Here is a 57,671-nt window from a genome sequence, read left to right on the forward strand (position 1 = left end):
TCAGGCGCTGGTGATGCTGGCTCGCAAGCTTGCTCGGGTGGTATTCGCCTTGCTGAAAGGGCAAAGCGAATATCAGCCAAAAGCCAGTTGAGGGCTTTCCCTCAACCATAGAATCTCCCACAGGGGCAGTGCTGCTGGCGGGATTGTGTTCCGGTAGAGGCTTCACGACTTGTTCGGAATGCCGTATTTACGCAGCCGGATAGCGATCGCACTGTGCGAAGTTTGCAGGCGTGCCGCCAGTAAACGGCTGGAGGGATAACTGCGGTAGAGCTGTTCCAGCAGGTGCTTTTCAAAGCCATCGACGGCCTCTTCCAGGCTGCCGACCTCACCGTCGTTTTGCCGCTCCACCGCCGTTCTGGCGATGTCGAGGTCGTCGATGTCCACCAGCGGATTTTCGCAAATGGCCGCGGCGCGGAAGATCACGTTTTGCAGTTGCCGCACATTGCCCGGCCAGCGGTTACCGAGCAGCGCCGGATAGGCCCCGGGGGCCAGGCGACAGACCGGACGCTGGATCTGTGCGCACGCCTGCTGCATGAAGTGATTGGCCATCAACAGGATGTCGTGGCCGCGCTCGCGCAACGGCGGCACTTGCAGATTGAGCACATTGAGGCGGTAGAACAGGTCCTCGCGAAAACTGCCTTCGCTGACCATTTTCTCCAGGTCGCGGTGGGTCGCGCTGAGGACCCGCACATTGACCCTGACCTCACGATCGCCACCCACCCGACGGAAGCAGCCATCGCTTAAAAAGCGCAGCAACTTGGCTTGCAGGTAGGGCGACATTTCACCGACTTCGTCGAGGAACACCGTGCCCTGGTCGGCCAGTTCCAGCAGGCCGAGTTTGCCGCCACGCTGGGCGCCAGTGAAGGCGCCCGCGGCATAGCCGAACAACTCGCTTTCGGCGAGGCTCTCCGGCAGTGCCGCGCAGTTCAGGGCCAGGAAGGGCGAGTCATGCCGGGCGCTGATCGCGTGGCAGGCACGCGCCACCAATTCTTTGCCGGTGCCGGTTTCGCCCTGAATCAGCAGCGGTGCGTCGAGCGTTGCAACACGCTGGGCGCGGGCCTTGAGGGTCCGAATCGCCGGGGACTCGCCGAGCAGCGCGTCGAAACCTTCGGCATGGTCATGATGCAGCGCCGACAGGCGTTCACCGATGCGGTTCGGTTGATACAGGGTCAGCAGGGCGCCGGCATCGGTGATCGGCATCGCGTCCAGCAGCAGCGTCTGGCCACCGAGACTGACCTCGTGCATGGGCAGCCGAAAACCGTGTTCGATCAATGTGGGTTGCAGCGAAGGATCATCGAATAGCGCCGTCAGCGGCTCACCGGCCGGTTCTCGACCGCACAGTGAAATCAACGCCGGATTGGCCAGCAGCACATGACCGCGCTCGTCCACCGCCAACACCGGGTCGGTGCTGGCCGCCAGCAAGGCATCGAGTTGCAAGCGTCGGCGCTGCCCCGGGAGGATGTCGACCATCGTCACCGCTTGCACGCCCCGCACCCCAAGAAAAGCCTCGCGCAACTCTTCCAGCACATCGGCGCCGAGGGTCGGGGCATCGATGTAAACGTTGGGCGGCACCATCTCGACGGCATCCAGATTGAAACGGCGCCCACCGAGCAGGGCCAGCACTTCCTGGGTGATGCCGACGCGGTCGATGAAGGTGACGTGAATACGCATAGGGTGACCTGCAAGGGTTGCGAACAGAATGAGTATGACCGGCACCCGCCGTGTCTGTCAGGTGGTGCGGGTGGTACGCGAACAGGCGGCCAGATCCTCAAGGAACGCCTGAAGGATCGGTGGCGGCGCGGTGCCACGTCGGGTGATCACGTCGAACGGCGACATCAGTTGCAGGCTCGTCGGCGCCAGTTGGTGCATCTCGCCGGTCTTGACCCACTGGGCGGCGAAGTGCATCGGCAGAAAGCCCAGATAGGCGCCGGAAATCAGCAGAATCGCCAGCGCTTCGATGTTGTCGACGGTCGCAGCGGCTTTGCTCACGCCCAAGTGTTCCAGGTCGTATTGCTGCATGTAGCCCCTGACGACAATCCGGCTTGCGGCAATCTCTTCAAGCAGTTCGTCGCCCTCGGCCTTGCTGCCATACAGCGGATGCCGCCGTCCGCAATACAACCCCAGTGCTTCCTGATACAGCGGCGAGTGCAACAGCCCCGGAACGTAGATCGGGAAGTGCCCGATGGCCAAGTGCAGGCGACCGTCGAGCACGCGTTCTTCCAGTTCCGCCGGGGTGCCGACGTACACGTTCAGGTGCACGTCGTGCCCTCTGGATACGAAGCGCTGGGTGGTGCGCGGCAGTGGAGAATCGGGATCGGTAATGGTGGTGTCGATGATCCCCAGATTGAGCTTGCCGCTGATGTGCTGCTTGAGCACGTCGGCGTCCATGCAGAAATTTTCCACCGCCGAGAGCAGACGCTGAGTGGCTTCGTGGATCGCCACACCTTGCTCGGTCAGGCGAAAGCCGCTACGCCCGCGTTGACAGAGTTTGACCCCGAGCCGGGTTTCCAGATGAGTCATCTGTTCGCTGATGGTTGACTGGCCGGCATTCAACGCCGCCTGCGCGGCAGAGAAACCGCCGCACCTGACAATCGTGGCAAACACCCTGAGCAGTTTCAGATCGACATCGTGCAGCTGGATCACCTTGAACCTCCCGCGTGTGGATGCATCGGTAATGCCGATATGAGTATCTGATGTTTAGCATTTTTTCCACGAAAACCTGCGCCCATAGTCATTTCCAACGGCGGTCGCCTTCCACGTCCGCTAGCTGATAACAAGAATTGGAGATGCCTGAAATGTCGAACAACGGTTATGAATCCGGTCGCCTGAACCTGCCATTCGTGGGTCACTGCACCTTTGGCAAATCCCCGGTGTGCACCGACTGGGATGCATTGGATGCGGACGTGGCGGTCCTCGGCGTGCCCAACGACATGGGCACCCAGTGGCGTTCCGGCGCACGCTTCGGACCACGTGGCATTCGTGAGGCATCGACCCTGTTTTCCTTCGGCCATGCCGGCGCCTACGACCACGAAGATGACGTCATGTACCTGACCGCCTCCGACGTGCGCATGGTCGATGTGGGTGATGCCGACATCGTGCACACCGACATGGTCACCAGTAACGAGAACACCGAGTACGCCGTACGCAAGATTCTGGATGCCGGTGTCATGCCGGTTGTACTCGGTGGCGATCACTCGGTTCACGCGCCAGTGATCAAGGCGTTCGAAGGCCGTGGCCCGATCCACATCATCCACTTCGACGCGCACCTGGACTTCGTTGATGAGCGTCATGGTGTTCGCTACGGCCATGGCAACCCGCTGCGCCGCGCGTCCGAAATGAACCACATCGTCGGCATGACCCAGATGGGCATCCGCAACGTGTCGTCGTCCAATCGCGACGACTACGAAGCAGCCCACGCGGCCGGCTCGAAGATCCTTTCGGTCCGTGATGTGCGCCGCCTCGGCGTCGAAGGTGTGCTGGCGTTGATCCCGCAAAACATCAACTACTACATCACCATCGACATCGACGGTTTCGACCCGTCCATCGCCCCTGGCACCGGCACCCCAAGTCACGGCGGCTTCCTCTATTACGAAGTGCTGGAAATCATCCAGGCCCTGGCCAAACGCAGCCAAGGCAACATCGTTGGCATGGACCTGGTCGAGGTTGCACCGGTTTATGACCCTTCCGGCATGACCTCGATTCTGGCGGCGCAACTGCTGCTCAACAGCATTGGTTTCATCTTCCACGAGCGGGCTCAAGCACGGCACGCCATGAGCGCAACCACCACGGCCACGGCGTGATCTGAGCGCCGCACAGAGGGAATGAAAATGGACACGATCGTTAAGCAGTATTTGCAAAAATTTGGTGTATCCGAGGCCACCCAGACCTTCCTCAGCAAGGTTCAGAAGATGTTCATCGGTGGCGCCTTTGTCGAGGCCAGCGACGGGCAGACATCCGACGTTATCGAACCGTCGACCGAGGGCTTGATCACGCGTATTCCGATGGGCACTACCGAGGATCTGGACCGTGCGGTGCAAGCCGCCCGCGCACAGTTTGACGGTGGCGCCTGGCGTCAGGCCAAACCGGCAGAACGCGAACGGCTGATGCAACGCCTGGCGGACCTGATTGAAAGCAACGCCGCCGAACTGGCGCAAATCGAATCGATCGACATGGGCAAGTCAGTCGCCTTCGCGAGGGATGTCGACATCCAGGGCACGGTCGATACGCTGCGTTATTTCGCCGGTTGGGCGACCAAGCTGCATGGCCGAACCGTTGAACCTTCGCTGCCGGGCAATTACCTGGCCTATACCCGCAAGGAAGCGGTAGGTGTGGTCGGCGCCATCGTGCCCTGGAACTTCCCGCTGCAAACCATGGCCTGGAAGCTCGGCGCTGCCCTGGCAACCGGTTGCACCGTGGTGGTCAAACCCGCCGAACTGACGTCGCTGTCGGCCTTGCGCTTTGCCGAACTGGTGCAGGAAGCCGGCATCCCGGACGGGGTGATCAACATCGTGACCGGACGCGGCAGCGTGGTCGGTGCGGCCATGGCCACGCACCCCGGTATCGACAAGCTCACCTTCACCGGCTCGACCCCGGTCGGCCGTACCGTCGGCCGCGCCGCGCTGGACGAAATGAAGCGACTAACCCTCGAACTCGGAGGAAAATCACCGGTAATCGTATTGGCCGATGCCGACGTGCCGGCCGCCGCCCAGGCGATTGCCAACGGCGTGTTTTTCAACTCCGGCCAGGTGTGCGATGCCGGCACGCGGGCCTATATTCATCGCAGCGTCTACGACGAATTCCTGCGCGAACTGATCGCCTACACCCGCACGCTGAAAATCGCACCGGGCCTGGATCCAGACTGCTTCATCAGCCCGTTGGTCTCGGCATTGCAGAAGGAGCGAGTGACCGACTACATCGAAACCGGCAAGCAAGAAGGCGCCGAACTGGTCTATGGCGGCCAGCCTGTCGAAGGCCCGGGTTTCTTCGTCGAACCGACCATTTTTGCCCATTGCCGCAACGACATGCGCATCGTCCAGGAAGAGATCTTTGGTCCGGTGCTGGTTACTGCACCGTTCGACGATGAAGAAGAGGCCGTGGCCCTGGCCAATGACTCGCCCTACGGCCTGGCGGCCGCACTGTATTCCAATGACCTTGGAAAGGTGCACAGACTGATCCCACGGTTGAAAGCGGGTTCGGTCTACGTCAACGCCCACGGCACCCTCGACCCGTCGATGCCGTTCGGTGGCTACAAGCAGTCCGGATTCGGCAAGGACCTGGGCGCGGAGCAGCTCGATTATCTGCTGGAGACCAAGGCGGTCTGGATCACGCTTCCCTGAGTCAAGGCTGACTCAAATCCCCTGTGGGAGCGGGCTTGCTCGCGAAGATGTCGACACATCCAACATTGATGTCGGCTGATACTCCGCTTTCGCGAGCAAGCCCGCTCCCACAGGGACGTCGTTACCCAAAGAATGCAGTTACCTCGTCATGATCTTCCAACAATAAGAGACCATCATGAACACTAACGCCAAGTCAGCCCTGAGCGTATCGGTCCTGGACGACAAACCCGTCGTCGAAAGCCATTCGATTGACTTCATCCCGGAAAACGAGCGCACCGACAAACTGTCGAGCCAGGGCCCGTTCTGGTTCCTCGGCAATTTCACCTTCTTCACCATGACCATCGGCTTCGTTGGCCCGAGCGTCGGCCTGACCGCGCTCTGGACCACACTGGCCGGCACGCTGGGCATCATGTTCGGCACGCTGTTCATGGCGTTTCACGGCTCGCAAGGTCCACACCTTGGCCTGCCGCAAATGATCCAGTCCCGTGCGCAGTTCGGCTATCGCGGGGTGATCCTGGTGCTGCTGGCGACGCTGTTCGTGTTCGCCGGTTTCAACATCGTCAACCTGGTGTTGATGATGCAGGGGCTGCACACGCTATTCGGTTTCAACCCCGCGGTGATCGCGGTGGCGGTGACGATACCGGCGGCCGTCTTGGCGATCCTCGGGCATGACTGGATGCACCGCAGTTTCAAATGGGCGTTGTACCTGTCGCTTCCGCTTTACGGTCTGGTGACGTTGGCGGTGCTGATGGGCTGGGTTCCCGATGCCGCGGTGCCGGTACTCGCAGCCGGTGAAGTGGCCCCGGCGCCATTGGGCTTCAACTGGACGGGTTTCATCGCCCAGTTCGCAGCAGCGGCGAGTTACAACATTGCTTACGCCCCGTATGTGTCTGACTATTCGCGTTACCTGCCGAAAAACACCTCCAGCGGCAAACTGATCGCGGTGGTGTTCCTGGGTGCCTCGTTGTCCGGAGCATGGATGATTTCCGTGGGTGGCTGGCTGGCCGATCACCTGCATTCCACGGACGTGCTGGTGGCCCTTGGGCAAGTCGGCAACACCGTGTCGCCGCTGATGGGAACTGTGGTGGTGGTTGTCACGATCCTGGCGTTCCTGCCGGTCATCGCCATGAACATCTACAGCGCGAAGTTGACCACGCTGACCTGTGTCGACTCCATCAAGCACATCGAGCCGACCCGCAAGGCGCGCATCCTGGCGATCGGTTTCGTGATCCTGCTGCAACTGGGCGTGGCCCTGAGCATTCAGAGTTCGGGCAAAGGCCTGTCGGTGTTGGGCATCTACCTGGTGGTGATGCTGTACTTCCTGGTGCCCTGGACCTCGGTCAACCTGACCGACTACTTCTTCGTCCGCAAGGGTCGCTACGCCATCCCGCACTTCTTCATGCCCCACGACAACATCTACGGCAGCTGGGGCCTGCGCGGCATCGCGGCGTATGCCATCGGCTTCATTTCGATGATCCCGTTCTTCTACATCTACGACGGTGTTGAACAGCGTGAGGTCTATGTCGGCCCGCTCGCCAAAGCGCTCGGCAGCATCGATATCGCCTGGCTCGTCGGGCTGATCGTGTCGGGGCTGGTCTACTACTGGTTCAGCCGCTCGATCGACCTCAAGCGCGAAGAAGCCGTCATCCAGCACATCGAAAAAACATTCCCGCAATACACCACCGGCGACAAGTTGACCCTGCCTTCGTTGCACGTTTTCAACGAATCGGCGGTCCGGAGATAATCATGGCTACGCAAAAATACGACTACATCATCATCGGTGCCGGCTCGGCAGGTTGTGTGTTGGCCAACCGCCTCAGCGAAGACCCGGCCACCTCGGTCCTGGTGCTGGAATTCGGCGGCAGCGATCGCAGTGTGGTGATCCAGATGCCGAGCGCATTTTCGATCCCGATGAACACCAAGAAGTACAACTGGCGCTACGAGACCGAGCCGGAGCCTTTTCTTAACGGACGTCGCATTCACTGTCCAAGGGGCAAGGTGCTGGGTGGCTCGTCGTCGATCAATGGCCTGGTGTACATCCGTGGCCACGCCTATGACTTTGACGAGTGGGAGTCGCTGGGTGCAGAGGGTTGGGGCTATCGCAATTGCCTGCCTTACTTCAAACGGGCCGAGCATTACGAGGAGGGCGGTGACGGCTATCGCGGCAGCACCGGCCCCTTGCACACCACCAACGGTAATCACATGAAAAACCCGTTGTACGGAGCCTGGGTCGAGGCCGGCGCAGAAGCGGGCTACATCAAGACCGATGACTGCAACGGCTACATGCAGGAAGGCTTCGGTGCCATGCACATGACGGTGAAAAACGGCGTGCGCTGCTCCACGGCCAATGCTTACCTGCGCCCGGCCATGGGCCGTCCGAACCTGACCGTGATCACCCATGCAATGACCCGTCAGATCATCCTTGAAGGCAAGCGAGCCGTCGGCGTCATGTATGACCACGAAGGCCAGACGCACCAGGTCTTTTGCAACCGTGAGGTGCTGATTTCCTCGGGGCCTATCGGTTCGCCGCACCTATTGCAGCGCTCCGGTATCGGGCCGGCCGAGGTCCTGCGCAAAGCCGGGATTGGCGTGCGCCATGACCTGCCGGGAGTAGGGGAGAACCTGCAGGATCACGCCGAGGTGTACATCCAGTTCGGCTGCAAGGAACCGGTGACGCTCAACAGCAAAATGGACCCGCTGAGCAAACTGTTGATCGGCCTGCGCTGGCTGTTGTTCAAGGACGGGCTCGGCGCCACCAACCATTTTGAGGCCGGTGGTTTCATCCGCTCGGACAAGGGCCTGCGCTGGCCGGACATTCAGTTCCACTTTCTGCCCGCGGCCATGCGTTATGACGGCAACAAACCGATCAAGGGCCACGGTTTCATGGTGCTTACCGGGCCGAACAAACCCAAGAGCCGCGGTTATGTTCGGGTGCGCTCCGCTGACCCTTACGAGCATCCGCAGATTCAATTCAACTACCTGCAACGCGAAGAAGACCGTGAGGGCTTCCGCCGCTGCATCCGCCTGACCCGCGAGATCATCGGCCAACCGGCGATGGACCGCTTCCGCGACGGCGAAATCGCGCCCGGGCCACAGGTGAACACCGACGAAGAAATCGACGCTTTCGTGCGTGAAAACCTCGAAAGCACCTACCATCCCTGCGGCTCGTGCCGTATGGGTGAAGACGAGATGGCTGTGGTTGATTCGGAGCTGCGTGTGCGGGGTATCGCGGGGTTGCGGGTGATTGACTCGTCGGTGTTCCCGACCGAGCCAAACGGCAACCTCAACGCACCGACCATCATGCTGGCCGAGCGGGCTTCCGATCTGGTTCGAGGGCGCAGCATGCTGTCGGCATCCGATGCGCCCGTCGGTCTGGTCCAGGATTGGGAAACCAGCCAGCGATCATCGTTGCCGGGACGCAATGTGAGGGTTTAAACCCGACGGGTTAATCACTCAGGAGAAGACATGTAAAAAGGGCGCCTTCAGGGCGCCCGTTTTTTACTTCGCAGTACGTACAGGCGCTAGCTCATTTCAACACCAGCAAGCTATAAACTCCGCCCTCGCTTTCGATCCCATGGGTGTCATGGGTAAAACCCGGGAAGGATTTGTCGAAGGCTTCCAGCGCTTTGAGATAGGCCAGCAACGGCCCGTCCGCAGGCCCGGCGTTTTCACCCGGCATCAGCAATGGAATGCCCGGCGGATACGGCACGATCCCGGTCGCCACGACGCGTCCGGCGGCTTCTTCGAGTGTCACCCGTTCGATGTCGTTTCTGACCAGTTTTTCGTAGGCCTCCACCGGGCTGAATTCGGCTTTGGGCAGTGTGCCGAACGCCTGGGCCATGTTGGCGGTGGTTTTGTGTTTCTTCATGGCCGCGAAGATTTCGTCGGCCAGGTCCTTGAGGCCCATGCCGGCGTAACGCGTCTGGTTGGCGGCCAGCAGATCCGGCAGGCACAGTTCCAGTTCGACGTTGTCGTCATAGTCGCGTTTGAAGTCGAGCAGGGCATTGAGCAAGGTGCCCCATTTGCCTTTGGTGATACCGATAGAGAACAGGAACAGAATGGTGAAGTCGGTGGTTTTCTCGACCACGATGCCCTGACGTCCCAGGTACGCCGTGAGCACACAAGCCGGGATTCCCGAGTCGAGCAGGTTGCCGTCGTCGCCCATGCCGGGGCTGAGCACCGAGACCTTGATCGGGTCGAGCATGCAGTAGCCTTCTTCGATGTCACCGAAGCCGTGCCATACCGCGTTGGGATGCAGGACCCAGCAGTTCGGCTCGGTTTTCAAAAGCACTGGGTCGACTTCATGGAACGGCACGGTGGCCGCGCCAACCTGCACGGTCGGCGGTTGCCAGCAGGTAAAGAACCAGTCTTCCTTGCTCAACATCTCGTTGTGCATGCGCGAGACGACCTGGCGGAAACTGATGGCTTCTTCGATCGATTCGGTGGTGAGGATTTGCCCGCTGGGCGCTTCCATCATTGCCGAGCTGACGTCGCAGGAAGCCATGATCGCGTAGTTCGGCGAAGTCGAGGCGTGCATCATGTACGACTCGTTGAAGCGCCCGTGATCGATCGGGTTGCGGCCGTTACGCACGTGAATCATCGAGGCCTGGGAGAGAGCGGCCAGCAACTTGTGGGTCGACTGGGTGGCGAACACGGTCGGCTTCGAGTCGTCGTGATCGTCCGGGCTGCCGTGCATGGCGTGGCGCTCGCGGTACAGCGGGTTGAAACGCGCATATCCGTACCAGGCTTCATCGAAATGCAGACGATCGACGCTTTGCCCCAGCAACTTTTCGACGCGGGTGACGTTGTAGGTCAGGCCGTCGTAGGTGGAGTTGGTGATGATCGCGTGGACGGGGGTCGGGTCGATGCCTTGCTTGACCAGCGGGTTGTTGGCAATGGCCGCTTTCACGCCTTCGGCGCTCAGGGTTTGCGGGAGGATCGGGCCGATGATGCCGTAGCGGTTTCGCGTCGGTACCAGGTACGTCGGAATGGCCCCGGACAGGGTCATCGCGTGTTCGGCAGACTTGTGGCAATTGCGGTCGCACAGGGCAATCTGATTGCGCGTGACGCTGGCCATGAGGATGACGCGGTTGGACATCGACGAACCGTTGGTGACGTAGTAGGTGCGGTGGGCGCCGAACACCTTGGCGGCGTAGCGCTCGCCCTGGCCGATGGGGCCACTGTGATCGAGCAGCGAACCGAGTTCACCAACCGAAATCGACAGGTCCGAGCGCAGCAGGTTCTCGCCAAAAAACTCGTAGAAGGCGCGCCCCGCGGTGCTCTTCAAAAACGCTGTGCCGCCGGCATGTCCAGGGGTGTGCCACGAGTATTCATAGGTTCGGGAAAACTTCACCAGCGCCCCGAACATGGGGGGCAGCGCGGCTTGGCGATAACGTTCGATGGCCGCCAGGATGCGCCCGCTGAGGAAGCGGCTGGTGTCCTCTGGCAGCCAGATGAAGTCATCGGCGTGTTGCATGACCACCAGCGGAATGGTCGACGCGGTGCTGCGGTCGCTAATCAGGAAAACCGGCACCCGGGTGTTGCGCTCACGCAGGCTGGCGAGCAGTTTGATGCATTGCTCGTGGCCTTCGCTTTTGTCCATTTCCCAACTGAGCAGCACGCATTGAATGGCCGGGTCCGAGCGCAGGATCGACGTGGCGTCGCTCAGGGTTTCCGACGCCAGCACCCGGACGGCGCGTTCTTCCACATCGTTGATCAACTGATCCAGGGCGCGACCAAAGACGGTGCGTTTGTCCGGCGGGCTGCTGACCAACAGCGTGAGCATCCCGAGCGTTTGTCTATGTTCCGTCATGATTAAGCCTCCACGGTCACTGCTTTCAAGTTATTGACCGGCACCGGCTTACCCATGAGGTGCTGAGCGCTGACGGTCTGTGTTGGTACGCTGTTATTGAGCGCTTCGAGGCGGATCAGGCGGTTGTTGACGAAGCCAAACAGCGTGTAACCAAAGATCGTTGCCACTCCGCCGAGCATCAGCGCCTGTGCGCCCGAACTGTACAGCGCCAGGTAGCTGTAAGCCGCCGCCACCCACGCAATGATGTTGGTTATCAGCGCCGAGCCCGCCGGAACGTTGGATACCTTTTGAATGGTCATCAACGCGGCCATGGAGAGGATGTAGGGCACCAGATTGGTGACCACCGCGAGGTTGACGAGAGTGTCGAACTGCTTGCTCAGGTCCGGGCTGATGGTGAGTAAAGCCAGCGCCGTCTGCACAGCCAGCAGCACCAGCATGCCGATGATGGGGGTTCCGGCCTTGTTGGACTTGGCAAAGATCGACAGGAAGTAACCGGTGTCCGCTGAGCTTTTGTAGACCTGAGCGATGGTGAATTGCCAGCCCAGCAGCGAACCGATGCACGCGAGGATCATCGCAGCCATCACAATGTCGCCGACCATAGGGGTGAACATCTTGGCAAAGACCAGCCCGAACGGTGCAGTGGAGGAGGCCAGTTCCGGGTTGCCGACGATACCGGCGATGACGTTGGTGGAGGCGATGTAGATCACCGCCGCGCCGAGGGTGCCGCCAAGTACCGCAATGGGGACGTTCCTTTCCGGATTTTCCACGGCATCGGTGTTGGCGCACGCCGACTCCAGGCCGAGGAATGCCCATAAGGTGATCGCCACCGATGCACCTGCGGCGTCTAACCAGCCCATGTTGTGGGGGTTCCAGCCAGCGGCGTAGACACTGCTGTCGAACCAGAACCAGCCAATGGTGGACACCAGCACCACCGGCGCAATCACCCCCCAAACCGTAACCGCACCAATCCGGCCGGTAATCCGCGCGCCGCCGAAGTTGGCGAAAGTGGTGATCCACAACAGAGCGATGGTCGCCAGACCCACTTGCAGTGAATCCAGTTCAACATGGAACAGCTCCTGGATATAGCCGACCGCCGTAATACTGATCGCTACATTGGCAATCAACAGCGAGAGGCCATAGGTGTAGTTCGTGATGTAGTTGCCCGCCTTGCCGAACGTGTATTCAGCATAGCCGCCCATCCCCCCGGTCTTTCGACTGAGCATCCCGCAGCGTGCAAAGGCATAGGCCAGCGCCAGGGAGCCGGTAGCCGTGATCAGCCAGGAAAGGATGGAAATACCGCCGACTTCTGCAAGCTTAGTGGGGAGTAGAACAATGCCGGAGCCCAACATGTTGACGGCGGTCAACATCGTCAGTTGCCCTACGGTCATTTTCTTTGCGACTGACATTCCGTTGCCTCATTCGTTGGCGGGAGAAGAGCGTTAGCTATAGCAAAGGATTGCATTGGCGCAAGAAATGTCCGTAAGAACACGGAGAAAACAGGCTATAGCGCACTTAAGGCATTTTGCTGGCCCCGAAGACTGAAACTTTTGACCAGAATCAATTTATTTTCAGTTAGTTAGGATCGAATGCAAATGCGGAATGTGATGGTTGCGCTGATTTCGTTAGGCCTGGCGAGCGTTGCCGCCTCTGTCCAGGCCAAAGAGCTGGCATCGAATGATCGTTACATTTGCAGCTGGGGCGCAGGTACTGCGGCGAGAGCCCAGGAACTCAAGCTGTCCGGGGTTTCACTGTATGCAGCGCGGCAGAAGTTACATACCTACAAATTCAGCAAGCCATGGATGCACATGATGGCGATGGGCATTACCGAGCAGACCTATGACAGTCATTCGCGGATGAAACCCGCGGCCCTGCGCGAGAGCTTTTACGAGGAGTGCGTCCGGTACAAGTTGGCGCGCAAATGACGAGGGCGGTCCGCCAAAATCCACGGCACGGCGCCTGCGCCGTGCCGGGCGGGTTACATCAGGTATTGGGTACTTCAGACCTTCCCTGAAGAGAGAAAACTATCGGGTTCTTCTCAGGTTTTTTGCCTTTAACCTCCTGAGCAGGCCCATTACCGGCCGCAGGAGGGGCACCCTGTCAAGGATGGAAAGCTCATGCAGGTCCGTCCGCGAGGGCCTTTGATAGCCACAATTCCAAGTGAAATAGTAAGCCGAAATTTCTTTATTCCTATGAATAAGCGTATTGAGAGCAGCGTCATAATGCATCGGACCTCCGTCAGGATGTCCCGGCGGCCGCTCCAGAATCTGGAATAAGAAATCCCTCAATCTCCCAAAGCATTTCCCGTTTACAGCATAGAAATGGGCTAAATATATTGGCCGGTCGACTGCTTTCCAAGTGGGCACGTTTGAATTTTCTTCAAACGGATGCCCGAAATAGACGATGTCCCACTCCATACCTTCCAGGGACTCGATGGCCTCTTTGCCATATTGAGAAATGTGTCTGGAAAACTGTATGTCGTCTTCCAGGATCAAGATATTTTTCAAATTCAGGCGCATTGCCTCTTCCAGCACCCCCAGATGACTCAAAAAGCAGCCTCGGACCCCGACGCTCGGGAAACCATTTCCCTCACTGGGCGTAACAGCCTCAAAAAAGCCTATTTTTTCATCATCAATGTGAAAGCCGTTGCGAGTGAATTCTTCGACTGTTTCTAAACGGCGATCCGTTCTTGACGAGATATTGATGATTCTTACTCGATCAAAATACTCGATCACATTCATCTGTCAGGTCCTTAGCGCAGACAATCGGGGCCGTTGGATCGGGGAACCCGCAGAATTCGGAAAAAATCATACGCAAGCACTGCCGCCCCGTTTTCTCTATCGACCCCGGATTGCAGTATAGGCAGCATTTCTGGATGAAGTTTTAGTCTGGTAAATCGGCGTGCTGCACCCGTTTGAAAACACCGAGCTTAAGTGAACAGCATCACGACAGGTCCGAGCATGTACCGCTGATGCCAGCCCTTCGGCGGGGGTGAAAAACGAAGTCTTCAAGGTCTCCTATACTGGTCCGTTCCGAGAGTTTCCCTACCCTTCACAGCGAGGAAAACGCACATGACCATTCGAATTGGCGACGAAGCACCGGATTTCACCGCCGAAACCACCGAAGGCACGCTCCATTTCCATGAATGGATTGGCGACAAGTGGGCCATCCTGTTCTCACATCCGAAGGACTTCACCCCGGTCTGCACCACTGAACTTGGTTATATGGCCGGGCTCAAGCCGGAGTTCGACAAACGCAACACCAAGATTGTCGGTCTCAGCGTCGACCCGGTCGGTAACCATCAGACCTGGGCCAAAGACATCGAAGAAACCCAGGGCCATGCGGTCAACTACCCCATGATCGGCGACGAGAATCTGGTGGTGGCCAAGCTCTACGACATGATTCACCCGAACGCCAGTGGCGGCGCTCGTACTGCCGTGGACAACGCCACGGTGCGTTCAGTGTTCATTGTCGGCCCGGATAAAAAGATCAAGGCGATGCTGGTCTACCCGATGAGTGCCGGGCGCAATTTCGATGAAGTGTTACGCCTGCTCGATGCTATCCAGTTAAACGCCAAGCACACGGTTGCCACACCGGTGAACTGGCGTCCGGGTGAGGACGTGATCATTCCGACGTCGGTATCCGACGACGACGCCAGGAAGAAGTACCCGGATGGCTTCAAGACGGTGAAACCTTATTTGCGTACGGTGGCGCAACCGAAGTAAAGGTCAGTCATTCATCCGGTATTCAATCGCGATGCCTTTTGCGCGCATTGCATTGATCTGCTCGGCGTGGGTGCCAGGAGGTTGAGCAGGGTTCCTGGCGCAGCGCCGAGACTTCCACAGTGTTCCAGGGCTGAGAATGCACGGGAAGCCTTTACCTGTCATGCCGTCTTCATGCGTCAAAAACTCTCGACCGCCAGGTACTTTCAGAAAGTCGCCGACACACTCCATCTTTACAGGCGTCGTCGTCGGTCGAACCTATGCCATTGCCAAGATGCTTCCTTGCCCGGTGGAGGGCGCTACGCCGGGCGTGGGCCAGCATCCTGGTGCGAGCTGACGTCCAGGCGTGAAGCTATTTCACATGGATAGAATTCACGGGACTGACGTGCTTGTTGTGGCGTTATTTTGACGTCATCCTCCTAAAATGAAATTTCGATTTATTATTGTGACGGACCATTGACGTAATAGCGATGTGCTTATAGGCTCAATTTAGCCGATAAAGATTCCTTCAACCGACAAAAGAATAACCCCCTGCGCAAGGAGGCGGTGTTATGCGCTCAACACTTGTCATTAAATTTGTGTTGTTGTCTGTGATCCTGAATGGTGCAGCCGTTGCTAGTGCTCAGGCGACCAGTTTGGCCTATGAAATTAGTCGCATAAGCAGCGCTTGCGAGGAGTTGGGGCCTCAACTTTGTAGTGCTCTCAAAGATCACGCGGGTGGCGCACTGTTTACTTTCGGAAAAGGCCTTGGCTTGCCTTCATTGACCACTGATATTCACCTCGAAGATGCCCCTTCTGCGAAAGCTAACAGTGTCAATCATCACGCTGACTCAGGCGTGGATGTATCCGTCAATTCTTCTTCCCGTGACGGATTAATGGCGGCGGTTGATAATAAGAAATTCAAAATTGATTCATCTCTCCAGGATAAAAGTCTGGTTGGGGTATCTGATATCAACCAACCCAATGCAGTACCGCTTTCTGCGGCAGCCTGGTTATTTTCTTCTGCTTTGTTAGGTTTTATTGTGGTCGCCAACCGACGGAAGATATAGCGGGTTGTTAACGTTTTTGGAAATAAGGTGTTTAAACGGTCACTCTGGTGGCGGGTAGATACACAGCTTTATATATAGTTTTTGCGGATGATGTCTGTCATTGCGATGTAATTGTTGATGTCAGTTAGTTGCGCAGGCAAACGTAGCCATCGTCAGGGTGACAGTGGCGCGGTTGAGCCGGTTAAAACAGGCGTGATGTCGTTAATATTGGCGCGAAATACGTCGGAGGTGATTTGCTCGCTCCAACCTATTGTTAAATAACACGATTCTGCTGTTTTGCACTAACGTTCCGGTTTTGGGTGTGTTGCATTGGCGTTGACCGCCCGCAAGCTCAATGTGATTGCTGTTTTAGTTTCTTTGGCGGGAAATAGGCTAGAGTCATTTGACTAGGTTTTTTTGTTCTAAACTCCTTGCATGGCTACTTAGACGGAGGGATCCCGATGTTCCGTTCATTGATACCTGTGCTGTGCGCGCTGGCCGTTTGGCCCAGCATTTCCAATGCCGTCGAAAAGGACGGGGCTTACAAGCTGAATCAGGGAGATAGCCTTTCCATTTCCGTTTGGGGCGAAGACAAGCTCAAACAGGATGTACGCGTACTCCCCAATGGCAGCATTACCTTCCCGTTGGTAGGGCGAGTCGATGTTGAAGGGCTTGATACCACCGCTGTCGAGCAGCAAATCGCTGCCAAACTTGAGAAATTCATACCTGATCCGCAGGTTAGCGCTGTCGTCACCGGCACCGAAGGTAATGTCGTCTACGTCCAGGGCAAAGTGCTGAAGCCCGGCACCGTGCATATGTCCGGTCAAACGTCAGTGCTGCAGGCAATAAGCATGGCGGGTGGGCTCGACAAATTCGCCGATAAAGACGACATTAAGGTCGTGCGACCCAATGGGACTAGACAAGAGATCCTGCACGTCAACTACAGCAAGTTGATGTCAGGGGATGACATGTCCACCAATTTTCCACTTAAAGCCGGCGATACGCTGGTCGTGCCTTAGCCTTGCGCGAAGCACTAAGGATTATCTTGCTTGAATTTCGAACGACCGGGATTGCGACGGCAATCCTGGCTTTGTCGTGTTCGGACATGGCCCATGCTGCTACTTGGCAATCAGCTATAGCAGTGCCTTCGACGGTCGAGTACGACAGCAATCCACTACTGCTCACGAGTGATGAGAAAGGGGTGACTCGCACCATCATCGCCCCCGATTACAGCCTCGTGGGTACTTCCGGACGGGATGAGTTCCAGTTCGGTCTGGGGGTAAATATCGTGCGTTCTTCGGATACGTCCGTCGTTTCGGACCGTGAAGATCCCAGATTAAGGTTGGGGTGGCAGCGAGAGACCGAAACGGGGGCTTTTGGGCTTGTGGCGAGATATGAAGAAAACTCTACGCTTTCCACGGTGGTTCAGGAAACCGGCGTAGTTGCTTCCGATGGCACGCAAAAGATGTATTTGGTGGGCGGCAACTGGAGCACTGCTCTCAGCGAGCGAAGTACCCTGGTTAACGAGACTGACTACACTCATGTCACTTACGATGTTGCCTCTCTGACTAACTATGACGAGCTGGCGACCCGCTTCAGCTTGAACTATGCATGGAGTGAGCAGGTCGAGCTGTTCACCCGTTTGGGCGTGAGGCGCTATGAGCCGGAAAAGGGCTCCGCAGTGGCTTCCTCGAACAGCTACACCCCCACGGTCGGCTTGAATGTTCAATTCTCCGAGCGGCTTAAGGGGACGGCCTACGCCGGTCTCAACCAAGTCTCCGGCACAGGTAGCGGCCCTAAAGGCCAGGGCGGTTTATTGTTGCAATATGCCGGTGAGCGTATTGATACCAGCATCGACGCCAGTCGTAGCACTCTCGCCAGCGGGGACGGCGGTTTCGTCGAGGTTGATGCCCTGAGGGGGACATGGAGCTACGCCGTCGACGAGACCCGGCGCACCGGTTTCGATGCCTCCTGGCAAGATGCCAAAGGCCGGACGCCGAATACCCTGCGAAATTACAGTGCCTGGTTTAGCCAAGAACTCTCGCCTTTTTGGATTGCACGCCTATCCTACACATACAAACAACGCCAGCAAGATGGCTTGCCGGATGCCACTGCAAACGTCGTCGGGCTGACGTTGACCTATAGTTATCCCGGTCTCTGAAATTCAGCTGCGTGAGAAATATGGCCACTGAATACGAAATGTCGTTCAACGACTACCTAGCTATCATCAAGCACCACGCCCTGCTGTTGATCGTGAGTTTCGTGGTCATACTCGGCGTGTGCATAGCAGTAGCGATCTCTCTCCCGCCGACCTATGAGTCATCCGGCACGATTCTGGTGGAGTCTCAACAGATTTCGCCAGACCTGGTGGCGGCCAACAACAATACCTTTGCCGATGAGCGCATCGAAGTTATTCGCCAGCGCGTGATGACCCGAGATCATCTAGAAGGGATCATCGACAAATACAATCTTTTTGCTTCGCAAAGCCGGCAACTGAGCGTTAGCGAGAAGATCGAAGAAATGCGAAATGCGATTGTGGTCTCGCTGGTCAGTGCTGCCGTCAAGGGGCGCGGAGAGGTGACGATTGCTTTCCGTCTTTCCTTTGAACACAGTCAGCCCGAGATTGCGAACAAAGTTGCCAAGGAGCTGGTGACGCTGTTTCTGGATGAAAACATCAAGCAGCGCACCGAACGCGCCAGTGAAACGACCGAGTTCCTGACGCAGGAGGCGGACAAACTCAGGGTGGAACTGGAAGCCCTTGAGAACCGGTTGGCGGACTTCAAGCAGGCACACAGTAACGCGTTGCCCGAGCATCAAGAGCTGCGCATGAATATGTTGACGCGCGCTGAAACCGAGCTTAAAGAGGTCGACCGTGACTACAAAACTGCCCGTGAAGACTTGCGCTTCAATGAGCTGGAGCTTTCCGCCGCGAATGCCGGGCTAGCGACCAAGCCTGGAACAGCCAGTGCGGCAGTTGATAAACCACAGGATCTCGCTAGCCTCAAAGCGGAGTACACCCGGTTGCAGTCGCTGTATACGCAAGCCCACCCCGACGTGCGTGCCGTCAAACGCAAAATTGCTGCACTTGAGGCTGGCAAAGGTGCTGGTGCAGCGGCTTCGGTCAATCTGGACGTTGCCAAGGCCCAGGCGCGGATCACCGCAGCAGAAGCACGTATCAAGTCGCTGGCCGATCAAAAGCAGCAAATACTTGGAAAAATAGCCGAATATGAGGCACAAATTATTGAGACGCCGCAAGTCGAGCGCGGCTTGGTCACGGTGATGCGTGACCATGATAATGCTCGTAAAAAATATGAGGAGATTCGCACGAAGGAAATGAGTGCGAAAATTTCCGAAAGCCTGGAGCAGGAAAACAAAGCCGAGCGTTTTGTTCTTCTGGAGTCGCCGCTGATGCCCGAGAAGCCGGTACGGCCGAACCGTAAAAAAGTGGTTGCCATGGGTTTCTTGCTTGCCCCGGTGGGTGCTGGCGCGCTGGTGATGCTCCTCGAGATGATGAGTCAGCGTGTGCGCGGTGCCCAGGCCTTGGCCAGCGTGCTGGGTAGACGCGTATTGGTTTCGATTCCCTACATTCACACCAAGGCTGAACTGGCACGCCGCAGGAAGTGGCGAATGCTATTGATCGTCATTGGAGTCGCGACAATCGCGATCTTTCTGGTGCTCCTGCACTTCCTCTACATGCCTCTGGATCTTCTGATGTTTAAAGCTCTGGGCCGGTTTACGTAAGGAATATAGCCATGGAAATGTTCAATCCCGATACCGAAAAAGCCGAGCAACAGACCTCGTCAAAAGCCATGACGCCGACCGCGCAGTCCACAGGTCTGAATGCACTCAGTTATGTGCAAACCAAGGTTGTACCTTTGCGCCCGGATCACCTTGAGCGCAACCGCATTGTGGCTTACAACAAAAATTCGAGTATGAGCGGGGCATTCGATCTACTGCGTACACAAGTTTTAAAAATCATGGAGGAAAATGGCTGGCGCACGCTCGCCATCACCTCGCCGACTCCAGAGGCAGGCAAGACGGTGTTGGCTATAAACCTGGCGATGAGTATCGCGCATCACACGACCAAGACGGCGTTGCTGGTGGACTTCGACTTGCGTCGTCCGAAGGTGGGTGAATACCTGGGTCTGCCGATGGATAAATCGCTTAATGAATTGTTGGCAGATGAAGCCGAACTGCAAGAAGTATTGGTCAATCCGACCTTGCCGCGCTTTGTGGTCCTGCCGACGCGTGAGCCGATTCCTCTTTCCACCGAGGTGTTGTCATCGCCTGCAGTCAGCTATTTGATTGCTGATCTGCGCGAGCGCTACAACTCACGCATCGTGATTTTCGACTTGCCGCCGTTGTTGAGTTCGGATGATGTGATTAACGTCCTGCCCAGGTTCGACTGCGTCCTGCTCGTTGTCGCTAACGGATTGAACAGCAGGAAAGAGATTGAGGAAAGCCTGCATCATCTTGGGACAGCCAATCTGATTGGCACGGTGTTGAACAAAGCCGAACCCGAAAACCGCTCTTACTACTAGAGCATCACCCGCAGGAGGTCGGCGCTATTGGCTAGCGCCGACGGTCAGTTCCAAGGGTACTTCTGCTCCCAACTCCAGGCGTGCGCCACTATCTGTTCAAGTGAGTCAAATTGCGGTTGCCAACCCAGTAATGTGTTGGCCCTGTGGGGATCGGCCACAAGGCGTGGTGGATCGCCCGCGCGACGTGGCGCTTCGCTGACAGAGATATCCTGGCCGGTCACATAGCGCGCGGTATCTATCACTTGCTGTACTGAGAAACCTTGACCGTTACCAAGGTTGAACGCCGTGCTTGCACCTCCTGCCAGCAGATAATCCACGGCCAGCGCGTGAGCGGCAACGAGGTCGACAACGTGGACGTAGTCGCGAATGCAAGTGCCGTCAGGCGTATCGTAATCACGGCCATAGACGGTGATGGTGGCGCGCCGTCCGGAGGCTGCTTGCAGGATCAGGGGCAGCAGGTGGGTTTCCGGTTCATGGCGTTCACCTAACTGTCCTTCAGGGTCTGCTCCGGCGGCATTGAAGTAGCGCAGGCGGACCGATTTGAGCCCATAGGCGCGGTCGAAATCTTCAAGCATCTGCTCCACCATCCACTTGCTGCGTCCATAAGGGTTGATCGCGGCCTTGGGATGCTCCTCGTCGATCGGTACATACACCGGGTCACCGTAGACGGCGGCGCTCGAGGAAAAAATGAAGTTTTTAACCCCGGCGCGAACCATCGCCTGGAGCAGCGTCAGCGTGGCGGTGAAGTTGTTTTGATAGTACTTGGCAGGTTCAGCGACGGATTCGCCCACCTGTATAAAGGAGGCGAAGTGGAACACGGCATCAAAGTGGTGTTCCGCAAACAGGGCGTCCAGCGCCTGTTCGTCGGCTATGTCCAGTTCGACCAATGTCCCGCCCTTCAACGCGCTGCGATAACCCGTTGAGAAATTGTCTGCCACCACAAGATCGTGACCTGAACTCAGTAGCTGCTTCACCATGTGCGAGCCGATATAACCCGCGCCACCCACCACCAAAAATTTCATCCTGATCTCCGATTTCCTGGGCACTATCGCTGTGCAAACTACTGCCAGTCGAACTTGATTGTAGTCGGCCATCAAGGCAGGTCGCGGGCAGCTTCTTCATTTGCCCCGCAATGCCAAGTGTGAGCAGTGTCAAGCCTTGCGACTCGCTACGTCTGGAGCGCCAAAGGAGAGAATATTTCGAACACGATTCAGCGAGCGCGCCAATTGAAGCTACCCTCTGAAGAGGCATTTGGGCATCCTGCGAGGATAATGATCAAATGAAAAATCCTGCCAGAATTATCGATTACTCATTAAGAATAGTTAAAGCAGAATGGCCAAATTTAGTATTGTGGTCCTTTCTGCTGTCACCGTTGATTGTTAGAACGCTGGCAAACTATCAATACTCTAAAATTGATTTATTGGTCGTTTACACCCTTGGCATGTCAGTGTTGTGGCTTTTGGCGATTAGATTTATTTCGTCCAGTCAATTTAAGGTCCACATTATTCTGCTGCCGTTCTATCTGGTAGCAGCTATTGATCTCTTTTTGGTGTTGAATTTCAACTCGAGATTAACAGCTGCTTATATATTTATTGGCTTGACAAACTATCAGGAGGCTGGCGAGTTTCTGCCGACCTATTGGCAGCCCATCAGTGTTGTTTTGGTGGTTTTCATATTGTGCTATGGGGCTGGATTAATAGGTCTGCATAAGCGCGAATTATATAAAAACAAAGGTATTTTTGTTTTGGTTGTTAGCGCCTTGCTAGTGGGGTATGGGGCGTATTTTTATAAAACCGTCAAACTTAATTCTTTCGGGAAATCTGCAGTCATGGATCTCCTTGCAAAAGACCAAAGCACGCCAATAGGTTATTTGTCACAAGCTGCCCTGACTGCAAACCTGTATTTGGGGACGGAGAACCTTATCAAGCGCCGTCGGGAATCTGATGTAAAAATAACCAGTACGTCGGATCAATCCAATATAGAAACCATTGTTTTTGTCATCGGTGAGTCATCACGGCCGCAGAACTGGTCCCTCTACGGTTATAACAAGGAAACAACCCCGAATCTCGGTAAGCAGGCAGGGCTTTTCAAGTTTAATCAGATCTGCACGACAGCCCCCTATACCTCGTTTGCGGTTCCTTCAATGCTGAGCCTTGAGCCTATATCGGATTGGGACGCCATTGCGTCGACAAAATCATTGGTGGGTATATATCGCGCGGCCGGGTACATGACCTATTGGTTGTCTGTGCAAGAGGTTGATAGTTTTGGCGGGATAATTCCACAAATAGCCGCAGAGGCACAATACCGTCAATATTTTGAGAGAAGCTATGATGGAGCATTGATTTCAGAATATGAAAAGATACTAAATAAAAGCGATACGCAAAAGAAAGCCATATTTATTCATGTCAAGGGCAGTCATTTCGAGTATTCACGCCGATACCCGGAAAGTTTCGTTAAGTTCAAACCGTCAACAGACAGCTTCAAAGACAAGATTACTGCCGAGTATGACAATAGTATTTTGTATACGGACTGGCTATTGGGCACCCTTATTGATCAGTTGGAGTCAAGCAAAAAACCATCTGTCTTGTTTTATTCATCGGATCATGGTGAAAACATGATGGATGACAGTCGCGGGCTCTTGGGTCATGGCATTGGCAATCAATACGATCTCCCGGTTTCGGCATTTATCTGGGCGTCCGATAATGTTTCGAGCCAGCAATCGCTCAAGCTTTTAAAGTTGAAGGAGAGAGAGAGTCAGAAAATCAGCATATCTTCCTTGTCGCATACGCTTTTAAATATCACAGGGGTTTTAACGAGCAGGTATAAAAGTTCGGAGGATTTATTGAGTGATGAATTTGTATTGTCGAAATGTCCACATCTGCTCGGCGCAGGCTATGTTCCATCGTTCGATTTTGACGCCATTTAAATAACCCTCGCTGAACAACGCCGCAAGGCGTTGTTCCATCAGGTTGAGGCTGGCTGCGCGTCGCCTAAGGTTGTGCTTGCGTGACGTCTTTTTTCAAGAACAACCAGTTCGACGCCTGCAAGCCGTCGAACTTGATGGTATAGCGGCCATCAAGGTAGGTCGCGGGCAGCTTCTTCATTTGCCCCAGAATGCCGTGGGTGAACAGTGTCAAGCCTTGCGGTGCCTGGATGGTTAGCGTGCCCTCGAGGGGCTCAACGTAAAAAGGTATTTTGTCGCCGTCCTGGGGGACGGCACGGGTGCCTAACGAAATCAGTAAATCCTGCGATCGGCTCAAAGGCGCGTCGTCCAGACTTTGCACCACCACACTGGCGTTGGCGGTCTTCACTTGAACCTTAATGTTGCCAAGGCTGATCGACTCACCCCCGATCCAACCGGTAGCGGCCTGGGTGCGCGGCGTATTGATGGTGTAGACGCCTTGTTTCCAGTTGCGCTTTAGCTCACCGGTGTCGGTCGTGGACTCGATGGCATTGGCGTCCAGCAGCGACTGGCCAGGGTCATGAAATTCCTGTGCATTGCTTGGGATAACGCTTTGTTGCAACCAGGGCAATTCCGGCGTCTGTGGCATCGCGATTTCCAGCTTGCCTTTCTCCATGGCTGTGCGCAGGAGAGCAGAGTTGGCCGGTGTGATCATTTGGTTGAACAGGGTGGCTGACGTCGGCGCGAAGACGTAGGTCGTTGTTGCTTCGCGAACGTCTGCACGGCGATAAAGCAAGGCGGCGGCGGGCAGGGTGGCCAGCATTGCAGGGTCGTTATAGGCGTGCCAGTTGTTGGCACTCATCCCTACGCCCCCCATGGGCTCCTGGCTGTAGGCATATTGCATCAGTGCATCCCAGCCTTGGTGGCTGGCGGTGCCGGCGATATAGAGTGGCAGTGAGTGACGGTCTGGTATCGGGAAGGGCTCATTGTTCCACTCGGTGACGGTCAAGGGTTTACCGATGACCTGGCCGGCGGCAATCCAATTCACTATGCCGTCGCTGTAGAGCGGGTTTTTCTCGACCTGTCCCGAGCCACCGTAGCTATGGACATCGATTACGTCGCCGGCGGTAAGGGCCGGCAGGGAATTCAGGCCATTGCGGCCCCAGCTACTGGTCGTGGCGATGGGGACCTTCACGCCTATTCCACGCAGGTGTTGAATCATGTCGACGTTGAAGCGTCGCTCCAAATCGTTAAGAAACATCTTGGAGGGGCCTGGCTCCCAAGAGCGCCAGGTCTGGTCTGCAGACAGATTGTGCTGTTTGGCAAAAGCCTCGGCCTCCGCCATGTAGACGCGGTTGTGCTTCGGCAAATTCTTGTCTGGCAGCAGGGCGTTGCCAAAGTGGTTGGTGACGTCGTTTTCGTTGGTGATCAGTACGGCGGCAATCGCCGGGTCGTCTTTGTAGGCGAGACCGGTATAGCTGTTTACATGGGTCAGGTAGGCTTCGGTAAAGCGCTTCATGGCTTGCTGAATGGTGACATTCACATAGGAATAGCCCTTGAGATAGGTGAAATTCTGTTCTTCTTTTGGCAATTCATCGAAGCCATAAATGTTGTCCTTTTCAGTAAAGACTCGCTGGACGTGCATATCGAGCCACACATAAATGCCTTCGTCTTTCAGGCATTTGATCCACCAGTCGATTTTTTTCAGCGATTCCGGGCTCAGTTGCTGGGTGCTGCGCGTGACCCTGCCATCGCCAAAGATGTTCGGGAAGACCCATGGCGAGTCATGGTGGTGCAGTCGTACAAGATTGAAACCCAGTGCCGACAGGCGTTTGGCCTGCAGCTTGATTGCATCGTCTGAGGTGAGGAACAGCGCGTAGGCCGAAAGGTTGGTGCCCCAGAAACGCGCCGCAGTGTTGTCGGCAAATAGCAATTGCTCGCCAGAGGCTTTGACGAAGCCGCGCTTGCCTGCAGGTTTTTCTTGAGCGTTGAGAAAAGACAGGTCGACCGGCGAGGTTTTCCAGTCGAGCTTGTCAGTTGGCCAGCTCTTTGGGTCCGATAGCCCGAAACGCTCGGTAATGGTTGGGCCGACCGCCACATCGCCAGAAACGCTCAAGGTCGCTGTGAATTCCTGGCGGCCAGGTTTGATCGTGTTCTTGTAGAAAAAAGCACGCACCTCGGATTTACTGCCCGGTTCCAAGTACACACTCGCCAGTGCGGGCTCGAAGCGCATTTCGATGCGTCGCCCTTGCGCATTGCCCCAGGTCCAGCCGCGGTTGTCGGGCAGCAAAGTGGGCTCGCCCATTTCTCCAGCGAAAAGAGCGGGGTCGAATTCGAAGACAATGCCACCACCTGAAACGCCCGACTTCCCGCTGTGTGCATCCACGGCAAAGTTCCAGGTCAGCTTTTGTTCGTCTTGCTTCTGAATCTGCGCAGTCAAGTCGAAATCCAGCGCTTTGTTTTTGCCTGCAAGGGAGTATCGATAAGGGGCGTTTACCTTGAATTCGGTCTGCAAATATGTCCAGTCCCAGTTGCGCCCAAAGAACGAGAATGTCGTAGCGATTGCCGGACTGCCACCACGCTCCAGCATTGGCAGGCCGTTGCGCTCATCCACACTGACGACCCAGTCCGACGCCCAGATACGAATCGGCCAAATAGCCAAAAACAGCAGGAGCAGTATCTGGGGGCGGCGAGACAACTGGATCATGGGGTCTACCTGAGTTGGAGATGGGTACTCGCCGAGACGGCCGTCGAGGTGTGCTTGAGCCTGCGTGCCATCTGAGCGTAGGCCACGCACAGTCCAGCTACCGACCAATACACCACGGGGATGACCGTGATACTGCTAACGGTAACGATGGTGATCAGGATCCCGGCCAGTGTCGCCAGAAGTGCACGTCCGAGTCGGCGCGCCTCATCGTCTTCGTTGGGGAACGAACGCATCCCCTTGCGGATGCCCTGCAGAACACTGGCGAAAAAAACCACGAAAAGCGTCAAGCCAATCAAACCGAACGACAGCGCTATGCCGATATAGGTGTTCACGATATCGATGATCCCCTGGCCCTGAATCATGGACTGCATTTCCGGTGTGCTGCGGAAATTGAAAGAACCCAGCCAAGGGTTGCGCTGGATAACGATCACGGCGTTATCAATCAAACGCTGCCGGTAGGTGATATTTTCGACATCCACCGTGCCGATAAACGGTAGCAGATCAAGCACTTTTTGCCCGCCCGGCACGATGGCCAGCACGGGCAGGGTGAGCGCCCCGGCGGCGGCCAGCAGCATCAGGCGTTTGATTGCTTTACGGCCGGTGCCGATGAACACGACGATCATGACGGCTGCACCGATCCAGGGGCCACGCGACAGCGGTGCGTACAGACCACCGGCGAGCAACAGTGCGCCGAGGCTGCGCTGCAATTTGCTACGGACCTCCTCCTGCAAGTACAGGTAAAAGCCGATGGCCACGCTGATGACGAAGCCCAGCGCAATGGCCTGGCCGGTAGTGGCGCTGGCGCGCAATGAGCCACCCCGGCTCAAGTAGCCGGAATCCCATTGCATGCCCATGGCGTAGACAACCGCGCTGTACAGCTGCCAGTGCTTGGCATATTCGAAGAGACCTATAAGCGACAGCACCATGGCGGCGAGTACAAAACCGAACAGAGCGTCCTTGAAGTCGCTGAGGTTCTTCAGCGCCCGGCTGGCAACGTAGTAAGGCAAAAAAACTTCGATGAACAGGTAGAGCATTTGACGCAAGGAGTCGGTGACAGTGGTTTCGCGCAGGAAAAGCAGACTCGTCAGCAGGAGGTAGGCGGCTAACAGTTTGTCAGGCCAGGTACGCCCGAAAGAGACCGTGTCAGCGCGCTTGCGCAGAGTGAAAAAAGCCGGAAGCAACACACACAGCGCCAGCACGCGAATATGGTTGAGGGCAAAAAAATAGTTGATCAGGCCGAAGCCCGGAATCTCCGCCGTGGCCGGCGGGATGAGAAACAGCAGAAGGAAAAATAGCGCCACGGGATTGCGCTCGCGATTTCGTGCGAAGGTCAACACGATCGCGGCAATGCCTGCGTACACCCAGAAACTGTGCGAAACAAATGCCAGTAGCGTCAATACGAACCACAGATTGCGCCGACGAGTGAAATTACGGTCGGGAATCAGGTCTGCCGCTGGTCGACGTGCGATGGCAAAAACGATGCCAGTAAGGACCAGAATGACAATCAACGCTCGGAAGTGCTCAGGCATGGATGATTGGACTTATTGATTGATGAGCGACGGCTAGTGGAATGGCTAAACGCGACTATAGTTCCTTTTGAGCCATCGAGTCCGGGGATGATGTTATGTCGTTAGTCGATTTGTCGCCATCGTTGGGCCTTCGTAAGCGAGCGATCTCTGCCGGGGCATGGAATCTCGGGGCGCTGGTTACGTCTCAAGCCTTTCGCTTGGGCGGCAACCTGATAATGGCCCGTCTGCTGATGCCGGAGATGTTCGGCATCATGATGATCGCCATCACCGTTTCCCTGGTTCTGCACATGCTTTCCGATGTCGGCTTGCGCCAGAACATCATCCAGAGCCCGCGTGGCAACGATCCGGTTTTTCTCAATACCATCTGGACCGTGCAGATCGTGCGTGGCTTTATCCTTTTTGCTTCGACACTTCTCCTCGCGGCCCTCGCCTGGTATGCACAGGCCCTCAATCTGTGGTCGCCCAATTCCACCTACGCCGCACCCGAGTTGCCGCTGGTGTTGGCCGTGACCGGTTTCTCGGCAATCATCGTTGGTTTTCAGTCGACCAAAATCGACCTGGCAGTGCGCTCTTTCCAGCAAAAGAAAGTGGTACTCACCGAGTTTGGGTCTCAGGTCGTCGGGCTGGTGGTCATGCTGGGCATCGGTTATTTCACCAGGTCCATCTGGTCGCTGGTGATTGCAGGTCTGGTCCAATCGATGGTCAGCACGCTGCTGGGGCATGTCTGGTTTGAAGGCCCGTCTAACCGTCTACAGTGGGAGCGTTCTGCGCTCAATGAATTAGTCGGCTTCGGCCGTTGGATACTGTTGTCGTCGGCAGTGGGCGTATTGGCCATGTACGGTGATCGTGTCTGGTTCGGCGGCAGCATGACGGCCGGCGAACTGGGCGTTTACTCCATTGCCGTGCTGATTTTGGGAGCCGTTCAGCTTGCATTGCAAAAGGTAGTCGGGGCCGTGGCCTTGCCGGCTTTCAGCGAGGCCACAAGAACGAATGACACCGTACGGCTCCACGCTTTGTATTACCGCTTGAAATTGATGCTCGATCTGGCCTGCCTGTTTCTCTGTGGACTGTTCCTGACCGGCAGTCCACTGCTCATCAGCATCTTGTACGATGAGCGTTACGCCCAGGCCGGCAACATGATGGCCATTCTTTCACTCTCTTTTTTCACAATGCGCTACATGCTGGCGAATCAGGTCTGGATTGCCTTGGGACTCACCAAGTACCAGGCCATGGATAACATTATTCGCGTGGTCTCGTTGTGGGTGCTGCTGCCGCTGCTGTTGGCGATTGGCGGGGTCAAATACGCGATTTGGGGCGCTGCCCTGTACACGTTTCCTACGCTTTTCCTGGTTTTTTATGTCAATTGTCGTCTGGGGATGTTCAGTCTCAAGCGTGAATTGGTGGTGCTGCCTATGCTGGCAGTGGGGGCATTGTGTGGGGAGTTATTGACGGTTTTTTTTAAATGGCTTTGATCTATTTCTCTTGATGTTTCCAAAGCTGCGGCACCGCGTCGCCATTGAGATATTGATGGCCGTCGCCAAATTGTGGCCTTGATGTAGCCGTTGAAATGTCCAATGTAATCTCGATGTCGTGGAGCTTTGAATCATGAGAGAGACTGATTTGAATACCTCTGTGATGGGGCGCAGAAGCTTCCTCCAGGCTTCTGCTCTATTGAGTCTTGGAGGGATCATGTTCGGATTTTCCAAAGCCGCCCGGCCTTCCGCTGCTAAATCCGAGTTCATTGTAATCAACGGATGGGTGCTGCCTGCCCGGCATTTTCGGCAAACACACGCATGATCAAAGACTACCAATCGCAGAAAGAACTGCGCGATCACTATGACACCTGCATCATCGGCGGTGGGCCAGCTGGCATTACGCTGGCCTTGCGTTTAGCCGGTAATGGTCGGCGTGTGGTGCTTGTCGAGGGCGGTGGGCTCGAGTATTCGCCGGTCTCGCAGAACCTCTACAAGGTCTCATCATCAGGCCTCGAGCTGTATGCTCAGGAAACACGCCTGCGTTATCTTGGCGGGACCTCCAATCACTGGGCCGGGCGATGCCGTCCATTCGAACCGTCGGACTTTATCGTGGCCCCTCCGGTGCCTGTGCCGGGCTGGCCCATCGCGTTTTCCGAGATCGAGCGCAATCTGCCGGAGGCCATGGATATTGTCGATCTTCCGCCGCACTCCGGATTCAAGGCTATCAATGCGAGTCTGGACGGCAACGACTTTTACGCTGATCGTTTCCTGCTAAGCCCGCCGACGCGATTTGCACAAAAATATGCCAAGGAACTTAATGAGACCGAGGGGCTGGATGTCTTCATCCATTGCAATTGCGTCGATCTTGAGTTCGACAGCAAGGCCGGCCGCATAGCAACGATAGTCGTCTCGGACTATGAGTTGCATCGAGAGCGAGTCACGGCAAAACAATTCATTCTGGCGACTGGCGCGATCGAGAATGCCAGGCACCTGCTCAACAGCGAGTCTCTGGCAACTGGCGGTATCGTCAGCAAGGATGGTTTCGTCGGTAGATGCTTCATGGAGCACCTGAATGTCGAAATGGGAACCTTCATTCTGAACGACGGGCAGGGTACAGATGCTCGGCAGGAGTACTTCACGACCGATGCATTCGTGATGGAGCACAAGTCAGGTAAAGGGAATGTGACGGCCACGCTTGTAGCTGAAGTGAAATCCTATGGGCGAATGGCTGCCATCAAGAGCTTTTTCGAGAACCTCGTTTGCGAAGTGGGTGCGGAGCGCAAGGTTGAATTTATTGCCAAGTTCGATTGCCCTGGAGACGGGGTGCTCGGCACGCTGATCGAACAGTTTCCCAACCCTGACAGCCGAATCTCATTGCTCGACGAGCGAGATGCGTTAGGGATGAGGAAGGTAAATGTTCATTGGGAACTGACCCCGGCAGACAGAAATACCGTCAAGTCCATAGGGCTCGAAGTGGCGAAGTGTTTTGCCGAAACAGGGTTGGGCTTTGTCAAGTTGGAAGACTACGTTTATGACGTCGATTTGCCACTGAGGCTCAATCCCCATGCTCATCATATGGGGACCACACGGATGGCGGCTTCGCCTGAGTTTGGCGTTGTCGACGAGAACTGCAAAGTGTTCGGTGTCGAGAATCTTTACGTGGCGGGTAGCAGTGTTTTCGCTACAGGCGGTGCCTGCAACCCCACAATGCCTATTTTGCAAATTGTTTTAAGGCTGGCGGAACATCTTAACCATCAGATGGGCAGGTATTCCTGAGGGGGGAGCATGTGTTGATTATTTGAGTGTTGGATTTTAGGGAGCGTCTACTCTTAGGGAAGTGGTAATGAAGAATCAGGGTGTCTCTAACCTTGGCACAGGTGTCTATCGCTGAATTCATGAGGCTGAGAGGATGATTGGTCTACTAAAACGCACGATTGCTTATATTGCAAAAACAACGGGGTATGGGACCCCGCTCTATAAAAAATTCTGTAAACCGGACGGGTATGAATGGGCTAAACATATGGTTCGATGGGGATCTTTGCACTCCATCGGTCAAGGCGTATGGATCAATCCTGCTGCCAACATAACTGACCCTTCGCTGGTGCGACTCGGAAATAATGTAGGTTTATCTTGTTGCACGCTGTTCGGCCACGATGGAATAATCGGCATGCTTGAAGTGCGTTTTGATAAAAAACTGGACTCTGTCGGCCCTATCGATATTCTGGATAATTGTTTTATCGGTTATGGCTCTATCATTATGCCGCGTGTGACTATTGGCCCTAATTCGATTGTCGCGGCCGGTGCTGTAGTCGTAAAAGATGTTCCGCCTGGGGTAGTGGTTGGGGGTAACCCAGCCAAAGTTATCTGTACCTTGGAAGAAGTGTTGGCGAAAGTCGAAGAGCGTAGCGCCACTTATCCATGGATTGACCTTATCAGGCAGCGCAATGGTGTATACGACCCGACATTTGAACCGAAGCTTATAAAAATGAGAGCGCAACACTTTTTTGGCGAGCAACCCAATGGCTAGCGCTCCCCTTGACGTGTTGGTGGTTAATTACAACACAGCGGAGTTGTTGCAGCCGATGTTTAATGCGTTACGCCAGTCAACTAGCGTGGATCGCGCGCGCTATTTGGTGGTGGATAATGCCTCTGTCGATAATTCGCTGGAGTGCCTGGCAACTATTTGTCCAGAGGCATTGCAACTCGCCAATGAAAATAATGTTGGCTTTGGGCGTGCCAATAATCAATTGGTTGAACACCTGCAGGGCAAGTATGCGCTGCTCCTCAATACTGATGCCTTTGTTGCTGCGGATACGCTGAGCAAGACGCTCGACTATATGGAAACTCATCCTGATTGCGGTGTCCTCGGCGTTCGATTGGTTGGACGAGCGGGTGATTTACAGCCCTCCTGTCGCTATTTTCCAACGCCGTTGAATGTCTTCCTTTCGCATACGGGGCTTGAACGCTTTTTCCCTGTGGTGAAAAGAGTCGACGACATGGCCTGGGATCATGCTTCGGTGCGTGAGTGCGACTGGGTGCCCGGGTGCTATTACCTGATCCGCCGTGAAGTCATCGACCAGGTCGGATTGTTCGATCCGCGCTACTTCCTTTATTTCGAGGAGATAGATCACTGCAAACGCGTTAAACAGGCAGGCTGGAAGGTCGTTTACTACCCGTATACCACGGTGGTGCATATCGGCGGTGAAAGTGCCAAGTCTGTCGACAAACTCAATGCGGATAGTCGTCAGCTCCCCACGATACAAATCGAAAGTGAGCTTTTGTATTTCCGCAAGCACCACGGTCTGCCCGGTTTGGCCTCACATATGCTACTGGTGAGTCTGGGTGATTTGATTGTGGCGCTCAAGGCGCTATTGAAAGGCCGCGGTCGGGCCGCTTTAGGGGCGTGTTGGCAGCATACTCGTGTGACCTGGGCGTTGCTGCGTGATACCAAATTCGCTAGCCAACCAACACGGTAGGGCCAGTTATGTTCGAAAACATACGTGCGGATTTACATGCATACGCCGGAGACTGGGGGGCTCAGGGGTTTTGGGTGATGGTGGTTTATCGCTTTGGGCGCTGGCGTTACGGTGTGCGACCGGCACTGCTACGCAAGTTGTTCTCCTTTATATACAAAGTGCTCTTCAAACTGGTGCAGATCGTCACGGGTATCGAGTTGCCGTGTGAGGTGGTGGTCGGGCGCAACTTCGTCATCGATCATTTCGGCGGAATCGTGATCAGTGGCTTTGCGCAGTTCGGCGATGATTGCCGTATCCGCAATGGCGTCGTCGTGGGCCTCAAGAATGTGAGTGAGCCGATTGCTCCGGTGATGGGTAACAATGTTGATATCGGGGCAGGGGCCAAGGTGCTGGGCAATATCCGCATTGGTAACAATGTCGTGATTGGTGCCAATGCTGTGGTGCTGACCGATGTGCCGGACGACTCGGTGGCCGTGGGCGTGCCTGCGACTATCAAGAAAAGGAAGTACGCAGAATCGAGGGAGTTCTCATGAACCACCCGATGGATTACTTCAATTGCGTCGCTGAGTGAGCGCCATGGCTATGGGGATGGGGGTCGTTGTTATCGGTCGCAACGAAGGCCTGCGGCTTGAGCGTTGTCTGACTTCCCTCGCCGGTTCGGCGCAGAAAGTTGTTTATGTCGACTCTGGATCAACCGACGGGTCAGTGCAGATGGCACTGAGGCTTGGGGTCGAGGTGGTCGAGTTGGACATGACGATTCCCTTTACGGCTGCGCGTGCGCGCAATGAAGGATTTGCCTGCCTGCAACGCTCACTGCCGGCGATGCGTTATGTGCAGTTCGTTGACGGTGATTGTGAAATTGTCGGCGGTTGGCTGCCCCGGGCGCAGGCCTTTCTTGATACGCATCCTGACGTCGCGGTGGTCTGTGGACGGCGCCGTGAACGTTTTCCGCAGCACTCTGTTTACAACTTACTGTGTGATTTCGAATGGGATACGCCGGTAGGTGAGGCCAAGGCATGTGGGGGCGATGCGTTGATGCGGGCTGACGCCTTTGCCGACGCGTCCGGGTTTCGACCGGGCCTTATTGCCGGGGAAGAGCCTGAATTGTGCGTGCGTCTGCGTGGGAATGGTTGGAAGGTCTGGCGTCTGGGCGAGGAAATGACCTTGCACGATGCAACCATGACCCGGTTCGGCCAATGGTGGCAGCGTACCTTGCGCGGTGGTTATGCCTTTGCCGAGGGCGCATTTTTGCATGGGGCCGCACCGGAGCGACATTGGTTGCGCGAGTCTCGCCGTGTCTGGTTCTGGGGGTTGGGTGTCCCGCTGGCGACTGTTATCGCGAGTTTGGTGTTTGGAGGGTTTGGGCTGCTTCTTCTGCTGGTCTATCCATTGCAGGTCGTGCGCCTCGCCCGCGGTGGCGATAGATCCACACGCGAAAACTGGCTACGGGCTTTCTTTCTCGTGCTGGGGAAATTTCCCGAGATGCTCGGCCAAGTCAAGTTTCTACTGAACAGATTCGGCGCCGGCAAGACCGCGTTGATCGAATACAAGTGAGACTTATATGAATAATTGGGTGATATTGAAGAGCGTGTTTTTTTTACATGCCGGGTATTCCTTAAGGGCATTGAATAATAAGTTTAAAATGCTGGTTTTAGTTGCAAAAAACTGGTCCGAACTGAAGTTGTTTTGCGGGCGTATGTCGAACGCCTTGGGTAAGTCCGGTGTTGAGAAGTTAGGCGGGGATTGTGTAGGCGTTGTTCATTGGCCCTACATCAGTAAAAGCTGGAGCCCCAAGAATAAGCTTAGTGTTTTAGCCTCGCATTACGAAGTCGTTACCAAAAGCTGTCCGCAGCTATTGCTGTTGGGGCGAAGTGACAGTTTGCTGCTGAGTGATTTGTCGGAGTTTGCGGCTGGCTGTTCCCTGGTGCTCGATCGTCCCTTCTGGTTTATGCGTGAAGGGGAGTTGGTGCTGAACTTGTTTCAGGGGGAACTGCGCATTGCGTCAATAGCATTCACGTTGTGTCGCACGGACACTGAGTTATGTATTTTTATCGGTGCTGTTCAAGGGATACATAAAGGCGTCGAGAGTGAACTGTCGTTGAGTATCTACAGGGACCTGACAAAAGACTTTGAAGGCCTTCGGCCAAGAAGCTTTCTGATCGAAGTTATTAAATACATTGCCATCAATATCGGTGTTGAAAAAATTTATGCGGTAGGGGATGGGTATCGCCACCATCGTCATCCGTATTTTGGCGCTCACAAAGCTCTGGAGCTGGCGGCAAATTATGATGTGATCTGGTTAGAACATGGCGCGACTCCTTCAGAGCGCGAAGATTTTTTTGAGATTCCCATGGTTCTTTCCAGGAAGCCGCTCGACAGTATTGCTTCAAAAAAACGGGCCATGTATCGCAGGCGCTATGAGCTGCTGGACGACACCTTTAAAAAGATAGACAACGTGTTGAACGGTAGTTATAGCAGCAACCGTGTGGCTAGTTGACGTTCCCGAGACCTGTACTACTGTGGGATTACTTGCAGTAATAATCCACCGCAACGACAACTAAGTCTGGTTCCTATGCGTATCGCTTATTTCATCAATCAATACCCCAAAGTCAGCCATAGCTTCATTCGTCGCGAGATTTTGGCGTTGGAGCGTCAGGGGTTTGTGGTGCAGCGCATTGCTCTGCGTGGCTGGGATGCCGAATTGGTGGATGCCGAAGACGTGTCTGAACGCGATAAAACCCAGTATGTGCTGCAGGGCGGAGTCAAAGAGCTGTTAGTGCCTGTGCTGCAGGTGCTGCGCGCCCAGCCGCGACGTTTTCTTTCGGCGCTGTGGCTGGCGCTGCGCATGGGCCAGCGTGCCGATCGCCCCTGGCCGTACCATTTGGTTTATTTGTCCGAGGCGTGTCGCGTGCTGATCTGGTTGCAGGCGTTTGGGGCCGAGCATGTGCATGCGCATTTCGGCACCAACTCAACCGAGGTGGTGATGCTGGCCAATGTGCTTGGTGGGCCGGCGTACAGTTTTACCGTGCACGGCCCGGAGGAGTTCGACAAACCACAGTTTATTCATTTGGGCGAGAAAGTCCGGCGTGCGGCTTTTGTCGCGGCGATCAGTTCTTATGGGCGTAGCCAGCTGTTTCGCTGGGTGGCTCATGCGCACTGGCCAAGGGTAAAGGTGGTGCACTGTGGGCTGGAGCGGGCGTTTCACGAGGTGGCGGCTGTTGCTGTGCCATCTGCACCGCGGTTGGTTTGCGTAGGTCGTTTGTGTGAACAGAAGGGACAACTGTTGTTGCTTGAGGCTGCCCGCATCCTGGCAGCTCAAGGTCTGGAGTTCGAATTAGTACTGGCCGGCGATGGAGAAATGCGCGCGGAAATCGAAGCCCTGATTGCACGGCATGGCTTGCAGGCGCAGGTGCGGATTACCGGCTGGATCAGCAGTGAGCAGGTGCGGGCGGAAATTCTTGCGGCCCGGGCCTTGGTGCTGCCGAGCTTCGCCGAGGGTTTGCCGGTGGTCATCATGGAAGCCATGGCTTTGCGCCGGCCAGTATTGACGAGCTATGTGGCAGGGATTCCCGAGTTAGTACAAGAGGGTGTGAACGGTTGGTTGTTTCCCGCTGGAGCGGTGGATGAATTGGTGGCGGCGTTGGCGGACTGCCTCGCGCAACCTGTCGAGGTGTTGCAGCGGATGGGCGAGGCGGCCTATCAGCGAGTGCTGGAGCGACACGACATCGATACCGAAGCGGCCAAGTTGGCTAATTTGTTTAGGGCGCAAGCATGATCACATTACTTGGTTGGCTGTTCAGCTCCCTGCTGATACTCATCCTCCTGCCGGTGTTGGTGCTGTTTGTGCAGGTGCTGATGGCCTGTCTGCCTGCACGGTGGCGCTCGTCGGCGCCAGGACCGCGACCACGACCGCGGGTGGCGGTGTTGATACCGGCACACAATGAATCCTCGATCATCGTCGCGACGTTAAACAGCATTCGGCCGCAGTTGCTTTTGGGTGATCGCCTGTTGGTGGTGGCGGATAACTGTTCTGACGACACCGCCGCGCAGGCTCGCACGGCGGGCGCCGAGGTGGTGGAGCGCCGCAATGATCAACAGCGTGGCAAGGGGTATGCGCTGGACTGCGGGGTGCGTCATTTGGCGAGTGATGCGCCAGAGGTCATGATTGTTGTCGATGCGGATTGCCAGGTCGCCGAGGGTTCTATTGAGCGTTTGGCCATCTGTTGCATCGACTCAGGGCGGCCAGCGCAAGCCCTTAATTTAATGCTTGCTCCAGCAGGTTCCGGGCTAAAAGTGCGGCTTGCCGAGTTTGCCTGGTGTGTGAAGAATCGGGTTCGGCCGCAAGGTTGGACCCGGCTTGGCTTGCCCTGTCAGCTAATGGGCACGGGAATGGCTTTCGTCTGGCGGGATCTGACGTTGATCAATTTGGCCAGTGGCCACATCGTTGAAGATTTGAAGATGGGTCTGGATTTATGCCGAAGCGGCAAGCCGCCAGTGTTCTGCCCCGATGCTCTGGTAACCAGTTATTTTCCGCGCAGCGATGAAGGCTTAACAACCCAGCGTACGCGCTGGGAACATGGTCATCTAGGGGTCATCCTTGGGGATACGCCAAAGTTGCTGTTGGAGTCGATTGGCCAGCGCAACTGGCGTCTGCTGGCGATGACGCTGGATTTGTTGGTCCCACCGTTGGCCTTATTGACGTTGGCCTTGGCGGCGGCATTTGGTCTGTCGTGGTTGGTATTCATGCTGTCCGGAGCTTTGGCGCCAGCCTTGATAGCTTCTTGCGGGGTGGCAATATTGGGGGTAACTATCTTGTTGGCATGGAGCCAGTTTGGTCGCAGGATTATTTCTTTTGCAGCCTTGTTGTATGCGCCGTTCTACGCGATGAAGAAAATCCCTCTGTATCTCGGCTTTTTGCTTAAGCGCCAGGTTGAATGGGTGCGTTCGAAGCGAGATGACAACTAATGCGCGCTTTATCCTGGCAGCACAGCTGGCAAACGATTACCCGCAAACTCAGGGTGGTCAGCGATGCTGAAGACGAGCAAGCATTGATTGATGCGTTATCCAGACCTGACGTGACGACAGTGCTCGGGTTCGCCAATGCCCATGCCATGAATCTGGTGGCGGCCAATACCGACTACTTTAACGCGCTGCTGGCTGCGGACGTGTTATTGCGGGATGGCTCCGGCATGGCCATCCTGTTTCGTCGTCTCGGCCTGGAGCCGGGGCTGAATATGAATGGCACCGATTTCATTCCCAAATTGCTGGCCGCGTTCAAGGGCCGGCGCGTGGCTTTCTGGGGGACTGAAGAGCCCTTTCTTGCCAATGCGGTGCAGCGTAGCGAAGCGATATTTGCGGTCAACATCGTCTCTGCTCACCATGGTTTCGCGCCGGTGGATACCTATATAAGCCTTGCCCGGCAGTTTCAGCCGGAACTGGTTGTGCTGGGTATGGGCATGCCCAAGCAAGAAGCCGTTGCTGCCAGGTTAGCCGTCAGTGGTGTGCCCTGTCTGGTCGTGTGCGGAGGGGCGATCCTGGATTTTCTCGGCGGCAAGGTGACTCGCGCTCCGCAATGGGTGCGTCGTCTCGGTTGTGAGTGGGTGTTCAGGCTATTGGGTGAGCCAAAGCGATTATTCAAACGCTATGTGGTGGGTAATCCGAAGTTCTTGTTGCGCACGTTGATCTACAGGGACTCTTGACGTGACAGGAATTTGACACCTGGCAGGACTCCCCCCCCTAGACGTAAAAAACACGGCTGAAATATCTTGCAAAACCCCGGTGTAGCACCTTTACTCAAGTTGGAATTGTCGAGTTGATAGGGTGTTCGTGGTTGTTTTGTTCATTAGGATTGGCGTCAATAAAATGTTGTCGAACAATCTTGACTCCAGGGAGGGAATGGCGAGTTTTTCGCGCGAAAGAAAGGTGAAGTGCTCAGTTGTCGAGCGCTCATTTCGAGTATTTAGTTTGTTGATTTGCAAACTGAAATACCCCTTCCTTGAATTGTGCTAATAACCAAATGAAAGAATATATAGCAAAATCAGTTCGTAAATTAATATCTCCTTCAATGCGATTTGAGCTAAGGAAAGCGGTTGCCTGGTTGCGGGATATACTTGGGCGAGCCTGTTTTTGGCGTTGGGAAATTGTCAGGTTCAGACTGCGGGAAGATAGCCTCCACGACATTCTCTATGTGGGCAGGAAAACACAGCGGGAATTTGTGAAGGTTCTACTGGGTGCTAAATCTCAAGCGGTTGATAGTCAGTTAAAGTTGGACACGTCAGACCGGACGGTGTGGGTCAGTGAAATGCCGACGGTGGGGGCGTTGTATGTGCCTCAATATTTGAGTGCCGTCGTGCCGCTGAGCAAGTCAATCGACGAGATCACAGCAAGATACAACGCTGAGTTACGTCGAAATCTGCGCAAGAACCGGTTGCGCTACCGTATGAAACGAGCGTTGAACGATGACGAGATTGAAAGTGCAGACCGGGAAATGCTTCGACCTTACGCCAAGGCAAGGCATGGTACGGCCGCCTCTCAAATTGAAACGCATGAAGTTCAACGGGTGGCGAAAGTTGCCGGGCGACTCGATCTGGTGTTGTTGGAGGATGAGATTGTTGCATGCCATCTTGGCTGCGTAGTGACCCGGGCAGGCAAGCGCTATTGGAGCACCGTGCGTTTCGGCTACCCTGACGCTGTTTTTTCAGATACTAAAAAGTTACGTGAAGTTAATTCAATTACTACGTTCATGGCACTGGAGTGGGCGATAGAAAACGGTTTTGACTATTATGATATCGGAACGTGCCTGGCTCGCCCGGACGATGGACTTCTTGAGTGGAAAAGAAGGCGAGGCGGTGATGTTGATACGCTGGGCAATTACGGTTATTTGTTTGTTCGACTGCCCAAGGTGGGCGCAGCGCAATTTCTTTGGGAGACGCCTCTGTTTGCTGTCGAAGGCAAGCAGTTGACACTGCATCTTGGGTTGCCGGACGGTCCGAGTGACGAGGAAGTTGCTAATCGATACCGCGAGATGGGTTTTGGCGGCCTTTTTAAAATATACCTTCATTGTTCCAGGACGCCGGGAGAAACGCTTCTCGGCACCTTGCGTAGTCGCTACGCTCATCTGAAGTCACCCCCTGTCCTGGAAAGTATCGTATCCACCTGAACAGGTTGCTGATTTTAAAGAAGTGCAGTTTTGGCATGAACGCTGTTTCTGTATAACTAAATTTGGATGGGGTGCCTATGTCGGAGTTCAATGCATTGACGATTGACGGCCAATCAAAGTGGAGCCTTGCTGCGTATAAATACATGTTTAACACACGGCTCACCCGAAAACCGTCCTTGACCCTGCAAAGCCAAGCCGTGAAAACGTGGGAAATTTATCCAGGCGACACCTCGATTGCTCCCCCCGCTTTTTTCTTGCCAAATCAGCTTGAGCGTGTAACCGGATGGGAAGAGAAGCTTTTTTATCCTCACGAGCATCCCCGCCGCACAATGGAAGGCGTCGGTCGTGTTGAACATGGTCCGACTAAAGGTTACCTGCTTAAAGATGTCTGGTTAATCGATGGCACGCTCTACAAAGGCAATGCCAAATCCTGGTTGTCACCGGGTTCCGGTTGGTTACCAAAGATTCGAGTAGAAAACGAGATCGATCGCGGGGCGTTGTATTGCACCGCGGGGGGAATCAAGTGGTTTGGAACGTGGTTGATGGATGATTGTTTAACCTATCGATTGGCATGTGAAGAAGGCGTTCCGGTGAGCGCGCTACCCTCGGCCGATAGTGTTTCCATAGCAAGGCAGGGCATGCTTCACACTCGCGGTTATGAGAACTGGCTTGATATGAGGCCCGTTTTTTTACGTAACGCATTTTTTCGTGAACTCGTGATCTTTGACGATCTATGCCAAAACAGACATAAGCACCGGCGTTTCCGTGAGATGGGGGAAAAGCTGTTATCACACGTAACAGTTCGCTCCCACCCAGGCGTGTTCATTCTGCGAGGTGGCACGGGTGAACTGCGATTGTTACGCAATGAGATGGAGCTGGCTGAACGGCTACGTGACCGCAGAGGGTTTCGCATTCTCAACGCTGCGACGTCCGATGTTTCGACCATCGTGGCGACCTGCGCCGGGGCCAGAACCGTGATAGGGGTCGAGGGGAGTCAACTTATCCATGGGGTTAATGTTCTCCCGCCAGGTGGTTCGCTGCTGGTACTGCAGCCGCCTAATCGCTTTATCTGTTTCTTTAAATACCTAACGGATCGTGATCAGCAGAACTTTGGTTTTGTGGTCGGTACACCAGAGGGAAATGGTTTTAGAATCGACCCCGATGAAGTCGAGCGCACGCTGGATCTCTTTCCGTCCTGATACGGCGAGGCTGTAGGCCTCGCCTTTATTGCGCGTCAAATGGACCTTGAGATTACCCAGGCACTCAAGACTGGCTAGTAAGCATGTTTGCCGGAGAAGGCAAACACCGTTCGTACAAGAATGACGAAATCGAGCCATAGCGACCAGTTGTTGATGTACTCGATGTCCGAGTCAACACGCCGAATCATCTGATCTATATCCTTCGTTTCACCACGATAGCCACGTACCTGAGCCAGGCCTGTGATGCCCGGTTTAATGTTGTGACGCGCAAAGTAGCCCGAGACATCGGGCGAGTACTGAACATCGTGTTGAATAGCGTGCGGGCGAGGCCCCACCAGAGACATTTCCCCCATCAAAACGTTGAACAACTGCGGTAGCTCGTCAAGGCTGGTTCGCCGAATAAAAGCCCCAACCCTGGTCATGCGAGGGTCATTCTTTTGCGCCTGCTTGACGATGCCGTCTTCAGGCTGATGGACGACCATGCTTCTGAACTTCCAGATCCGAAAAGCTTCTCCACTCCACCCCATGCGCTGTTGACGAAAGAATATGGGGCCGGGGCTGTCGAGCTTGATGGCAATGGCGACGGCTACCAGAACCGGCGCTGCAAGAACCAAAATGAGAAAGGCCAGGACTTTGTCCTCAAGGTTCTTCAGAAACAGACGCATCCCCATCAGCGGAGTTTCAGACAAGGTCAGCACGGGAATGCCGGCAATTTCGCGAACACTGTGGTTGATCAGGCGCAACGAGAAAATGTCAGGCACCCAGTTAACAGAGATGTGTTTATCGAACAGCCTTAAATAAACATCCTGGATGACCTCTGATCCACCTAAAGGGGTCACGAAATAGACGGTACGAATGGCATGTTTGACAACTAACTCATCAAGGTCGGAGATATCGCCCAGTATCGACAGACGTTGTGCGCCTTCCAGACTTTCCTTTCCCCGATCATCGTCCGCGCCAATCAACACACAGCCGACTATGCGCTCACCGAGCCAGGGATTATTGCTGATTTTCTTGTGAAGATAGCTGGCCAGTTCGCCCGAACCAATGATGAGCGAGTTTTCCAATTGGGTCGAGTGGGCCAAAAATTTCTTCTGCATCTCGCGTGTCGCGAGGTGCAAAAGCATCTGAGCAAAATATCCAGCGACAAATAACTGCCCGACCAATAAACGCGAGTACTGTTCGCTTTGCTTGGTAAGAAAGGCCATGGCAACGAGAAAGCCAAACGTGGCAGTCCACGCTTTCAAAAGCTTGAAGGCTTTGACGGTAAAACCAACGTTGCTGCGGTAAATAGCATAGTGGTCGTACACGACGGCCAACGCCCCCAGTAGCAGCAGGAGCAGGATGACATAGGACTGCGTTATGAAGCCGATATGATAATTGATCAAGAACCACGCAACACCAGTCACCGCAACACAATCCAGACCAGCCTGAATAACGATACTCGTACTGCTTCTTCGCTGGAGAACGGAGCGGGTACTGTTGGGCTCAAATATCATATTTAGACCTCATGCCTGCTGCCCCTCGCGCTCGCTGATCACGCGATTCAGTTCATGCTGCCCTCGCTTGAGAGCGTTGGCGTCACCGTGATTAGCCACTCGCCTTCGAAAATGGGGGCTTTGGGAGCATGTGGCGACGCGTGCTATCACTTTAGCAGTACTGTGAAATCATTCACTGAATCTGCGTAGTTCTGAGTAGTTTAGTAGAACCTTCGGGCTTGAAAAAATGAAGCCCATCGAGATACCGACCGGCCGGCAGCAGGGCGGTCCGCGGTGTCAGCAGCAAGGTAGTGCCTGGTCGGCAATCGGGTAGGGGGCGCGAGTGTGGTCGCGCAGTGATCGAGGCTTACACCGTGTTGAAATCTGCGTGCATTGCGCACTGATTCCATCGTGGTAAAACGAGACGGCGCTCACAATGGGCGCCGTCTTCATTTGGGCCGATCAGACGCGTTCGAACAACACGGCGATGCCTTGGCCGCCGCCGATGCACATGGTCGCCAGGGCATACCGACCCTGAACACGGTGCAGTTCGTGAATCGCCTTGGTGGCGATAATCGCACCGGTTGCGCCTACCGGATGGCCCAGGGAAATTCCCGAACCGTTCGGGTTGACCTTCTCCGGGTCGAAGCCCAGTTCCTGCGCCACGGCACACGCTTGGGCCGCGAATGCTTCATTGGACTCGATGACATCCAGGTCGGCAACGGTCAGACCGGCGCGTTTGAGGACCAGGCGGGTGGCGGGAATCGGTCCCAACCCCATCAGCTCTGGCTCCACGCCGGCATGGGCGTAACCGACCAGTCGGGCGATGGGCTTGAGGCCTTGGTCGAGAACCATCTGACCCGTGGCCATGATCAGTGCTCCGGCACCATCATTGAGGCCCGACGCGTTGCCGGCGGTGACGCTGCCGTCTTTTTTGAAGGCCGGTTTCATCTTGCTCAATTGCTCGGCATTGACCTCGGCGCGGACATGCTCGTCTGTCGCAAACGTCACGGTACCTTTGCGGGACGCCACTTCGATCGGCACGATCTGGTCGGTAAACCGCCCTTCAGCAATCGCCCGGGCCGCCCGTTGCTGGCTGAGCAGCGCCAACTCATCCTGAGCCTGACGAGTGATGCCATAGCGCTCGGCGATGTTTTCCGCAGTAATGCCCATGTGGAAACCGCCAAACGGGTCTTGCAGAACGCCGAGCACGTAGTCGATGGCTTGCATATCGCCCATGCGTGCGCCCCAGCGCGCTTGCGGCAACAGATAGGGGCCTCGGCTCATCGATTCGACGCCACCCGCCAGCGCAGCGCCTGCGTCTCCCAACATCAAACTTTGTGCTGCGCTGACAATGGCCTGCAAGCCAGAGCCGCAGAGGCGGTTGACGTTGAAGGCGGGTGTTTCTTTCGGCAGGCCGGCATTCATCGCCACGGCACGAGAGATGTAGGCGTCGCGTGCTTCCGTCGGGATCACATGCCCCATCACCACGTGACCGATGTGTTCAGGTGCCAGCCCCGAGCGTTCAATGGCGGCGCGGCAAACGTCAGTGGCCAGTTGAATGGGCGGCACATCTTTGAGCGAGCCGCCATAGCTGCCGATGGCTGAGCGGACGGCGCTGATAACAAAAATGTCGGATGGGTTCATGCGGGTTCCCCTGGAACAGGCCTGGATTCAAGTGTGCTTTTGCACTGTTATATGGGGTGAGTCTAGACACCGTGATGATTTTGGCCTATGCCAAAACTGCTCAAGGGGGATGGCGTTTTTGGCCATTTCAGTTGAAGTCGCTTTTTGATTCGTCTGATCGGGTCAGAAGCGCAGGAAAGAAAAAAGCCGGGTGCACGTCCGTAATGCTGTTCACTTGAGTTTGGTGTTTCCAGATACACACACACACATGCGTAGCTAGGGGGCGGTGGATCAAGGGCCTGCCTGTTTTTTTGTGTGTATATCCGTTTTTGCGGTCACGGCGGCTATGTACCCCAACCTTAAGCGGTGTCAGCACATACCTCTCGCAGCGGCGGGCTACAGAGGTCAGCCAGTGGCGCCAGAGTAGCCCGATCCTCTGTGAGTACAGGCGTCTGATCAGTTATCACCAATGCAATTCATGCCCTGGACCTGGTAATCCAGCGCGTGCTTGCGGCCCTGATGGTCGAGGTAAGTCAGCTGCGCGGGGATGATGCCGCATTCTTGCGTGATGATATTGCTGGACAGGTCTTTGGCGATATCCAGGTGGACGAAGGAACCGGTCTTGTCGTGGATGACAGGTTCGGCGGTCTGGGTATCTGCAAACGCAAAACCCGTGGCGAGGAGAGCAGCAAACCCGAGGATTAACATTTTCATGATGACTTCCTCTATTCAGAGGCGGGTTGGCTGCCGATGGGGTGCCCGGCAGTGAATTAAGGTTAACCAGGCGATCCGCATAACCGACCCACAGTTGAATGACAATTTTCTAATGAAACGGCGCCGAAGTGACGGTGGGTGACCGGCGGCTTCGAGGATCAGGTCAGCGATTGCTTTGGAGCCGTATGTCGGGAGCGAGGAACGTCACCCGTGAGAAAACTTCCAATTGAAGACTGTCTGTCTTAGGGAGTTTGAGCATGAGTGGTGATCAAAAGAGCGAAGCCTTGGCGGCCTGGTATCAGCTCCTGAAAGTGCCCGAAATCCGCATGGATGCCGAAGAGCAATATGACGAGTTGCTCAAGGCTGCCGATGAGATGGAGCGCACCGGACTCATCAGCAGCGTTGAATGGCGCAGGCTGGTTCAAGAGGCGAGCGCTGCTTTTGCCAATGCGACACAAGGGTTGGGGCGCGGAACATAGTGGTCAATCAGGGTGGTCAATCGTCGCCTGCCGGCTGTTCGGCCTGTTGGGCAAACCACTGCATAATCAGCGAGCAGGCTGGATGAGCGGCGGCGGAAGGTTGCAGATTCAAAGCGTAAATACCGCGGGTCTTCAAGGGGTGGCCGAACGGAACGACGAGCACGCCTCGCTCGAGTGATTCTCCCGCCAGGGTCAGGTCCGTCATGGCGACGCCCAACCCTCGCGCCGCCGCATCAAGCGCCAACTCGTCGAGGTTGAAGGGGATATGGCGGTAGTCCTCTAGTGACTGGCCGCCATTGGCGTGCAGCCACTGGACCCAGTCATGCTTGTCCGCCGAGCGATGCAACAGTGGGAAACGCACGAGATCGGCCACCGATTCCAACGGCTGGGTCGTGCTGCCCAGACCCGGGGCGCACACCGGCACCAGCGCCTCCTCGAACAAGGTCAGGCAGTCAGGATCGCGGGACGGTTCTGGCAGATAGAGGATGTAGGCGTCGCTGTCGATGGCCGGCTCCACCACTTCCGTGGCCACTGTTTCGATCGACAGTGAAACCTGCGGATGACTTCGATAGAACTCGCTCAACTTTGGCAGCAACCATCGAACCGCCAGCGACACATGCATGCGTATGCGAAAAGGTCGTTTTTGCGGTGTCAGCCGATCTTCAAGGGTTTTCAGTTGCGCCAGGATACTTCGGGCGGTCGCAAGCACCTGTTCGCCTTCCGGTGTCAGTCGAACACTGCGGCTATTCCTCACGAACATCGGCAAGTCGAAGTGGCTCTCCAACTGCTGGATTTTTCGGCTCACTGCACTTTGGGTCAGGCACAGCTTTTGCGCCGCTTGTGTGAAGCTGCCCGAGCCTGCGACTTCGACCAGCGCCTGCAAGGCCTGGAGAGAAGGAACGTGGTGAATTTTATCCATGCGTTTTTTGAATGGCTCGATGAGTTTATAACGTTGGTTGTATCACTACAGGCCTTATAGATTCTAGCTCTAGCCAGCGCCGGCCGGAAAGACTCATGCAATGACGTCATGTTCGGTGCTTGCGGAACGACAGGCAGACGAGGTGATGCATGACCAATGTATGTGGCTGGATTGCGCAGGCGGGGAGCTCTCCCGCTCGCGATACTCTCAAAGGCACGCAAAAAGCCGATTGGCTGATTGTCGGTGCCGGTATTACCGGGCTGTGCGCCGCTCACAGCCTTGCTGAAATGCACCCTCAGGCGCGGATCGTGATTGTCGACAGACAGCGGGCCGCGCAGGGCGCCTCGGCGCGCAATTCAGGTTTCGTGGTGGGGCACGAACATCCGGCCAAGGATGAGCTGATCGGCAACCCGGGGTTTGCCGGTTTTGAAGTCGATACTTCGATTTCCCGTGCCGCCAGTGACGAAGTGCGCCAGCGCATCGCTCGGCTGGGCATCGAGTGTGAATTCAGGGAGTCGGGCTACTTCTTCGCCGTCAACGATCCCGGCAAGTTGACCGACGTCGTCGCCAAACTGGCAACGCTACGTGCTGTTGGCGCCTCTGCGCATTTTCTGGAAGGTGAATCGCTGAGTAAACAACTGGGCACCGCGCATTACCAGGCTGCGATCTGGTGCGGCAATGGCAACGCACTGCTGCAACCCGCCAAATACGTGAGAGGCCTGCTGGATACGCTGCCGGCCAACGTGACCCTGTTTGAGAACACCGATATCACTGGCCTTGAACATTTGGGCAAAGGGCGTATTCGCGCCAATGGCACCGATGGAAGCATCGAAGCCAGGCAAGTCCTGGTGTGCCTGAACGCGTTCATTCCGCGCTCAGGGATAGAGGACAGCGGGACGTTCCCGATGGAACTCAGCGCCAGCCTGACACGACCGCTCAGCGACGCCGAGTTCAAGTCCATCGGCGCGGTTGAGCCTTGGGGTGTGCTGTCCACCCGGCCACTGGGCGCCACGGTGCGACTGACTCCGGACCGCCGCGTGATGATCCGCAACACGGCGGAATACCGTTCTCGGGATTTATCCAACAGTGAGCTGCTGCAGCGCCGCAAACACCATGTACTCGGTTTGCAACGACGCTTCCCGTTCTTGAACGAGCAGGACATTCAATACACCTGGACCGGACACTTGAGCGCTTCGCGCACCGGGCAACCGTATTTCGCCAAGGTCGACGAAGGTGTGTTTGCGGTGGCCGGCTGCAATGGTTCGGGCGTCGCACGCGGCACCCTTTGGGGCCGCTTGCTCGCCGAACTGGCATCGGGTGACAGCTCGCCCATCCTCGAATCGGTGATGCGCAGGGCCCAGCCGGGCTGGCTGCCGCCACGCCCCTTGCTCGATATCGGTGCCATGCTTCGAATGCGCGTGGAGGCGGTCAGGGCCAAAACAGAAATCTAGAACACCCGGCGATCAAACAATAAAAACTCATCAAACACACGGTGATTGAACATGCGCGTCAATAACATTTCCCTGATGGTCGTGCTGACGACGTTGTCGGCAGCCACTTACGCTGACGAAGTCGTCAACATATCAAACTGGAACGGCTACATCGCCGACGACACCTTGACCACGTTCACCAAGGAGACGGGGATCAAGGCGACGTACGACATTCACGACAGCAACGAAGTACTCGAATCCAAACTGATGACCGGCAACACCGGCTATGACGTGGTGAGCCCTTCAAACCATTTTCTGTCCCGATTGATCAAAGCCGGGGCGGTGCAGAAACTCGATAAAAGCCAGCTGCCCAACTGGAAAAACCTTGATCCGGCGTTGATGAAAAAACTCGAGGTCAATGATCCGGGCAACCAGTACGGTTATCCGTACATGTGGGGCACGGCGGGTATCGGCTACAACGTCGAGAAGATCAAGGCGATCTTCGGCAACACCGATGTCACCCATTCCTGGAACCTGTTTTTTGATGAAAACAACATCAAGAAGCTGAGCCAGTGCGGCGTGGCGATTATCGATAACCCTACGCAGATCCTGCCGATCACCCTGAATTACCTGGGGCTGCCGCCGCATAGCCACGAGCCGGCGGATTACAAGAAAGCCGAGCAGGCTCTGCTCAAAATCAGGCCTTACGTCCAGTATTTCCACGCCTCCAAGTACATCAGCGACCTGGCGAACGGCAATGTCTGCGCGGTGATCGGTTTCAATGGCGACATCGTGCAGGCGGCCGCCAGCGCCAAGGAAGCCAAAAACGGCATCGACATCGCCTATTCGATCCCTGACGAAGGCTCGACGCTGTGGTTCGACATGGTGGTCATGCCCAAGAGCGCACCGCACGAAAAGAATGGCTACGCCTACATGAACTACCTGCTGACACCGCAGGTCATTGCCAACATCAGCAACAGCATCCATTACGCCAACCCCAACCTGGCGGCGGATCAGTATGTTGGTCCGGCGGTGAAGCAGGACCTGGCGATTTACCCGCCGACAGGTGTGCTGGACAAACTGTTTACCGTCGAGGAACTTCCCGCGGCCATTGCACGGCTGACGACCCGCCTGTGGACCAAGTTGAAAACCAACACATAACAACATCGACACAATCCTTGGGGTGCGCCACATCAGGCGCCCCTCAGGAGTGCAGGCCTAATGTCAGTCAGTTAACCCGCAATGCAATCTGTAGCAGCTGAAATTGCTTAGCTGATTGGCATTAGGCTTACTCCAAGAGATTCTTCGTTGCATGTCATCGCCCTGACCATGGCCTACGCTTATCCCGAGATGGATATTCATTGATCAGGGTTTGCTCCCAGATCGATGTTCAACGGGTGCCCATAAAAACAAAAAGTCTCGGGAGAAAACGCATGTTCGCTTTGTTTAGTCGATTCAGCCGCTACATGGCAGTGGGAATGACCGCTGCCGCACTCGCGACACCGGCCTTTGCGCTGGACACCGTCAAGTTCATGGCCCCGGGTTCTGTGGGTGGCGGCTATGACCAGACCGCGAGGGTTCTGGGCAAAGCCATGATCGAGGCCAACACGGCCAAATCCACCACCTTCGAGAACAAGGGCGGAGCAGGGGGGACGTTGGGGCTGGCGCAGTTCGCCAACAGCACCAAGGGCGATCCGAATGCGCTGCTGGTTGTCGGCGCGATCATGGTCACTGCCATTGAACAGAACACACCGCAAATCACCTTGAAGGACGTAACGCCGATTGCCCGGTTGTTCACCGAGTACAACGTGATTGCCGTGCGCAAGGAGTCTGAATTCAAAACCCTGGAGGACTTGCTGAAGGTCTTCAAGGACAAGCCGACCAGTATTTCCTGGGGCGGTGGCTCCAAGGGGTCGATCGATCACATCGGCATTGCCGAGTTGGCTGCGAAAATGGGTGTCCCGGTCAACAAGGTGAATTACGTGGCCTTCGCGGGCGGGGGTGAAGTCGTTGCTCAGGCATTGGGCGGGCAGATCAAGGTGATCACCGGTGGTTATGCCGAGCTGGGCCAATACATCAGGAACGGCCAGTTCCGTGTACTCGCCATCGGCTCGCCCGAGCGTATCGAAGGCATCGATGCACCGACCCTCAAAGAGAAAGGTTACGACGTAACCATCGGCAATTGGCGGGGCGTTTACGGTGCCGCGAACCTCACGCCCGAGCAGCGCAAAGAAGTGACCGACGCCGTCGTGGCCGCCACCAACAGCAAAGTCTGGAAAGACAATATCGACACCAACAAATGGTCACCCAACGTCCTGACCGGCGATGAGTTCGGCAAATTCGTCGACGAAGAGCATGTGCGGCTGCGGGCGATGCTGGTCGAGGTCGGACTGGTTTCGAAATGACTCAGCCTCGCGCAATCGTGCCGGTGCAACTGGCGATCGGCGCCGGAGTGATCGCTATCAGCGCCGTGTTGGCGGTGGGCGCATTTCGGTTTCCTCCCGAGATGGGCTTCGTGATCCTGGGGGCCCACGTCTATCCGTACGCCGTCGCGGTGTTCCTGGGCGTGGTCGGTCTGTTGCTGTGTTATCAGGCCGCCACCGGTGGTTTCCGCGAGCTGGCGGACCACAGCGACGAAGCTGCCCAAGCGCTGCCCGGCGGAAAAGCTGGCGCAGCCTGGGTGACGGCGGGACTGGTGGGGGTGGCCGTGCTGATTAACCTCATCGGCTTCGTATTGGCCGCCGGGCTGCTGTTTGCCTGTTCGGCACGGGGGTTTGGCAGTCGTCGCCCAGTGAAGGACCTCGCTATCGGCATTGCCTTGACCCTGCCGATTTACTGGCTGTTCAACGCCGGGCTAGGGGTTTCCCTGCCGCCCCTTGTCAATGCCTGGATCTGACCCGGGCCGAAGGAGGTAAACAAGGTGGAAACTCTCGCGAACCTGGCCATTGGTTTTTCCGCTGCGCTGACACCGATCAACTTGATGTGGGGTTTTATCGGCTGTTTGCTTGGCACCGCCATTGGTGTCTTGCCGGGTATTGGGCCGGCGCTGACGGTGGCGCTGCTGTTGCCGATCACCGCCAAGGTCGATCCCACGGGCGCCTTGATCATGTTCGCCGGTATCTATTACGGCGCGCAGTTTGGCGGCTCGACCACTTCTATCCTGCTCAATACGCCCGGAGAATCGTCCTCCATGGTCACGGCCCTGGAAGGCAACCTCATGGCGCGCAACGGCCGGGCAGGACCGGCCCTGGCCACCGCCGCGATAGGCTCATTTGTTGCCGGCACCATCGCGACGGTGTTGCTGACGTTGTTTGCCCCGATTGTTGCCACGCTGGCGCTCAAGTTTGGTCCTGCGGAGTATTTCGCGATTCTGGTGCTGTCCTTCACGACGGTGTCTGCGGTACTCGGCGCTTCGATGCTGCGCGGTTTTGCCTCGCTAGGGGTTGGGCTGACCATCGGCTTGATCGGCCTGGACTCGACCTCGGGCATTGCCCGTTACACCTTGGCGGTGCCGGAGTTGGTCGATGGCATCGAAGTCGTGCTCGTGGCGGTCGGTTTGTTTGCAGTGGGTGAGGCGTTGTACAGCCTGCTTTATCAGAAAGAAGAAACGTCCGGCCGGCACCGTTTGACCTCGTTGTGGATGACGCGCGCTGACTGGAAACGCTCGGTCCCCGCCTGGCTACGGGGCACGTTGATCGGCTTTCCATTCGGGTCGATTCCGGCCGGGGGCGCGGAAATTCCGACGTTCCTGTCCTATTCGGCGGAACGCAAACTGAGCAAGTACCCGAAAGAGTTTGCGGGCAGCAAGGGCGAGGGGGCGATCGAGGGAGTTGCCGGTCCCGAGGCGGCCAACAACGCGAGTGCGACGGGTTCGTTGGTGCCACTGCTGACGCTCGGCATACCGACGTCCGCTACCGCGGCGATTCTGTTGGCTGCGTTCCAGAACTACAACCTGCAGCCGGGGCCGATGCTCTTTCAGACGTCGGGAGAATTGGTCTGGACCCTGGTGGCCTCGCTGTATGTCGGCAACGTGATCCTGTTGGTGTTGAATCTTCCGTTGGTGGGCCTGTGGGTCAAGCTCCTGCAGATTCCCCGTCCGTACCTGAACGCCGGCATTCTGGTGTTTGCCACCATCGGCGTGTACGGCATGCGCCATTCTTCCTTCGATCTTATGCTGATGTTGGCGATCGGTTGGGGCGGGGTGCTGATGCGTCGTTTCGATTTTCCAGTCGCGCCCGTGATCGTCGGCATGCTGCTGGGGCCGATGGCTGAAAAGCAGCTGCGCAATGCGTTGTCCATCAGCGAGGGAGACTGGCTGGTGTTTGTGACACAACCGATATCGGCCGCGTTCCTCGCACTGACGCTGCTGGTGCTGGTGGTTCCGCACCTGCTTCACGCCCGCGGTATCAAGTTGCATGAGGACGATTGAGCGCAGGCTGCACGGGTAATGCTGTTTACTTAAGGTTGGAGTACATATCCGTTTCTGCGGTGATGGCTGCTGGCGGTTTCGCTTTTACAGCGAGTCACTTTCGAAAAGCCTGCGCGGCCCGGCGGAAAGTAACCAAAGCGCTCTTGCCCCCTGTCGTTCGGTGCCTCGCTAAGGCTCGGCATGCCCTCGCTCCGGTCCTGCTCCGTGGGCCCGCCGCCATCGGCCATCCATGGCCGGGGGCGGCTAACCCGGCATCCATGCCGGGTTGCCCACTGCGCAGAACCGGAACGAAGCCTCCCGAGGCGGCGTGCACCGCAAAAGCAAAGCGAGGCGGCCTACCGGCCGGCCTGTCTCTTCATGCGTATGCATTCCCCCTGTGGGAGCGAGCCTGCTCGCGAAAGACGTGAACGATAACGCGGGCTGTCTGAATGAACACGGTGTCCGGACGTTTTTCGCGAGCAGGCTCGCACACAGGTACAACACCGGGCTGTTGATCTTGCTTTGCTTTGGCTTTTGATCTTGATCTGCCCCGTCGGAAGGCCGAGCGCAGGTTCTGCGCAGTGGGCACCGCGGCAAGGATGCCGCGGTAGCCGCCCCCGGCCATGGATGGCCGATGGCGGCGGGCCCACGGAGCAGGACCGGAGCGAGGGCATGCCGAGCCTAGGCGAGGCACCGTACGTCAGGGGCAAAAGCGTTTGGTTACTTGGCGCTTTTCCAAGTGACTCGCTGTAAAAGCGAAACCGCCAGCCGCCATCACCGCAGAAACGGATATGTACCCCACCCCTAAGTGAACAGCGCCGCACGAGGTGTTTCGATCAAACCAGATTAATCGTGACGTCGATGTTGCCACGGGTCGCCTTCGAGTACGGGCACCGCTGGTGGGCACCATCCACCACCGCCCGTGCGACTGCAGGATCCAGACCCGGAAGGCTGACATTGAGGCGCGCCTGGAGGAAAAAGGCATCTTCGGTCTTGCCCAGGTCCACTTCGGCATCGACGGCAACATCGCTCGGCAGGGTCACTTTCAACGCAACAGCCGCCTTACCCATTGCACCGATGAAACAGGCCGACCAACCTGCTGCCAACAGCTGTTCGGGATTGGTGCCACTCCCTGACGAGCCAGGCGCGGAAAGCTTGATGTCCAAACGTCCATCGTCGCTTCGCGACTCGCCGTTACGGCCTCCGGTCGTGTGGGTCTTGCCGGTGTAAAGCACGGTATCGATTTCATTGATCATGAGGTGGCTCCTGCTGGGGTGTTGGGCTCATTAGCCTGGGTTCATCGGAGAACGCCAGGTGTGCGACGCCACCCACTTTTTCACCTTCATGTACTGCGTATGTGTCCTGATCCGGCGATTGTGTATCGCTGTGTAAGATCGCCCGCGAACATACAGAGCGTTACAAATCCCCGGTCACCTTCGTCGATACACGTGAAGCCGTTATTCGCGAGGGGCCGTGACACCGTTTGTGGGATCACCTTCATGCAGCATCTGCGTCAGGATTTCTCGCTCCTTCACGCCCGGCACGACGCCGCTGGTTTGTGCTTCCAGCACGACGATGTCGTCCTCGTTGGTCATTGTGATAGTCGCCGTGGCCCGGTCCTTTTCATCGATGTTGGTGATTACCCAATGGCAGGTGATGGTGTCGCCGGCATACACGGGTTTCTTGAAGTGAAACGTCATGCCTGACGCCAGCCAACCGATCTGCCCACCGATTTCGGTGACCAGGCTGGCCGTCAGCAGACCATGGGAAACCGGCGCCCTGAAGCCGCGGGCCTCGGCGAAACGCGCATCGAAATGCACGGGGTTGTAGTCGCGGGAAATGTTGGCGAAGCGTTGAATGTCTTGCTCACTGAAGCGGCGGGATACCGTGAAGCTGTCGCCTGCTTGCAGCCCTTTGGCGGCGCGCTGTCTGAAGCTGATCACTGAATAATCCTTTTATTGATGAGGTGCTCTCAACCGGAAGCACCGATGAGCGTGCTTAATCAATAAGTGGGTTATTGTCACGCGTCAACCCGCTAATTCGCGACCCACAAACGTACAAGCCAAGCGACAGTTTGCCTGCGTAGACTCCAACGATTCGTACCGCGTTTCTTGGTTAATTGCAGGCAAGTCATGGACATTTTTCTCTACGCCTTCAGCGTGATGTACAGCCCGGGGCCGGTCAATTTCATGGCGCTGAACGCCGGGCTGACGGGAAGGTTTCGGCGCTCCCTGGGTTTCTTCGTCGGCGTGGGCTGCGCGTTGTTGATGCTGTTCATCCTCTTTGGCTATACCGGTGAAGCGATTATTTCCCAGAGGGCGCTGCCTTACATTTCACTGGTCGGCGGTCTCTATACGCTCTATCTCGCCTACCAGGTCTATACCGCAACGACGGTGGTGCCGGGGGTCAGCGAGCCCCCTGTTGCAGCGCAAAAGACCCTGACGTTCTGGAACGGATTTTTGATTCAGGTGCTGAACCCCAAAGGCATCATGGTGGTGTTGCCGATCACCAGTGTCATGTTGCCGGCGGCGCACATCACCGGTTCCTCCATCGCGATCGTCTCTGCGCTGCTGGCAATCGCCGGCGGTGGGGCGCCCGGAGTTTATTCGCTGCTGGGCGCCATCCTCGGCCGACGTATTACCCGTGAGTCTTATTTCACGGTGTTCAATCGTCTGATGGGGCTGGCGCTCGTGGTCTGTGCTTTCTTCATGTTCCACGCGTTCTACCTGCACGTTCAGGCGACATGAACCGGCTTGAGCGACGTGTCGATCCCTCGTGTTATGGTTTCGAAGGTACACATCTGCAATCGCACCGGTGGGCCACCATGCCAGATCACCCTTCGCAAAGAGATTGGGTCAGACATGCTCCCGAGGCTTCGAAGCTTGAACGGTTCGAAGCGTTCTTCTGCGCGCACGCCTTCGACCCTCATCGGCACGACACGTACGCCATCGGCCGAACCGTCGCCGGCGTGCACCGTTTCAATTACCGGGGTGAATCGAAACTGTGCCTGCCCGGTGAAACCATGATCGTGCATCCCGACGAATCCCATGATGGTTGCGCAGGCTCCGAGGCGGGTTTGCGTTATCGCGGCGTGTACGTACCGCCATCCCTGGTTCAGCAGATTGTGAAGGGCAAGCCGCTGCCGTTTTTCAAGGCGGCCGTCACCCGGGATCCGCGCCTGGCCGCTGCGGCCGATGCGCTCTTCGATACGCTGGGTGACGAACTGGATTCGCTGGCGGAAGACGACGCCCTCTATACCTTCGTGACGACTCTGGCAGAGCTCGCGGGCCAGCCTCCCGGCCGGACAGCCCACCACTTCGCCGCTGCGGCGCGAGCCCGCGAATACATTGACGACAACCTTGATCGGCCGATCACCCTCGACGACCTGGCCGATTGCGCCGGGCGGGATCGCTGGAGCCTGTCGAATGACTTTCGTATGTTCTTCGGCACCAGTCCGCACCGCTATCTCACGCTGCGGCGCCTGGACCGGGTGAAAGCGCTCACCCAAGCGGGGCTGGCACTGTCGGATGCGGCGATCGATGCGGGTTTTTTCGATCAAAGCCACATGTCCAGGCACTTCAAGAAGGCTTTCGGTATTTCGCCTTCGCGCTGGTGTAGCCCTGCCAAAGCGTTCGACCACTGACCCAATGCGTTGCACCGCCGAGATTCGGGCTCACCCGGATTTCGCAGCAGAGCCGTGCCCGATTGATCCTTCCAGCCACAGCACGAGAATATTCGTCATGCCCGATATCACCCTGACCACTCTGCAAGGACTCAAACAGCGCGGAGAGAAAATCGTCATGCTGACCTGCTACGACGCCACTTTCGCCCACGCCTCCAGTAGTGCTGGCGTGGAGATGTTGCTGGTCGGCGATACCCTTGGAATGGTGTTGCACGGTCATGACAGCACGCTGCCGGTGGAGGTAAAAGATGTGGCTTACCACACCGCCTGCGTCAAACGCGGCAATGCCGGTGCCTTCATCGTTGGCGACATGCCGTTCATGAGTTACGCCACCCTTGAGCAGGCATTGCAGAGCGCCGGCTGCCTGATGAAGGCGGGCGCCCACATGGTCAAGCTCGAAGGGGATATCTGGCTGGCGGACACCGTTCGCCGACTGACCGAGAACGGTGTTCCGGTGTGCGTGCACCTGGGATTGACCCCGCAATCCGTCAACATTCTGGGAGGGTTCAAGGTTCAGGGGCGCGACCCGGTTCGGGCCCGTCAGTTGGTTGAGGCTGCTCTGGGCCTGGAAGAGGCCGGCGCTGCGATGTTGCTGGTGGAATGCCTGCCCAGCCCGCTGGCCGAGCAGATCAGCCAGGCCGTGCGCATCCCGGTGATCGGCATTGGCGCCGGGCTGGGAACCGATGGCCAGGTGTTGGTCCTTCACGACATGCTGGGGCTGTCCCTGACCGGTCGTACGCCCAAATTCGTACGCAACTTCATGGTCGGGCAAGACAGCATCCAGTCTGCGCTGGAGGCATATGTGGCGGCGGTGAAGGGGGGCGCTTTCCCGACGGGGGAGCATGGGTATTCGGCGTGAAACGGTCTCGCCAACAGTCGTCGGCGGGACCGTTTTTCGCCGCACCATCAACCTCGTTTAGGCAGCTTCCAGTCTGGCCGAATGAAATGGCAGGTGTAACCGTTGGGATAGTGTTCGAGGTAGTCCTGATGTTCCGGTTCTGCTTCCCAGAACGGGCCAGCGGGCACGATTTCAGTGACGACCTTGTCAGGCCACAAGCCGGATGCATCAGCGTCGGCCACCGTGTCCTCGGCCACCTGCTTCTGTTCATCGTTGAGATAGAAGAGTGCCGAGCGGTAGCTCATACCCACATCGTTGCCCTGACGATTTTTCGTCGTCGGGTCGTGGATCTGAAAGAAAAACTCGAGGATCTGGCGATAGCTGATCTGGTCCGGATCGAACACGATCTCGATCGCTTCCGCGTGGGTGCCATGGTTGCGGTAAGTCGCGTTGGGTACATCGCCGCCCGAGTAGCCTACCCGCGTGGAGAGCACGCCGGGGTAGCGTCTCAGCAGATCCTGCATGCCCCAGAAGCAACCGCCGGCCAGGATCGCAGTTTCAGTTCGCGTCGTCATATACGGTCCCTCCCATCAGTGAATTTAGCGTCCGGTATCAATGTACCTCATGTGCTTTCGCTTCTTGGCCGAAAGCGCTCACTCCATCCGCGGCCACTGATCCTCGATTGCGTACCACGGCGCTTTCGATGCAACACACACGTGTTTCTGTTTTTCACTCAGGAACGGTGTGTCCAGCGTGCTTATCGCCACGGACATCCAATCCGAATACTCGCCTTTGGAATCAGACCAGAACAGCGAAGAGCCGCAATCGCCACAGAACTGTCGGGCGACACCTTCGGACGAGTGATAGGTTTTCAGCGTCTCGACCCCCGCAATGATCTTAATCGCCGACCTCAGGGTGCTTGCATACGTCGCGAACGCTGCCCCGTGGCCCTTGCGACATTGGCTGCAATGGCAATGGGTAAGCGCTTTCAGCTCGGCGGCCACCCGATATTTCACTGCGCCGCACAGGCAACTTCCTTGGTGAAGTGCATCCATGTTCATCGTTTCTCAAGTCTCGGTCGTGCCACTTTAGCGGTCTGCCGAGTTGAGTAAAACCCAGGTGTCCGGTCTTTCGTCAGGCGGATTTATTGTATTGTCGGCCCCAGGATGTGATGCACCCCATGGAGAGAGCATGACGTTAACCGCTGAAACGTT

The 57,671-nt window shown here is 56.4% G+C and carries 50 protein-coding genes and 1 pseudogene (1 of these 51 running past the window's edge); 35 read left to right on the forward strand and 16 right to left on the reverse strand.

Going from position 1 to position 57,671, the window contains the following annotated elements:
• Positions 1-91, forward strand: a pseudogene (locus KW848_RS31960) (IS110 family transposase); the annotation flags it as partial.
• A 71-nt stretch (positions 92-162) separates the two neighbouring features.
• On the opposite strand, the gene KW848_RS26305 reads toward KW848_RS31960, so the two are convergent.
• A complete protein-coding gene (locus KW848_RS26305) occupies positions 163-1,671 on the reverse strand; it encodes a sigma-54-dependent transcriptional regulator (protein WP_218538514.1) in 1,509 nt (502 codons plus the stop codon).
• 57 nt (positions 1,672-1,728) lie between these two features.
• Positions 1,729-2,643, reverse strand: coding sequence for a LysR family transcriptional regulator (locus KW848_RS26310; RefSeq protein WP_218538515.1), 915 nt, complete (start codon positions 2,641-2,643; stop codon positions 1,729-1,731).
• A gap of 152 nt (positions 2,644-2,795) precedes the next feature.
• Here KW848_RS26310 and speB point away from each other — a divergent pair, with 152 nt between their 5' ends.
• The 4 genes from speB (at position 2,796) to betA (ending at position 8,771) form a co-directional block, all read left to right on the forward strand.
• Positions 2,796-3,800, forward strand: a complete 1,005-nt coding sequence (speB, locus tag KW848_RS26315) for an agmatinase (RefSeq protein WP_192409751.1) — start codon at positions 2,796-2,798, stop codon at positions 3,798-3,800.
• A gap of 27 nt (positions 3,801-3,827) precedes the next feature.
• On the forward strand, positions 3,828-5,336 hold the full coding sequence (locus tag KW848_RS26320; RefSeq protein ID WP_218538516.1) for an aldehyde dehydrogenase: 1,509 nt from the start codon (positions 3,828-3,830) through the stop codon (positions 5,334-5,336).
• 175 nt (positions 5,337-5,511) lie between these two features.
• A complete protein-coding gene (locus KW848_RS26325; RefSeq protein ID WP_218538517.1) occupies positions 5,512-7,080 on the forward strand; it encodes a cytosine permease in 1,569 nt (522 codons plus the stop codon).
• 2 nt (positions 7,081-7,082) lie between these two features.
• The gene (gene betA / locus KW848_RS26330; protein WP_218538518.1) at positions 7,083-8,771 is read left to right on the forward strand and encodes a choline dehydrogenase; all 1,689 of its coding nucleotides are present in this window, start codon (positions 7,083-7,085) and stop codon (positions 8,769-8,771) included.
• A gap of 91 nt (positions 8,772-8,862) precedes the next feature.
• On the opposite strand, the gene KW848_RS26335 is transcribed toward betA, so the two are convergent.
• Together KW848_RS26335 and potE are read right to left on the reverse strand one after the other, a co-directional pair.
• Positions 8,863-11,148, reverse strand: coding sequence for an Orn/Lys/Arg decarboxylase N-terminal domain-containing protein (locus KW848_RS26335; RefSeq protein ID WP_218538519.1), 2,286 nt, complete (start codon positions 11,146-11,148; stop codon positions 8,863-8,865).
• Positions 11,149-11,150: 2 nt separating this feature from the next.
• A complete protein-coding gene (gene potE / locus KW848_RS26340; RefSeq protein WP_218538520.1) occupies positions 11,151-12,554 on the reverse strand; it encodes a putrescine-ornithine antiporter in 1,404 nt (467 codons plus the stop codon).
• Between the two features lie 186 nt (positions 12,555-12,740).
• On the opposite strand from potE, the gene KW848_RS26345 reads away from it, so the two are divergent.
• A complete protein-coding gene (locus KW848_RS26345; RefSeq protein WP_008146735.1) occupies positions 12,741-13,070 on the forward strand; it encodes a hypothetical protein in 330 nt (109 codons plus the stop codon).
• Between the two features lie 99 nt (positions 13,071-13,169).
• On the opposite strand, the gene KW848_RS26350 is transcribed toward KW848_RS26345, so the two are convergent.
• Positions 13,170-13,886 carry a glycosyltransferase family 25 protein gene (locus tag KW848_RS26350; RefSeq protein ID WP_218538521.1) on the reverse strand — a complete coding sequence of 239 codons (717 nt, stop codon included), beginning with the start codon at positions 13,884-13,886 and terminating at the stop codon, positions 13,170-13,172.
• Between the two features lie 330 nt (positions 13,887-14,216).
• Here KW848_RS26350 and KW848_RS26355 point away from each other — a divergent pair, with 330 nt between their 5' ends.
• From KW848_RS26355 to KW848_RS26380, 6 genes are all read left to right on the forward strand, one after another.
• The gene (locus tag KW848_RS26355; RefSeq protein WP_008155786.1) at positions 14,217-14,870 is read left to right on the forward strand and encodes a peroxiredoxin; all 654 of its coding nucleotides are present in this window, start codon (positions 14,217-14,219) and stop codon (positions 14,868-14,870) included.
• A 548-nt stretch (positions 14,871-15,418) separates the two neighbouring features.
• On the forward strand, positions 15,419-15,916 hold the full coding sequence (locus KW848_RS26360; protein WP_192409721.1) for a hypothetical protein: 498 nt from the start codon (positions 15,419-15,421) through the stop codon (positions 15,914-15,916).
• A 440-nt stretch (positions 15,917-16,356) separates the two neighbouring features.
• The gene (locus KW848_RS26365; protein ID WP_192409720.1) at positions 16,357-16,914 is read left to right on the forward strand and encodes a polysaccharide biosynthesis/export family protein; all 558 of its coding nucleotides are present in this window, start codon (positions 16,357-16,359) and stop codon (positions 16,912-16,914) included.
• Between the two features lie 86 nt (positions 16,915-17,000).
• Entirely contained in the window at positions 17,001-18,056 is a 1,056-nt protein-coding gene (locus KW848_RS26370; protein WP_375154736.1) for a hypothetical protein, read from the forward strand.
• 20 nt (positions 18,057-18,076) lie between these two features.
• Positions 18,077-19,636 (forward strand): lipopolysaccharide biosynthesis protein, encoded by a 1,560-nt coding sequence (locus tag KW848_RS26375; RefSeq protein ID WP_218538523.1) that lies wholly within the window; start codon positions 18,077-18,079, stop codon positions 19,634-19,636.
• Between the two features lie 68 nt (positions 19,637-19,704).
• Entirely contained in the window at positions 19,705-20,436 is a 732-nt protein-coding gene (locus KW848_RS26380; RefSeq protein ID WP_225607487.1) for a CpsD/CapB family tyrosine-protein kinase, read from the forward strand.
• 44 nt (positions 20,437-20,480) lie between these two features.
• Here the strand turns inward: KW848_RS26380 and galE are convergent, their stop codons facing one another.
• Positions 20,481-21,458 (reverse strand): UDP-glucose 4-epimerase GalE, encoded by a 978-nt coding sequence (gene galE / locus KW848_RS26385; RefSeq protein ID WP_218538524.1) that lies wholly within the window; start codon positions 21,456-21,458, stop codon positions 20,481-20,483.
• A gap of 257 nt (positions 21,459-21,715) precedes the next feature.
• Here galE and KW848_RS26390 point away from each other — a divergent pair, with 257 nt between their 5' ends.
• Entirely contained in the window at positions 21,716-23,362 is a 1,647-nt protein-coding gene (locus KW848_RS26390) for a phosphoethanolamine transferase (protein WP_218538525.1), read from the forward strand.
• A gap of 64 nt (positions 23,363-23,426) precedes the next feature.
• Here KW848_RS26390 and KW848_RS26395 read toward each other — a convergent pair whose 3' ends face one another.
• Together KW848_RS26395 and KW848_RS26400 are read right to left on the reverse strand one after the other, a co-directional pair.
• Positions 23,427-26,045 (reverse strand): glycosyl hydrolase family 5, encoded by a 2,619-nt coding sequence (locus tag KW848_RS26395; RefSeq protein WP_218538526.1) that lies wholly within the window; start codon positions 26,043-26,045, stop codon positions 23,427-23,429.
• A gap of 5 nt (positions 26,046-26,050) precedes the next feature.
• Positions 26,051-27,574 carry an O-antigen ligase gene (locus KW848_RS26400; RefSeq protein ID WP_218538527.1) on the reverse strand — a complete coding sequence of 508 codons (1,524 nt, stop codon included), beginning with the start codon at positions 27,572-27,574 and terminating at the stop codon, positions 26,051-26,053.
• Between the two features lie 95 nt (positions 27,575-27,669).
• Here KW848_RS26400 and KW848_RS26405 point away from each other — a divergent pair, with 95 nt between their 5' ends.
• The 12 genes from KW848_RS26405 to KW848_RS26460 all read left to right on the forward strand — a co-directional run bounded on the left by KW848_RS26405 (position 27,670) and on the right by KW848_RS26460 (position 40,883).
• Complete coding sequence (locus KW848_RS26405) at positions 27,670-29,046, forward strand: oligosaccharide flippase family protein (RefSeq protein ID WP_111448720.1); 1,377 nt, start codon at positions 27,670-27,672, stop codon at positions 29,044-29,046.
• 321 nt (positions 29,047-29,367) lie between these two features.
• On the forward strand, positions 29,368-30,825 hold the full coding sequence (locus tag KW848_RS26410) for an FAD-dependent oxidoreductase (protein ID WP_218538528.1): 1,458 nt from the start codon (positions 29,368-29,370) through the stop codon (positions 30,823-30,825).
• 133 nt (positions 30,826-30,958) lie between these two features.
• Positions 30,959-31,576, forward strand: a complete 618-nt coding sequence (locus tag KW848_RS26415; RefSeq protein WP_192409710.1) for an acyltransferase — start codon at positions 30,959-30,961, stop codon at positions 31,574-31,576.
• Complete coding sequence (locus KW848_RS26420; RefSeq protein ID WP_218538529.1) at positions 31,569-32,525, forward strand: glycosyltransferase family 2 protein; 957 nt, start codon at positions 31,569-31,571, stop codon at positions 32,523-32,525. Before KW848_RS26415 ends, KW848_RS26420 begins: the two co-directional genes overlap by 8 nt.
• Positions 32,526-32,533: 8 nt before the next feature.
• Entirely contained in the window at positions 32,534-33,058 is a 525-nt protein-coding gene (locus KW848_RS26425; RefSeq protein WP_111448715.1) for a serine O-acetyltransferase, read from the forward strand.
• Between the two features lie 43 nt (positions 33,059-33,101).
• Positions 33,102-34,079, forward strand: a complete 978-nt coding sequence (locus KW848_RS26430) for a glycosyltransferase family 2 protein (protein ID WP_218538530.1) — start codon at positions 33,102-33,104, stop codon at positions 34,077-34,079.
• A 7-nt stretch (positions 34,080-34,086) separates the two neighbouring features.
• Positions 34,087-35,022: a DUF535 family protein gene (locus KW848_RS26435; RefSeq protein ID WP_218538531.1), complete on the forward strand. Its 936-nt coding sequence runs from the start codon at positions 34,087-34,089 to the stop codon at positions 35,020-35,022.
• A gap of 75 nt (positions 35,023-35,097) precedes the next feature.
• On the forward strand, positions 35,098-36,300 hold the full coding sequence (locus KW848_RS26440; RefSeq protein ID WP_218538532.1) for a glycosyltransferase: 1,203 nt from the start codon (positions 35,098-35,100) through the stop codon (positions 36,298-36,300).
• Positions 36,297-37,490: a glycosyltransferase family 2 protein gene (locus KW848_RS26445; protein WP_218538533.1), complete on the forward strand. Its 1,194-nt coding sequence runs from the start codon at positions 36,297-36,299 to the stop codon at positions 37,488-37,490. The genes KW848_RS26440 and KW848_RS26445 overlap by 4 nt, the downstream gene beginning before the upstream one ends.
• A complete protein-coding gene (locus KW848_RS26450) occupies positions 37,490-38,224 on the forward strand; it encodes a WecB/TagA/CpsF family glycosyltransferase (protein ID WP_192409705.1) in 735 nt (244 codons plus the stop codon). Before KW848_RS26445 ends, KW848_RS26450 begins: the two co-directional genes overlap by 1 nt.
• 317 nt (positions 38,225-38,541) lie before the next feature.
• Complete coding sequence (locus tag KW848_RS26455; RefSeq protein ID WP_218538534.1) at positions 38,542-39,684, forward strand: hypothetical protein; 1,143 nt, start codon at positions 38,542-38,544, stop codon at positions 39,682-39,684.
• 77 nt (positions 39,685-39,761) lie between these two features.
• Positions 39,762-40,883 (forward strand): glycosyltransferase 61 family protein, encoded by a 1,122-nt coding sequence (locus KW848_RS26460; RefSeq protein WP_218538535.1) that lies wholly within the window; start codon positions 39,762-39,764, stop codon positions 40,881-40,883.
• Between the two features lie 74 nt (positions 40,884-40,957).
• Here the strand turns inward: KW848_RS26460 and KW848_RS26465 are convergent, their stop codons facing one another.
• From KW848_RS26465 to KW848_RS26475, 3 genes are all read right to left on the reverse strand, one after another.
• Positions 40,958-42,382, reverse strand: a complete 1,425-nt coding sequence (locus KW848_RS26465) for an undecaprenyl-phosphate glucose phosphotransferase (protein ID WP_111448707.1) — start codon at positions 42,380-42,382, stop codon at positions 40,958-40,960.
• Positions 42,383-42,823: 441 nt separating this feature from the next.
• On the reverse strand, positions 42,824-44,008 hold the full coding sequence (locus KW848_RS26470; RefSeq protein WP_111448706.1) for an acetyl-CoA C-acyltransferase family protein: 1,185 nt from the start codon (positions 44,006-44,008) through the stop codon (positions 42,824-42,826).
• A gap of 435 nt (positions 44,009-44,443) precedes the next feature.
• Positions 44,444-44,701, reverse strand: coding sequence for a DUF2790 domain-containing protein (locus KW848_RS26475; RefSeq protein ID WP_218538536.1), 258 nt, complete (start codon positions 44,699-44,701; stop codon positions 44,444-44,446).
• Between the two features lie 257 nt (positions 44,702-44,958).
• Here KW848_RS26475 and KW848_RS26480 point away from each other — a divergent pair, with 257 nt between their 5' ends.
• Positions 44,959-45,180, forward strand: a complete 222-nt coding sequence (locus tag KW848_RS26480) for a hypothetical protein (RefSeq protein WP_218538537.1) — start codon at positions 44,959-44,961, stop codon at positions 45,178-45,180.
• Between the two features lie 16 nt (positions 45,181-45,196).
• Here KW848_RS26480 and KW848_RS26485 read toward each other — a convergent pair whose 3' ends face one another.
• A complete protein-coding gene (locus KW848_RS26485) occupies positions 45,197-46,099 on the reverse strand; it encodes a LysR substrate-binding domain-containing protein (RefSeq protein WP_218538538.1) in 903 nt (300 codons plus the stop codon).
• A gap of 149 nt (positions 46,100-46,248) precedes the next feature.
• Here KW848_RS26485 and KW848_RS26490 point away from each other — a divergent pair, with 149 nt between their 5' ends.
• From KW848_RS26490 to KW848_RS26510, 5 genes are all read left to right on the forward strand, one after another.
• Positions 46,249-47,550, forward strand: coding sequence for an FAD-binding oxidoreductase (locus KW848_RS26490; protein WP_218538539.1), 1,302 nt, complete (start codon positions 46,249-46,251; stop codon positions 47,548-47,550).
• Between the two features lie 51 nt (positions 47,551-47,601).
• Positions 47,602-48,690 (forward strand): polyamine ABC transporter substrate-binding protein, encoded by a 1,089-nt coding sequence (locus tag KW848_RS26495; RefSeq protein WP_218538540.1) that lies wholly within the window; start codon positions 47,602-47,604, stop codon positions 48,688-48,690.
• 272 nt (positions 48,691-48,962) lie between these two features.
• Positions 48,963-49,934, forward strand: coding sequence for a tripartite tricarboxylate transporter substrate binding protein (locus KW848_RS26500; RefSeq protein WP_218538541.1), 972 nt, complete (start codon positions 48,963-48,965; stop codon positions 49,932-49,934).
• Entirely contained in the window at positions 49,931-50,425 is a 495-nt protein-coding gene (locus KW848_RS26505) for a tripartite tricarboxylate transporter TctB family protein (RefSeq protein ID WP_218538542.1), read from the forward strand. The genes KW848_RS26500 and KW848_RS26505 overlap by 4 nt, the downstream gene beginning before the upstream one ends.
• 24 nt (positions 50,426-50,449) lie before the next feature.
• On the forward strand, positions 50,450-51,958 hold the full coding sequence (locus KW848_RS26510; RefSeq protein WP_192409699.1) for a tripartite tricarboxylate transporter permease: 1,509 nt from the start codon (positions 50,450-50,452) through the stop codon (positions 51,956-51,958).
• A gap of 815 nt (positions 51,959-52,773) precedes the next feature.
• Here KW848_RS26510 and KW848_RS26515 read toward each other — a convergent pair.
• Positions 52,774-53,193, reverse strand: coding sequence for an organic hydroperoxide resistance protein (locus tag KW848_RS26515; RefSeq protein WP_192409698.1), 420 nt, complete (start codon positions 53,191-53,193; stop codon positions 52,774-52,776).
• Positions 53,194-53,394: 201 nt separating this feature from the next.
• A complete protein-coding gene (locus KW848_RS26520; protein WP_218538543.1) occupies positions 53,395-53,880 on the reverse strand; it encodes a MaoC family dehydratase in 486 nt (161 codons plus the stop codon).
• 189 nt (positions 53,881-54,069) lie between these two features.
• On the opposite strand from KW848_RS26520, the gene KW848_RS26525 reads away from it, so the two are divergent.
• The 3 genes from KW848_RS26525 (at position 54,070) to panB (ending at position 56,478) form a co-directional block, all read left to right on the forward strand.
• The gene (locus KW848_RS26525) at positions 54,070-54,684 is read left to right on the forward strand and encodes a LysE family translocator (RefSeq protein ID WP_218538544.1); all 615 of its coding nucleotides are present in this window, start codon (positions 54,070-54,072) and stop codon (positions 54,682-54,684) included.
• 77 nt (positions 54,685-54,761) lie between these two features.
• Entirely contained in the window at positions 54,762-55,580 is an 819-nt protein-coding gene (locus KW848_RS26530) for an AraC family transcriptional regulator (protein ID WP_192409695.1), read from the forward strand.
• A 97-nt stretch (positions 55,581-55,677) separates the two neighbouring features.
• On the forward strand, positions 55,678-56,478 hold the full coding sequence (gene panB / locus KW848_RS26535) for a 3-methyl-2-oxobutanoate hydroxymethyltransferase (protein WP_218538545.1): 801 nt from the start codon (positions 55,678-55,680) through the stop codon (positions 56,476-56,478).
• Positions 56,479-56,525: 47 nt separating this feature from the next.
• On the opposite strand, the gene msrA is transcribed toward panB, so the two are convergent.
• Together msrA and KW848_RS26545 are read right to left on the reverse strand one after the other, a co-directional pair.
• Positions 56,526-57,032, reverse strand: coding sequence for a peptide-methionine (S)-S-oxide reductase MsrA (gene msrA / locus KW848_RS26540; protein WP_111448697.1), 507 nt, complete (start codon positions 57,030-57,032; stop codon positions 56,526-56,528).
• 78 nt (positions 57,033-57,110) lie between these two features.
• Positions 57,111-57,512: a GFA family protein gene (locus tag KW848_RS26545; protein ID WP_218538546.1), complete on the reverse strand. Its 402-nt coding sequence runs from the start codon at positions 57,510-57,512 to the stop codon at positions 57,111-57,113.
• Positions 57,513-57,648: 136 nt separating this feature from the next.
• Here KW848_RS26545 and KW848_RS26550 point away from each other — a divergent pair, with 136 nt between their 5' ends.
• A protein-coding gene (locus KW848_RS26550) for a nucleotidyltransferase family protein (protein WP_218538547.1) crosses the window boundary here: on the forward strand, positions 57,649-57,671 show its 5' end (the start). 538 nt of this gene lie beyond the right edge of the window; 23 of the gene's 561 nt are visible here — the first part of the coding sequence; the start codon lies at positions 57,649-57,651; its stop codon lies off the right edge, out of view.

Origin of the sequence: Pseudomonas sp. PDM25, from assembly GCF_019219045.1 — a bacterium.
GTDB lineage: Bacteria > Pseudomonadota > Gammaproteobacteria > Pseudomonadales > Pseudomonadaceae > Aquipseudomonas.

What these genes read in the sequence shown, in the direction of transcription:
- KW848_RS26305 (WP_218538514.1), bottom strand. Translation starts at nt 1,671, where the DNA reads ATGCGTATTCACGTCACCTTCATCGACCGCGTCGGCATCACCCAGGAA.
- speB (WP_192409751.1), top strand. Translation starts at nt 2,796, where the DNA reads ATGTCGAACAACGGTTATGAATCCGGTCGCCTGAACCTGCCATTCGTG.
- KW848_RS26320 (WP_218538516.1), top strand. Translation starts at nt 3,828, where the DNA reads ATGGACACGATCGTTAAGCAGTATTTGCAAAAATTTGGTGTATCCGAG.
- KW848_RS26325 (WP_218538517.1), top strand. Translation starts at nt 5,512, where the DNA reads ATGAACACTAACGCCAAGTCAGCCCTGAGCGTATCGGTCCTGGACGAC.
- betA (WP_218538518.1), top strand. Translation starts at nt 7,083, where the DNA reads ATGGCTACGCAAAAATACGACTACATCATCATCGGTGCCGGCTCGGCA.
- KW848_RS26335 (WP_218538519.1), bottom strand. Translation starts at nt 11,148, where the DNA reads ATGACGGAACATAGACAAACGCTCGGGATGCTCACGCTGTTGGTCAGC.
- potE (WP_218538520.1), bottom strand. Translation starts at nt 12,554, where the DNA reads ATGTCAGTCGCAAAGAAAATGACCGTAGGGCAACTGACGATGTTGACC.
- KW848_RS26345 (WP_008146735.1), top strand. Translation starts at nt 12,741, where the DNA reads ATGCGGAATGTGATGGTTGCGCTGATTTCGTTAGGCCTGGCGAGCGTT.
- KW848_RS26350 (WP_218538521.1), bottom strand. Translation starts at nt 13,886, where the DNA reads ATGAATGTGATCGAGTATTTTGATCGAGTAAGAATCATCAATATCTCG.
- KW848_RS26355 (WP_008155786.1), top strand. Translation starts at nt 14,217, where the DNA reads ATGACCATTCGAATTGGCGACGAAGCACCGGATTTCACCGCCGAAACC.
- KW848_RS26360 (WP_192409721.1), top strand. Translation starts at nt 15,419, where the DNA reads ATGCGCTCAACACTTGTCATTAAATTTGTGTTGTTGTCTGTGATCCTG.
- KW848_RS26365 (WP_192409720.1), top strand. Translation starts at nt 16,357, where the DNA reads ATGTTCCGTTCATTGATACCTGTGCTGTGCGCGCTGGCCGTTTGGCCC.
- KW848_RS26370 (WP_375154736.1), top strand. Translation starts at nt 17,001, where the DNA reads ATGGCCCATGCTGCTACTTGGCAATCAGCTATAGCAGTGCCTTCGACG.
- KW848_RS26375 (WP_218538523.1), top strand. Translation starts at nt 18,077, where the DNA reads ATGGCCACTGAATACGAAATGTCGTTCAACGACTACCTAGCTATCATC.
- KW848_RS26380 (WP_225607487.1), top strand. Translation starts at nt 19,705, where the DNA reads ATGACGCCGACCGCGCAGTCCACAGGTCTGAATGCACTCAGTTATGTG.
- galE (WP_218538524.1), bottom strand. Translation starts at nt 21,458, where the DNA reads ATGAAATTTTTGGTGGTGGGTGGCGCGGGTTATATCGGCTCGCACATG.
- KW848_RS26390 (WP_218538525.1), top strand. Translation starts at nt 21,716, where the DNA reads ATGAAAAATCCTGCCAGAATTATCGATTACTCATTAAGAATAGTTAAA.
- KW848_RS26395 (WP_218538526.1), bottom strand. Translation starts at nt 26,045, where the DNA reads ATGATCCAGTTGTCTCGCCGCCCCCAGATACTGCTCCTGCTGTTTTTG.
- KW848_RS26400 (WP_218538527.1), bottom strand. Translation starts at nt 27,574, where the DNA reads ATGCCTGAGCACTTCCGAGCGTTGATTGTCATTCTGGTCCTTACTGGC.
- KW848_RS26405 (WP_111448720.1), top strand. Translation starts at nt 27,670, where the DNA reads ATGTCGTTAGTCGATTTGTCGCCATCGTTGGGCCTTCGTAAGCGAGCG.
- KW848_RS26410 (WP_218538528.1), top strand. Translation starts at nt 29,368, where the DNA reads ATGATCAAAGACTACCAATCGCAGAAAGAACTGCGCGATCACTATGAC.
- KW848_RS26415 (WP_192409710.1), top strand. Translation starts at nt 30,959, where the DNA reads ATGATTGGTCTACTAAAACGCACGATTGCTTATATTGCAAAAACAACG.
- KW848_RS26420 (WP_218538529.1), top strand. Translation starts at nt 31,569, where the DNA reads ATGGCTAGCGCTCCCCTTGACGTGTTGGTGGTTAATTACAACACAGCG.
- KW848_RS26425 (WP_111448715.1), top strand. Translation starts at nt 32,534, where the DNA reads ATGTTCGAAAACATACGTGCGGATTTACATGCATACGCCGGAGACTGG.
- KW848_RS26430 (WP_218538530.1), top strand. Translation starts at nt 33,102, where the DNA reads ATGGCTATGGGGATGGGGGTCGTTGTTATCGGTCGCAACGAAGGCCTG.
- KW848_RS26435 (WP_218538531.1), top strand. Translation starts at nt 34,087, where the DNA reads ATGAATAATTGGGTGATATTGAAGAGCGTGTTTTTTTTACATGCCGGG.
- KW848_RS26440 (WP_218538532.1), top strand. Translation starts at nt 35,098, where the DNA reads ATGCGTATCGCTTATTTCATCAATCAATACCCCAAAGTCAGCCATAGC.
- KW848_RS26445 (WP_218538533.1), top strand. Translation starts at nt 36,297, where the DNA reads ATGATCACATTACTTGGTTGGCTGTTCAGCTCCCTGCTGATACTCATC.
- KW848_RS26450 (WP_192409705.1), top strand. Translation starts at nt 37,490, where the DNA reads ATGCGCGCTTTATCCTGGCAGCACAGCTGGCAAACGATTACCCGCAAA.
- KW848_RS26455 (WP_218538534.1), top strand. Translation starts at nt 38,542, where the DNA reads ATGAAAGAATATATAGCAAAATCAGTTCGTAAATTAATATCTCCTTCA.
- KW848_RS26460 (WP_218538535.1), top strand. Translation starts at nt 39,762, where the DNA reads ATGTCGGAGTTCAATGCATTGACGATTGACGGCCAATCAAAGTGGAGC.
- KW848_RS26465 (WP_111448707.1), bottom strand. Translation starts at nt 42,382, where the DNA reads ATGATATTTGAGCCCAACAGTACCCGCTCCGTTCTCCAGCGAAGAAGC.
- KW848_RS26470 (WP_111448706.1), bottom strand. Translation starts at nt 44,008, where the DNA reads ATGAACCCATCCGACATTTTTGTTATCAGCGCCGTCCGCTCAGCCATC.
- KW848_RS26475 (WP_218538536.1), bottom strand. Translation starts at nt 44,701, where the DNA reads ATGAAAATGTTAATCCTCGGGTTTGCTGCTCTCCTCGCCACGGGTTTT.
- KW848_RS26480 (WP_218538537.1), top strand. Translation starts at nt 44,959, where the DNA reads ATGAGTGGTGATCAAAAGAGCGAAGCCTTGGCGGCCTGGTATCAGCTC.
- KW848_RS26485 (WP_218538538.1), bottom strand. Translation starts at nt 46,099, where the DNA reads ATGGATAAAATTCACCACGTTCCTTCTCTCCAGGCCTTGCAGGCGCTG.
- KW848_RS26490 (WP_218538539.1), top strand. Translation starts at nt 46,249, where the DNA reads ATGACCAATGTATGTGGCTGGATTGCGCAGGCGGGGAGCTCTCCCGCT.
- KW848_RS26495 (WP_218538540.1), top strand. Translation starts at nt 47,602, where the DNA reads ATGCGCGTCAATAACATTTCCCTGATGGTCGTGCTGACGACGTTGTCG.
- KW848_RS26500 (WP_218538541.1), top strand. Translation starts at nt 48,963, where the DNA reads ATGTTCGCTTTGTTTAGTCGATTCAGCCGCTACATGGCAGTGGGAATG.
- KW848_RS26505 (WP_218538542.1), top strand. Translation starts at nt 49,931, where the DNA reads ATGACTCAGCCTCGCGCAATCGTGCCGGTGCAACTGGCGATCGGCGCC.
- KW848_RS26515 (WP_192409698.1), bottom strand. Translation starts at nt 53,193, where the DNA reads ATGATCAATGAAATCGATACCGTGCTTTACACCGGCAAGACCCACACG.
- KW848_RS26525 (WP_218538544.1), top strand. Translation starts at nt 54,070, where the DNA reads ATGGACATTTTTCTCTACGCCTTCAGCGTGATGTACAGCCCGGGGCCG.
- KW848_RS26530 (WP_192409695.1), top strand. Translation starts at nt 54,762, where the DNA reads ATGCCAGATCACCCTTCGCAAAGAGATTGGGTCAGACATGCTCCCGAG.
- panB (WP_218538545.1), top strand. Translation starts at nt 55,678, where the DNA reads ATGCCCGATATCACCCTGACCACTCTGCAAGGACTCAAACAGCGCGGA.
- msrA (WP_111448697.1), bottom strand. Translation starts at nt 57,032, where the DNA reads ATGACGACGCGAACTGAAACTGCGATCCTGGCCGGCGGTTGCTTCTGG.
- KW848_RS26545 (WP_218538546.1), bottom strand. Translation starts at nt 57,512, where the DNA reads ATGGATGCACTTCACCAAGGAAGTTGCCTGTGCGGCGCAGTGAAATAT.